63 protein-coding genes and 1 tRNA gene (2 of these 64 only partly in view) are annotated in these 55,364 nt (G+C 59.8%); 49 read left to right on the top strand and 15 right to left on the bottom strand.

Going from position 1 to position 55,364, the window contains the following annotated elements; translation table 11 throughout:
* Positions 1-35 carry the 5' portion of a chromosomal replication initiator protein DnaA gene (gene dnaA / locus AB8A27_RS24150; protein ID WP_441244092.1) on the bottom strand. It extends 1,399 nt beyond the left edge of the window, so the window shows 35 of its 1,434 coding nt (coding positions 1-35); its start codon is at positions 33-35; its stop codon lies off the left edge, out of view.
* A gap of 1,227 nt (positions 36-1,262) precedes the next feature.
* Positions 1,263-1,529: a 30S ribosomal protein S20 gene (gene rpsT / locus AB8A27_RS24145; RefSeq protein ID WP_068729934.1), complete on the bottom strand. Its 267-nt coding sequence runs from the start codon at positions 1,527-1,529 to the stop codon at positions 1,263-1,265.
* Between the two features lie 348 nt (positions 1,530-1,877).
* Between rpsT and AB8A27_RS24140 the strand changes: the two genes are divergently transcribed.
* The 4 genes from AB8A27_RS24140 (at position 1,878) to AB8A27_RS24125 (ending at position 5,068) form a co-directional block, all read left to right on the top strand.
* Positions 1,878-2,192: a hypothetical protein gene (locus AB8A27_RS24140; RefSeq protein WP_092141306.1), complete on the top strand. Its 315-nt coding sequence runs from the start codon at positions 1,878-1,880 to the stop codon at positions 2,190-2,192.
* A 185-nt stretch (positions 2,193-2,377) separates the two neighbouring features.
* A complete protein-coding gene (gene msrA / locus AB8A27_RS24135) occupies positions 2,378-3,034 on the top strand; it encodes a peptide-methionine (S)-S-oxide reductase MsrA (RefSeq protein WP_441244091.1) in 657 nt (218 codons plus the stop codon).
* 182 nt (positions 3,035-3,216) lie between these two features.
* Positions 3,217-3,843, top strand: coding sequence for a polysaccharide biosynthesis/export family protein (locus AB8A27_RS24130; protein ID WP_092141311.1), 627 nt, complete (start codon positions 3,217-3,219; stop codon positions 3,841-3,843).
* 226 nt (positions 3,844-4,069) lie between these two features.
* Positions 4,070-5,068 (top strand): Bug family tripartite tricarboxylate transporter substrate binding protein, encoded by a 999-nt coding sequence (locus AB8A27_RS24125; protein WP_441244090.1) that lies wholly within the window; start codon positions 4,070-4,072, stop codon positions 5,066-5,068.
* Positions 5,069-5,218: 150 nt separating this feature from the next.
* Here the strand turns inward: AB8A27_RS24125 and AB8A27_RS24120 are convergent, their stop codons facing one another.
* Both AB8A27_RS24120 and AB8A27_RS24115 read right to left on the bottom strand, forming a co-directional pair.
* The gene (locus AB8A27_RS24120; RefSeq protein ID WP_441244089.1) at positions 5,219-5,893 is read right to left on the bottom strand and encodes a dienelactone hydrolase family protein; all 675 of its coding nucleotides are present in this window, start codon (positions 5,891-5,893) and stop codon (positions 5,219-5,221) included.
* A gap of 75 nt (positions 5,894-5,968) precedes the next feature.
* Positions 5,969-6,310, bottom strand: a complete 342-nt coding sequence (locus tag AB8A27_RS24115) for a hypothetical protein (RefSeq protein ID WP_441244088.1) — start codon at positions 6,308-6,310, stop codon at positions 5,969-5,971.
* A gap of 214 nt (positions 6,311-6,524) precedes the next feature.
* Between AB8A27_RS24115 and AB8A27_RS24110 the strand changes: the two genes are divergently transcribed.
* Positions 6,525-7,619 (top strand): HD-GYP domain-containing protein, encoded by a 1,095-nt coding sequence (locus AB8A27_RS24110; protein ID WP_441244087.1) that lies wholly within the window; start codon positions 6,525-6,527, stop codon positions 7,617-7,619.
* A gap of 12 nt (positions 7,620-7,631) precedes the next feature.
* On the opposite strand, the gene AB8A27_RS24105 is transcribed toward AB8A27_RS24110, so the two are convergent.
* Both AB8A27_RS24105 and AB8A27_RS24100 read right to left on the bottom strand, forming a co-directional pair.
* Complete coding sequence (locus AB8A27_RS24105; protein ID WP_441244086.1) at positions 7,632-9,227, bottom strand: AMP-binding protein; 1,596 nt, start codon at positions 9,225-9,227, stop codon at positions 7,632-7,634.
* Positions 9,228-9,348: 121 nt separating this feature from the next.
* Positions 9,349-9,762, bottom strand: a complete 414-nt coding sequence (locus AB8A27_RS24100) for a VOC family protein (RefSeq protein ID WP_441244085.1) — start codon at positions 9,760-9,762, stop codon at positions 9,349-9,351.
* Positions 9,763-9,915: 153 nt separating this feature from the next.
* Between AB8A27_RS24100 and AB8A27_RS24095 the strand changes: the two genes are divergently transcribed.
* Both AB8A27_RS24095 and AB8A27_RS24090 read left to right on the top strand, forming a co-directional pair.
* Entirely contained in the window at positions 9,916-10,905 is a 990-nt protein-coding gene (locus AB8A27_RS24095) for a Bug family tripartite tricarboxylate transporter substrate binding protein (protein WP_441244084.1), read from the top strand.
* Positions 10,906-11,060: 155 nt separating this feature from the next.
* Complete coding sequence (locus AB8A27_RS24090) at positions 11,061-11,321, top strand: DUF3551 domain-containing protein (protein WP_441244083.1); 261 nt, start codon at positions 11,061-11,063, stop codon at positions 11,319-11,321.
* A gap of 24 nt (positions 11,322-11,345) precedes the next feature.
* Here the strand turns inward: AB8A27_RS24090 and AB8A27_RS24085 are convergent, their stop codons facing one another.
* The gene (locus AB8A27_RS24085) at positions 11,346-12,026 is read right to left on the bottom strand and encodes a spermidine synthase (RefSeq protein WP_120287549.1); all 681 of its coding nucleotides are present in this window, start codon (positions 12,024-12,026) and stop codon (positions 11,346-11,348) included.
* 412 nt (positions 12,027-12,438) lie between these two features.
* Between AB8A27_RS24085 and AB8A27_RS24080 the strand changes: the two genes are divergently transcribed.
* Both AB8A27_RS24080 and hutH read left to right on the top strand, forming a co-directional pair.
* Complete coding sequence (locus tag AB8A27_RS24080; RefSeq protein WP_441244082.1) at positions 12,439-12,768, top strand: GCG_CRPN prefix-to-repeats domain-containing protein; 330 nt, start codon at positions 12,439-12,441, stop codon at positions 12,766-12,768.
* 159 nt (positions 12,769-12,927) lie between these two features.
* A complete protein-coding gene (gene hutH, locus AB8A27_RS24075; RefSeq protein ID WP_441244081.1) occupies positions 12,928-14,454 on the top strand; it encodes a histidine ammonia-lyase in 1,527 nt (508 codons plus the stop codon).
* 15 nt (positions 14,455-14,469) lie between these two features.
* Here the strand turns inward: hutH and fliI are convergent, their stop codons facing one another.
* Genes fliI through AB8A27_RS24060 form a run of 3 tightly spaced genes read right to left on the bottom strand, consistent with a single transcriptional unit; the run spans position 14,470 to position 17,384 of the window.
* Positions 14,470-15,801: a flagellar protein export ATPase FliI gene (gene fliI / locus AB8A27_RS24070; RefSeq protein WP_441244080.1), complete on the bottom strand. Its 1,332-nt coding sequence runs from the start codon at positions 15,799-15,801 to the stop codon at positions 14,470-14,472.
* 28 nt (positions 15,802-15,829) lie between these two features.
* On the bottom strand, positions 15,830-16,600 hold the full coding sequence (flgF, locus tag AB8A27_RS24065) for a flagellar basal-body rod protein FlgF (protein ID WP_441244079.1): 771 nt from the start codon (positions 16,598-16,600) through the stop codon (positions 15,830-15,832).
* A gap of 1 nt (position 16,601) precedes the next feature.
* Complete coding sequence (locus AB8A27_RS24060) at positions 16,602-17,384, bottom strand: DUF1217 domain-containing protein (protein WP_441244078.1); 783 nt, start codon at positions 17,382-17,384, stop codon at positions 16,602-16,604.
* Positions 17,385-17,538: 154 nt separating this feature from the next.
* Between AB8A27_RS24060 and motA the strand changes: the two genes are divergently transcribed.
* The 36 genes from motA (at position 17,539) to AB8A27_RS23880 (ending at position 46,924) form a co-directional block, all read left to right on the top strand.
* Positions 17,539-18,444: a flagellar motor stator protein MotA gene (motA, locus tag AB8A27_RS24055; protein ID WP_286144174.1), complete on the top strand. Its 906-nt coding sequence runs from the start codon at positions 17,539-17,541 to the stop codon at positions 18,442-18,444.
* Entirely contained in the window at positions 18,444-19,379 is a 936-nt protein-coding gene (locus tag AB8A27_RS24050) for a FliM/FliN family flagellar motor switch protein (RefSeq protein ID WP_092141353.1), read from the top strand. The genes motA and AB8A27_RS24050 overlap by 1 nt, the downstream gene beginning before the upstream one ends.
* On the top strand, positions 19,360-19,644 hold the full coding sequence (locus tag AB8A27_RS24045; protein ID WP_441244077.1) for a hypothetical protein: 285 nt from the start codon (positions 19,360-19,362) through the stop codon (positions 19,642-19,644). Before AB8A27_RS24050 ends, AB8A27_RS24045 begins: the two co-directional genes overlap by 20 nt.
* Before the next feature lie 33 nt (positions 19,645-19,677).
* Positions 19,678-20,070, top strand: a complete 393-nt coding sequence (gene fliN / locus AB8A27_RS24040; RefSeq protein WP_441244076.1) for a flagellar motor switch protein FliN — start codon at positions 19,678-19,680, stop codon at positions 20,068-20,070.
* Between the two features lie 26 nt (positions 20,071-20,096).
* Positions 20,097-21,134 (top strand): flagellar motor switch protein FliG, encoded by a 1,038-nt coding sequence (locus tag AB8A27_RS24035; RefSeq protein ID WP_441244075.1) that lies wholly within the window; start codon positions 20,097-20,099, stop codon positions 21,132-21,134.
* A 12-nt stretch (positions 21,135-21,146) separates the two neighbouring features.
* On the top strand, positions 21,147-22,223 hold the full coding sequence (flhB, locus tag AB8A27_RS24030; RefSeq protein ID WP_441244074.1) for a flagellar biosynthesis protein FlhB: 1,077 nt from the start codon (positions 21,147-21,149) through the stop codon (positions 22,221-22,223).
* A 93-nt stretch (positions 22,224-22,316) separates the two neighbouring features.
* Positions 22,317-22,694 (top strand): flagellar basal body rod protein FlgB, encoded by a 378-nt coding sequence (flgB, locus tag AB8A27_RS24025; protein WP_092141368.1) that lies wholly within the window; start codon positions 22,317-22,319, stop codon positions 22,692-22,694.
* Between the two features lie 11 nt (positions 22,695-22,705).
* Entirely contained in the window at positions 22,706-23,122 is a 417-nt protein-coding gene (gene flgC, locus AB8A27_RS24020) for a flagellar basal body rod protein FlgC (protein ID WP_092142034.1), read from the top strand.
* Between the two features lie 2 nt (positions 23,123-23,124).
* On the top strand, positions 23,125-23,445 hold the full coding sequence (locus AB8A27_RS24015) for a flagellar hook-basal body complex protein FliE (RefSeq protein WP_068729891.1): 321 nt from the start codon (positions 23,125-23,127) through the stop codon (positions 23,443-23,445).
* Positions 23,446-23,454: 9 nt separating this feature from the next.
* Entirely contained in the window at positions 23,455-24,243 is a 789-nt protein-coding gene (gene flgG, locus AB8A27_RS24010) for a flagellar basal-body rod protein FlgG (RefSeq protein ID WP_092141371.1), read from the top strand.
* Positions 24,244-24,268: 25 nt separating this feature from the next.
* Entirely contained in the window at positions 24,269-24,745 is a 477-nt protein-coding gene (gene flgA, locus AB8A27_RS24005; protein ID WP_441244073.1) for a flagellar basal body P-ring formation chaperone FlgA, read from the top strand.
* Positions 24,745-25,845: a flagellar basal body P-ring protein FlgI gene (gene flgI / locus AB8A27_RS24000; protein ID WP_175500335.1), complete on the top strand. Its 1,101-nt coding sequence runs from the start codon at positions 24,745-24,747 to the stop codon at positions 25,843-25,845. Before flgA ends, flgI begins: the two co-directional genes overlap by 1 nt.
* A 66-nt stretch (positions 25,846-25,911) precedes the next feature.
* Positions 25,912-26,568 carry a MotE family protein gene (locus AB8A27_RS23995; RefSeq protein ID WP_441244072.1) on the top strand — a complete coding sequence of 219 codons (657 nt, stop codon included), beginning with the start codon at positions 25,912-25,914 and terminating at the stop codon, positions 26,566-26,568.
* Between the two features lie 5 nt (positions 26,569-26,573).
* Entirely contained in the window at positions 26,574-27,269 is a 696-nt protein-coding gene (flgH, locus tag AB8A27_RS23990; RefSeq protein WP_092142037.1) for a flagellar basal body L-ring protein FlgH, read from the top strand.
* Between the two features lie 12 nt (positions 27,270-27,281).
* Positions 27,282-27,767 (top strand): flagellar basal body-associated FliL family protein, encoded by a 486-nt coding sequence (locus AB8A27_RS23985; protein ID WP_441244071.1) that lies wholly within the window; start codon positions 27,282-27,284, stop codon positions 27,765-27,767.
* The gene (gene fliP, locus AB8A27_RS23980) at positions 27,764-28,498 is read left to right on the top strand and encodes a flagellar type III secretion system pore protein FliP (protein ID WP_441244070.1); all 735 of its coding nucleotides are present in this window, start codon (positions 27,764-27,766) and stop codon (positions 28,496-28,498) included. Before AB8A27_RS23985 ends, fliP begins: the two co-directional genes overlap by 4 nt.
* Before the next feature lie 234 nt (positions 28,499-28,732).
* Entirely contained in the window at positions 28,733-30,019 is a 1,287-nt protein-coding gene (locus AB8A27_RS23975) for a flagellin N-terminal helical domain-containing protein (protein WP_441244069.1), read from the top strand.
* 129 nt (positions 30,020-30,148) lie between these two features.
* The gene (gene fliF / locus AB8A27_RS23970; RefSeq protein ID WP_092141389.1) at positions 30,149-31,792 is read left to right on the top strand and encodes a flagellar basal-body MS-ring/collar protein FliF; all 1,644 of its coding nucleotides are present in this window, start codon (positions 30,149-30,151) and stop codon (positions 31,790-31,792) included.
* Entirely contained in the window at positions 31,789-32,484 is a 696-nt protein-coding gene (locus AB8A27_RS23965) for a hypothetical protein (protein ID WP_441244068.1), read from the top strand. Before fliF ends, AB8A27_RS23965 begins: the two co-directional genes overlap by 4 nt.
* A gap of 1 nt (position 32,485) precedes the next feature.
* A complete protein-coding gene (locus AB8A27_RS23960; protein WP_441244067.1) occupies positions 32,486-33,823 on the top strand; it encodes a MotB family protein in 1,338 nt (445 codons plus the stop codon).
* A complete protein-coding gene (locus AB8A27_RS23955) occupies positions 33,820-35,007 on the top strand; it encodes a chemotaxis protein (RefSeq protein ID WP_441244066.1) in 1,188 nt (395 codons plus the stop codon). Before AB8A27_RS23960 ends, AB8A27_RS23955 begins: the two co-directional genes overlap by 4 nt.
* Positions 35,004-36,236, top strand: a complete 1,233-nt coding sequence (fliK, locus tag AB8A27_RS23950; RefSeq protein WP_441244065.1) for a flagellar hook-length control protein FliK — start codon at positions 35,004-35,006, stop codon at positions 36,234-36,236. The genes AB8A27_RS23955 and fliK overlap by 4 nt, the downstream gene beginning before the upstream one ends.
* A 43-nt stretch (positions 36,237-36,279) precedes the next feature.
* Positions 36,280-36,765, top strand: a complete 486-nt coding sequence (locus AB8A27_RS23945; protein WP_441244064.1) for a transglycosylase SLT domain-containing protein — start codon at positions 36,280-36,282, stop codon at positions 36,763-36,765.
* A gap of 74 nt (positions 36,766-36,839) precedes the next feature.
* Positions 36,840-38,090, top strand: coding sequence for a flagellar hook protein FlgE (locus AB8A27_RS23940; protein WP_441244063.1), 1,251 nt, complete (start codon positions 36,840-36,842; stop codon positions 38,088-38,090).
* Between the two features lie 31 nt (positions 38,091-38,121).
* Positions 38,122-39,591, top strand: a complete 1,470-nt coding sequence (gene flgK / locus AB8A27_RS23935; RefSeq protein ID WP_441244062.1) for a flagellar hook-associated protein FlgK — start codon at positions 38,122-38,124, stop codon at positions 39,589-39,591.
* Between the two features lie 5 nt (positions 39,592-39,596).
* Positions 39,597-40,643, top strand: coding sequence for a flagellar hook-associated family protein (locus AB8A27_RS23930; RefSeq protein ID WP_441244061.1), 1,047 nt, complete (start codon positions 39,597-39,599; stop codon positions 40,641-40,643).
* 25 nt (positions 40,644-40,668) lie between these two features.
* Positions 40,669-41,028 carry a flagellar biosynthesis regulator FlaF gene (flaF, locus tag AB8A27_RS23925; protein WP_286144176.1) on the top strand — a complete coding sequence of 120 codons (360 nt, stop codon included), beginning with the start codon at positions 40,669-40,671 and terminating at the stop codon, positions 41,026-41,028.
* Between the two features lie 8 nt (positions 41,029-41,036).
* The gene (flbT, locus tag AB8A27_RS23920; RefSeq protein ID WP_092142040.1) at positions 41,037-41,444 is read left to right on the top strand and encodes a flagellar biosynthesis repressor FlbT; all 408 of its coding nucleotides are present in this window, start codon (positions 41,037-41,039) and stop codon (positions 41,442-41,444) included.
* Positions 41,445-41,460: 16 nt separating this feature from the next.
* Positions 41,461-41,871: a flagellar hook assembly protein FlgD gene (gene flgD, locus AB8A27_RS23915; RefSeq protein ID WP_441244060.1), complete on the top strand. Its 411-nt coding sequence runs from the start codon at positions 41,461-41,463 to the stop codon at positions 41,869-41,871.
* 3 nt (positions 41,872-41,874) lie between these two features.
* Positions 41,875-42,141 (top strand): flagellar biosynthesis protein FliQ, encoded by a 267-nt coding sequence (gene fliQ / locus AB8A27_RS23910; RefSeq protein ID WP_092141420.1) that lies wholly within the window; start codon positions 41,875-41,877, stop codon positions 42,139-42,141.
* 75 nt (positions 42,142-42,216) lie between these two features.
* On the top strand, positions 42,217-44,304 hold the full coding sequence (flhA, locus tag AB8A27_RS23905; RefSeq protein ID WP_441244059.1) for a flagellar biosynthesis protein FlhA: 2,088 nt from the start codon (positions 42,217-42,219) through the stop codon (positions 44,302-44,304).
* Positions 44,301-45,047 (top strand): flagellar biosynthesis protein FliR, encoded by a 747-nt coding sequence (fliR, locus tag AB8A27_RS23900; RefSeq protein WP_441244058.1) that lies wholly within the window; start codon positions 44,301-44,303, stop codon positions 45,045-45,047. Before flhA ends, fliR begins: the two co-directional genes overlap by 4 nt.
* 6 nt (positions 45,048-45,053) lie before the next feature.
* Positions 45,054-45,449: a hypothetical protein gene (locus AB8A27_RS23895; RefSeq protein ID WP_441244057.1), complete on the top strand. Its 396-nt coding sequence runs from the start codon at positions 45,054-45,056 to the stop codon at positions 45,447-45,449.
* Between the two features lie 36 nt (positions 45,450-45,485).
* Entirely contained in the window at positions 45,486-45,950 is a 465-nt protein-coding gene (locus AB8A27_RS23890; protein ID WP_441244056.1) for a rod-binding protein, read from the top strand.
* 15 nt (positions 45,951-45,965) lie between these two features.
* Positions 45,966-46,475, top strand: a complete 510-nt coding sequence (locus AB8A27_RS23885) for a hypothetical protein (RefSeq protein WP_441244055.1) — start codon at positions 45,966-45,968, stop codon at positions 46,473-46,475.
* A complete protein-coding gene (locus AB8A27_RS23880) occupies positions 46,472-46,924 on the top strand; it encodes a hypothetical protein (RefSeq protein ID WP_441244054.1) in 453 nt (150 codons plus the stop codon). The genes AB8A27_RS23885 and AB8A27_RS23880 overlap by 4 nt, the downstream gene beginning before the upstream one ends.
* A 169-nt stretch (positions 46,925-47,093) precedes the next feature.
* On the opposite strand, the gene AB8A27_RS23875 is transcribed toward AB8A27_RS23880, so the two are convergent.
* Both AB8A27_RS23875 and AB8A27_RS23870 read right to left on the bottom strand, forming a co-directional pair.
* On the bottom strand, positions 47,094-47,807 hold the full coding sequence (locus AB8A27_RS23875) for a response regulator transcription factor (RefSeq protein ID WP_092141439.1): 714 nt from the start codon (positions 47,805-47,807) through the stop codon (positions 47,094-47,096).
* A gap of 900 nt (positions 47,808-48,707) precedes the next feature.
* A complete protein-coding gene (locus AB8A27_RS23870) occupies positions 48,708-49,592 on the bottom strand; it encodes a hypothetical protein (RefSeq protein ID WP_441244053.1) in 885 nt (294 codons plus the stop codon).
* 533 nt (positions 49,593-50,125) lie between these two features.
* Here AB8A27_RS23870 and AB8A27_RS23865 point away from each other — a divergent pair.
* Together AB8A27_RS23865 and AB8A27_RS23860 are read left to right on the top strand one after the other, a co-directional pair.
* The gene (locus tag AB8A27_RS23865) at positions 50,126-50,473 is read left to right on the top strand and encodes a hypothetical protein (RefSeq protein ID WP_092141445.1); all 348 of its coding nucleotides are present in this window, start codon (positions 50,126-50,128) and stop codon (positions 50,471-50,473) included.
* Between the two features lie 788 nt (positions 50,474-51,261).
* Positions 51,262-52,353 carry a glycosyltransferase family 1 protein gene (locus AB8A27_RS23860; RefSeq protein WP_441244052.1) on the top strand — a complete coding sequence of 364 codons (1,092 nt, stop codon included), beginning with the start codon at positions 51,262-51,264 and terminating at the stop codon, positions 52,351-52,353.
* 84 nt (positions 52,354-52,437) lie between these two features.
* Here the strand turns inward: AB8A27_RS23860 and AB8A27_RS23855 are convergent.
* Positions 52,438-52,514, bottom strand: a tRNA-Arg gene (locus tag AB8A27_RS23855).
* Positions 52,515-52,775: 261 nt separating this feature from the next.
* On the opposite strand from AB8A27_RS23855, the gene AB8A27_RS23850 reads away from it, so the two are divergent.
* Positions 52,776-53,588 carry a class I SAM-dependent methyltransferase gene (locus tag AB8A27_RS23850; RefSeq protein ID WP_441244051.1) on the top strand — a complete coding sequence of 271 codons (813 nt, stop codon included), beginning with the start codon at positions 52,776-52,778 and terminating at the stop codon, positions 53,586-53,588.
* Between the two features lie 185 nt (positions 53,589-53,773).
* The gene (locus AB8A27_RS23845) at positions 53,774-54,739 is read left to right on the top strand and encodes an amidohydrolase family protein (RefSeq protein ID WP_441244050.1); all 966 of its coding nucleotides are present in this window, start codon (positions 53,774-53,776) and stop codon (positions 54,737-54,739) included.
* Between the two features lie 31 nt (positions 54,740-54,770).
* On the opposite strand, the gene AB8A27_RS23840 is transcribed toward AB8A27_RS23845, so the two are convergent.
* Positions 54,771-55,271, bottom strand: a complete 501-nt coding sequence (locus AB8A27_RS23840; RefSeq protein ID WP_092141480.1) for a hypothetical protein — start codon at positions 55,269-55,271, stop codon at positions 54,771-54,773.
* Between the two features lie 46 nt (positions 55,272-55,317).
* On the bottom strand, positions 55,318-55,364 hold the 3' end of the coding sequence (locus tag AB8A27_RS23835) for a hypothetical protein (RefSeq protein ID WP_441244049.1). 130 nt of this gene lie beyond the right edge of the window; the window shows 47 of its 177 coding nt (coding positions 131-177); its start codon lies off the right edge, out of view; its stop codon occupies positions 55,318-55,320.

Genomic DNA, 55,364 nt, shown 5'->3' with positions numbered 1-55,364 from the left:
ACGCGAGACCAGTGATCCTGTTCCATATTAGCCATTGTCAGAGAGCTTTTCAGATAGAGTAAGTGTCCGGCACACCGCTGCCGATTGAATGTCCGCGTATGAAGACGCGGGGTGACCTCGTGTGACGCGTCGTCCTCGGGCACAGCTCCGCAAACGGCCTTCCGGCCGAGATCAGATCAGTGATGTCGAAGAGGACCTCGTCGCGAGGTCAGCGCGTACTGGACGGTCTGTCGGGAGCGTGGGCGGAGGTGCGGGTCGCCGCCATATCTGAACGAGACGCAGATCGCTGTCGCTGGAATGCTGTCGTGGTCGATTTGCGCATAAGTCCTCCCCCGCTCGCCGCGGTCGCTCGCGGCAAGATGTCAGTTCACATGTGGTTCAAAGTCAGTCCGCAACGCTGAACATCGAAACTCGTTCAGTCGCATTCCCGTGTCGTCGTCTTGCCCGCTCGCCTGCCCGCTTACTTCCGCACCGTCAGCTTTGCTGGTTGCGATTGGCCGGTGCGCATTTCTTTTCAAAGCATCCGAATGGATGCCCGAGAAATTTCGACACAGAACAACCCTTCCCATATTGCTATGGGCTGCGATCCGATCAAAGCTTGGAAGGTGTCGCTAACCTGAAGACCGTCGCTGATCCTAAGGTCCGTCCTGGTTCTTAAATCGCTCTGATCTCAAGAACCGCGGGCGCCGCGAGTGATTTAAGAAATACAGCACGCCCGGTTTCTCGCAACGGAATCATTTTTGAGATGCCCCGCAAAAGCCTCACTTGCGCCGCGCGGAACGCGTCGTGATTTTTTTGACGATGCGTCAAGGTTTTGAATCAACGCGCTGAATCGTAATGTGACAGTGCCGTTGCAGATTCGATCCAGCGAAAAAAGAAATTCATAATTCATTTACGAATGAAGGCAGCGAGTCCTCGTTTTCAAACTGGTTCGCTTCGCTATGCCGATAAGTGATTAGTGCCGCGCGTTTTTTTCTGTGCGTTGAGTCAGGGTAACCCTAGACATCGGACTCAGTATCGCGGCGAGAGGCGCTTGCTTTTTCGGAATCGCGCTGACGCAAGCAATAGAGCGGATTGGGGCTCGCTTTGATGCGTTGTCTGTTCCTGCCGTGTCGTTGAAGAGACATGACGAGACACGCATCATGCAAGCATGCAGCCGTCTTTGCGCTTCATCAGAATTTGTGACGCGATAGCGCGAGCGCATTGCGGCATAAAAAAGCCCGGCGCGAAGCCGGGCTTTTAGAAAGAATGTTGTCGTCAGATTACTGCGCGAGCTTCGCGATCTGATGAACGAGGCGCGAGACCTTGCGGCTCGCGAGGTTCTTGTGAACGAGGTTGCGCTGAGCAGCCTTCATCAGTTCAGGCTCGGCGAGCTTCATTGCCTTCAGCGCCGCTTCGCGGTCGCCGCTCTTGATCGCCGCCTCAACGGTGCGGACTGCACCGCGCATCTGGGTGCGGCGGGACTTGTTGACGATGGTGCGGCGGGCAATCTTGCGCGTCGCCTTCTTGGCGGAGGTCGTATTGGCCATATCTCACTATCCTTCAGCAGCGTCCCGTCTCGGGCGCCGGGCTGATTGACGTTTGCCGCTCGACTGCGGCCAACGCTGATCTGTTTCCGGGGTGTTCCTGAAAATGCTATCCCCGGAGCGGCAAAGCTCACGCAACTCACGGGGCGCGCCGCTCAAAGAACAGCGGCGGCGGGATTGCGCCCACCGCCATTGGCGCTCCTTATAGAGTGCCCAATTTCCACCGTCAACGCTTTCCGGCTGTGCTTTTGGACGGAAAACAGCCACAGAGCGGCGGTTAAGTTGCTGAAGAGGTTGAATTTCTCGGGTTTGCCCGGTATTGCCGGGGGTGAGAGCGATGAGGGGATTCGGATGATCCGCGGGTTTTTCCGCCTGATAGGGCTGTTACTGCTGGCTGGTGGGTTCGTATTCCTGGTCTATGACGGTGCACGCTCGATTGCCGATCAGGCGTTGCGGCTGACCCGGCTCGGGGAGTTCTGGAACGACATCAATCAGGCCAGCCAGCGCTCTTTCCAGGCATTGATCGATGCCAATGCGCCTTTTCTCAGCGGGCTTCTCAAGTTGCTGCTCAACCAGCCGGCCTGGGCCGTCATGGGCGTGCTCGGCATCGTGCTGATGCTGCTGTTCCGGCCAAGCAAGCCGCTGATCGGTTATTCGCGGAACTGAACGGCGCACCAGTGGCGTAACAGACCTGCCGTTTCCGTCGTAGATACCTATATTGCCACTTGAGATACGCGCCGCGGCAGGAGTGAATCCGGTTCTGTCGGCACGGCGTTGTTGGCCCTCAGAGGTGCGTGTTCGTCCAGCGAACCGGAGTCCACTTCGTTCGCGAGCGCGCAGGGAGATGATCCATGCTGTTCATGCGTAAAACCACTGCATTGCCGACCGCTGCCGAAGCGTTGCCCGGTCGCGATACGCCGATCCCCACTGCCAAACATCACTTCGTCCATGGCAGCAACATCCAGCCACCCTATCCGGAAGGCCTTGAGCGGGCGGTGTTTGGGCTTGGCTGTTTCTGGGGAGCCGAGCGCAAGTTCTGGGAGCTCGGTGATGGCATCTATACGACGGCGGTCGGTTACGCCGGCGGTTTCACGCCGAACCCGACCTATGAAGAGGCCTGCTCGGGCCGTACCGGTCACACCGAAGCGGTGCTGGTCGTTTTCGATCCGAAGAAGATTTCCTACGAGCAACTCCTGAAGACGTTCTGGGAAAGCCACGACCCAACCCAGGGCATGCGCCAAGGCAACGATATCGGCTCGCAATATCGTTCCGCGATCTACACCTTCAATGACGCGCAGCGCGATGCCGTTGCCGCGTCGAAGGCGGCATATCAGAAGGCGCTGTCGGCGAAGGGCCTCGGCACCATCACCACCGAGATCGCGCCGGCCGGGAATTTCTACTTCGCCGAGGACTATCACCAGCAGTATCTGGCGAAGAATCCTGGCGGCTATTGCGGTCTCGGCGGCACCGGTGTGTCCTGCCCGATCGGGGTCGGCGTCACGGCCTGACCTGACCACGGCTAAGTGTAGATAAACAACGTCAAAAGCCCGCTTTCGGAATTCCCGGAGGCGGGTTTTTGCTGCCTGATGGAAGGCCATGACAACGGAATTTTAACCATAACAGGCCAGAACCGAAGCTGCCTCTATGAGGGATATGTCCAGTGTCGTCTGCCCGCGCGTTTCGTCTGCCCATGATTGTCGCGGTTGCCGCGCTGGCATTGTCCGGCTGCATGCGGAGACCGGGTCCTGTTGCAGTGGTTGCGCCCGCTGCCGATCTCGATACCCTTGCTTACGGTCGCCCGGGTTACGGGCCGGCAGCAGTGCCGGTTGCTTATGCTCCCCCGGTCTCGACCTATGATGCGCAGTACAAGCTCGATGCCGGCGACAAGCTGCGCGTCGTGGTTTATGGCCAGGAAGGTCTCACCAATTCCTACGCCATCGATGCCGGTGGCGCGATTACCATGCCGCTGATCGGCCGCGTGCCAGCGCGCGGCATGACACCCGCTGCCTTGGCCGCGAGCATCACCGGTCGCCTGCGTAACGGATTCATTCGTGAACCGTCGGTGGCTGTCGAAATCGAAGCCTACCGTCCGTTCTTCATTCTCGGTGAAGTCGCCGCTCCCGGACAGTATCCTTACGTGCCCAATATGAGCGTCGAGAGCGCGATCGCCATTGCCGGCGGTTTCTCACCGCGCGCCAAGCGTGACGAAGTCACGCTGACCCACACCACTATCGAGGGCTCGTATCGCGCCGTAGTGCCGTTGGGTACGCCGATCAATCCCGGCGATACTGTGCTGGTCAGCGAACGCTGGTTCTGATCGCGCGTATCAAGCGCCGTCGTCACCTCAGGCGTGATTTTCTCCGCTTTGCGGAATAGGTCGACGTGCTCCCGATAATTAAAGGCTGCGATGTATGGGCGCATCGGCGTCACGACACGCGCTGCGCTGTATCAGAATCGTCTTCCGCACTGTAAGCAATGGGCAAGCGAGGCCAACTCGCCGGAGCGCCGCTATGTCGGCGCAATCAGATTTGGAGGGGGAATAGATGAAGACGAGTCCGTCGATCAAGGCCATGCGCGGCGTCGCTCTGGCAGCCATCGTGGCGCTGGGAGCGGTGTCGTCGCAAGCATCTGCGCAGACGGCGCAATCCTATCCCGATCGGCGCATCACTTTCGTCGTGCCCTATGCGCCCGGTGGTGCCACCGATGTCGCCGCGCGCCTGCTGGCGCAAAAGCTGCAAGAATCCTGGAAGCAGACCGTCACGGTCGACAATAAGCCGGGCGCCGGTGGCGTGATCGGCAACGACTTTGCCGCCAAGGCTCCGGCCGACGGTTACACGGTGCTCGTTGCCATCACGCAGATCATTCAGGCGCCAAGCCTGATGTCGAAACTGCCTTACGACGCATTCAAGGATCTCGCGCCGGTCACGCAGGTCGCGATCTCCCCGATCGTGCTCGTCGTTCCCGAGGCACAGCCGATGAAATCCGTGAAGGAGCTGGTCGATCTCGCCAAGGCGAGCCCCGGCAAATATCCATACGGCACGTTCGGCAATGCCACCACGTCGCATCTCTATGGTGAGCTCCTGAAGAAGAATGCCGGCATCGATATGACCCACGTGCCGTATCGCGGTGCGGCGCCGCTCTTGAACGATCTGCTCGGCAATCAGGTCACGGCGGCCTTCCTCGACTTCACCACGGCCGGACCGCAGCTCGAAGCCGGCAAGATCCGTCCGCTCGCCGTGGGCGGCGAGAAGCGCAAGCCCAAGCTGCCGAATGTGCAGACCATGGCTGAACTCGGCTATCCCGGTTTCGAGGCTGAAGGCTGGGTCGGCATCTTCGTGCCTGCAGCGACGCCGAAGGACATCGTGAACAAATTGTCCGCCGAGCTGGGGCGCATCATTAATTCGCCGGAAGGGACCGCCGGCCTGCAGGCGGTTAATCTCGTTCCCGTCGGTGACAGCCCCGAGTCGTTTGAGAAGAGCTTGCGCCGCGACTTCGATCGCTGGGCGACGGTGGCAAAGACCGCAGGCGTCAAGGGCGAGTAAGTTGGCCCGGGCCGGTCTCGGCTCTGACCACCCGCGAAATCGGGTGGTCAGTAAACGCAAGGGATCGTGATCAGCCCTGGTGACAAGGCATAATGGATCGCCCGGGCGATGACACCAGAAGTATGACGAGGAGAGACGCGGTCGCGTCTCCTACTTCACCAGATGTTTGGCGAGAAAGCCCAGGCTGCGCTCCCTGGCGAGGTCGGCGCTGGCTTTGTTGTAGCTGGCGCGCTGGTCGCAATTGAAGCCATGTTCGGCGCCGTCATAAACGAAGATCTCGACATCGGGTCGCTTGGCGCGAATGGTCTCGACGTCCGAGAGCGGAATGCCGTGATCCTTTTCACCGAAATGCAGTTGTGTCGGCACGGTCGGCTTGTCGTCGGCAAAACGGACGATAGCGCCACCGTAATAACCGATGGCGGCGCTGAGGCCGGTCAATTTCGTGGCAGCGGCGAAGGCGACGCTGCCACCGAGACAGAAGCCGATAATGCCGACATTGCCGACATCCTTCACTGAATCGATCGCGGCCTGGGTATCGCGCAGCATCGCGGGCCAATCCGGATTGGCAACGAACTTGCGGGCGATGGCTACTTCCTCGGGCGAGTAGCCGGACTGGAAATTGGGCTCGATGCGATCGAAGATCGAGGGCGCCACCGCCACATAGCCTTGCACGGCGAAGCGATCGCAGATCGTGCGGATATGGTTGTTCACGCCGAAGATTTCCTGAATCACCACCACGGCGCCCTTGGGCTTGCCCTCAGGCTGGGTGCGGTAGGCGCCGAGTTTGAAGCCGTCAGATGCGGTCAGCGTGATATCTTGTCCCACGGGGTATTCCATATCGTTGTTGAGGGGTGAGGTCTGTTTGGCGCGGACGGCAGTGCTGGTCCACTCACAAAGCGGCTATTGCCACATCCAGTTCCGGCCCCAGTCGCCCTTCCAGCCGGTCAGGCGTCCCTTGCGAAACTGGAGATAGAGGCGGTCGCGGCGATCGAAGAAGCCGCTGCCGCCGAAGGTACGGATCGCCAGATAGATCTCATGCCCCGGCCGGCCGCTGATATAGGCCAGTGGCGTATCCAGGGCGCGGGCGGCTTCAGCCGTTGCCATGCCGAAGGCCAGCGGGGTGGCGTTTGACAGCGTGGCGGTGAAGGGCAAATCCGGCGCGGTTCCGCCAGGCTGCGAATATGCGGGAGGTGCCAGGGCGAGGGCAGCCGCGAAGCCAGCGATAAATGCGGAAATCTTCATGGCGCGATTGTTTTCCGGATCGGATACCGGCGCAAGGCGGCATTGCTTAAAGTTTTCACGAAGGCCCTAACTGACTGATAGCGCTATCCGCCGGAATGAAAGCTTCCCGGCCCCGATCAGGAAGCATTAACAATACCCATTAAGCTTCAGGAACCGAGTTTCGAGGTATGTATGTCCTGCTTGCGGCCCGTTCGTCGCAATAGATCGAGGGCATATGACCGCTTCAGTCAAACAATCGCCGGCGCGCCGCCGACTGCTTCTGGCATCGGACCGCAGCGATAGCAGCAGCGAACTCGTCGATATTCTGCAGAAGGTCGGCGAAGTCGATGTTGTCCCAACGTCGGCCATTCCGGAGATGCCGCCCGGCGAGCTGTCGGGTATCGTGGTCGATATCAATCTGCGCTCGGCGGAGGCCGTGCAGCGGGTGCGCAACAAGCTGCGCCACAAATCCTATGAAGCGATACCGCGCCTGTTCGTGCTGGCTGACTCGCTGCATCACGGATCGATGCAGGCCTGGGCGCTTGGCGCCACCGATACGATTGCGCGGCCGTTCGATGCACGCGGCGTCATGCAACGCATCCGTGCTGCATTCCCGAACCCGCATGACGAAGACTTCTCCACCCGCGGCAAGGCGCTGAATCGTGGCGTCGAAGCCGCCCATGCGGTGATGGTCAAAATATTCGAGAAGTTGCCCGCCGGCGTGCCGCTCACCTTCAACGACGTGATGCAGGCCGAGAACCAGATTCTGAAGGCCATCAAGCGCACGTCGCTGCGCGAATGGCTGGCCGCCGTCGGCCGTCATCACAATCACAGCTATCGTCACTGCCTGTTCGTGACGGGTTTCGCGGTGGCCTTTGCGCAGCATCTCGGCATGCGCGACGAAGATCAGCGCCGTCTCACACGCGCAGCCCTTGTCCATGATGTGGGCAAGGCCTTCATCCCGGTCGCGATCCTGGACAAGCCGGGCAAGCTCACCGAGGAAGAGACGCTCGAAATCCGCAAGCATCCGCGTCTCGGCTTCGAGGCACTGGTCGCGCAAGGTAGTTTTCCGCGCGAGATGCTCGACGTGGTGCTGCATCACCACGAATTCCTGGATGGCAGCGGCTACCCCGATGCGCTGGCTGGCGACCAGATCAGCGACATCGTGCGCTTGATGACCATCGTCGACATCCACGCAGCTCTGGTTGAACGGCGCGCCTATCGCATGGCTTTCACGCATGCCAAGGCGTTCGAGATCATGGAGCAGATGGGCGACAAGATCGACCAGCAACTGCTACAGGTATTCCGCCCGGTAGCCCTCGGCGCATAAGCGAGGTTCGTCTCAGGCGAGCAGCTTGCGCAGCTCCGCCTTGGCGACCTTTTCCAGCGTCGAACGCGGCATCTCGTCGACGAAATGGATTTCGCGCGGCACCTTGAAATCCGCCAATCCGCTTTTACAGGCTGCTATGACATTGTCATGCAGCACCGGCGGTGCATTTGCCACGCCGGCATGCGGAATGATGAAAACCACGGGCACTTCATCCAGCATGGGATGCTTTTTGCCGACGACGGCGGCTTCGCGAACGCCGGGCACCGTGATGACGATCTGTTCGATTTCCGATGCGGCAACGTTCTCGCCACCGACCTTCAGCATGTCCTTGGCGCGGTCGCCGAATTTGATATAGCCACGCTCGAGTAGCGTGACGCGGTCGCCAGTGATGAAGAAGCCGTTCGCGTCGAAACTGTCTGAGGTTGCGGCCTCGTTGTGCAGATACTCCTTGAACAGCGACAGGCCGGGAATGCCCTTGATCGTGAGATTGCCCGTCTCGCCCACGGCGGTCGGCGTGCCGTCGTCATTGGTGACGCGGATGCTGTATTCGGTTGCGGCGCGACCGATGGCCATGGGCGTATTGGGCTGATCGACCTCGCCGATGATGCCGTGGGTGATGGTCTCGGTCATGCCCCACCAACCGATGATCTTGACGCCGAATTTGGCGAAGGCCGGCGGATCGCAGAACGACGCACCCCACATTCGGAAATGATGCTTCGGCACTTCATGTTCGAGGAGCGCTTTCATGCAGAACGGGATTGTCGAAAGCCAGGTTGCGCGATGTTCGGTAGCGACGGACCAGAACCGGCGCGCGGAGAAGCGCGGCTGGAGCACGATGGAGGCGCCGACCCACAGTGTCGCGAGCATCGAATAGGCCAGTGCATTGGTGTGGAATAGCGGCAGATAGGTCATATGCGTATCGAACGCATGCAGGTCCTGATGCGCCGCGTTCACCTTGCCACCCCACAGCGCATTGGCATGGGTCCATAGCACGGCCTTGGGCCGCGACGTGGTGCCCGACGTATATTGCACGCTGCAATGCGCCCAGGGATCGACAGGGCGGCGCGGGCGCTCGGCGCTGTCGGCGAACAGGGATTCGAACCGCTCGGCCTTGCCGACGGTGTGCCCTTCAGACGATGTGCCGGCGTTGTGGGATGTCACCGCGATCCAGCGCAATTTGCGGCAATTGGTGGCGACAAGCTCGGCATAGGATGGCTGGGTGATTGCGGCGACTGCGCCGCAATGATCGGCGAAATATTCGATCTCCGCAACCGACGAACGGGTATTCGTGGTGACGGCGATGGCGCCGAGTTCGACGCAGGCGAACCAGGCCAGCAGCATCTCGACGCAGTTATCGAGGTGGATCAGCACATAGTCGCCCTGGACGATGCCGCGTCTGGCAAGTCCTGCGGACAGTGCGCCGACGCGATCGTGAAATTCGCCATAGGTCCATGGCCGCGCAGGTGCATCGAATGGCGACCAGATAATAAAGGGGTGATCGCGCCGCGTTTCCGCACGCATGCGCAGCAGCCACGGCACATCCATGCCGTCGAACGGGCCGATCGAGCCGGGAATCATGACGGGCTTCGTGGCGGGCTGGTGGGGCATGTATCCTCCGTCGAAAACCGCTCGAGGACCGCTTGCGCGGTACGGCTTTCCTATTTTTGTTTTTGCGGAGGATGTTGTGCCATCGGCGGCGGCGCGGCGCAAACCGCCCCGGCCTGCAGGATCAGCCTATTTCGTAAGATGAAATTTCGATCAGGCTACCATCGGGATCCCGGCAATAAACCGAGCGCAAGGTGCCGCGCGCGCCCTGTTTAGCCACCGGACCTTCCTCGATGGCGACGCCGCAGGCGCCGAGATGCGCGATCACCGCGTCGGGCGGTGATGCCGTGAGAAAACAGAGGTCATCGCTGCCCGCTTTCTCGTGGTCGGCCGTAAACCACTCGACCTTATCGGCGCCGATCGGTCGCAGATTGATCTTCTGCGCGCCAAAACTCACCGATGTGCGCGGCAACTTGCCCGGACCGGGATCGAACACCTTCACCTCCATACCCAGCACGCTTTGATACCAGGTGGCAGAGCGCTGGACGTCAGCGACGTTGAGGACGAGATGATCGAGGGCCGTGACGGTGAGGGGCATGAATGGTCCTTGGCTTTGCCTTGACGTTTCTTTGGGCTGGTGCCGCAGGTGTGTCGCACTGGCCGATAGTTGAATTGTTTGGTAGATACGGGCGTTGTCAATTCAACACACGCTGACCGCGCGCAAAGTTGCGGCAGCCGGAGGGAATAAAATATGACTTCACGTCGCGCCGCGATCGGTCTGATTGCGCTGGGCTTTTCTGCTTTCGTGTCATCGACCGTCGTTCCTGTCAGCTCGGCGCTTGCTCTGGATTATCCGACGCGGCCGGTGCGTTTCGTGGTTGGCTATCCGCCCGGCGGCGCCACCGACATTCTGGCCCGCCTGATCGGTCAGCGGCTGTCGGAAAAGCTCGGTCAGCAGTTCATTGTCGAGAACAAGCCGGGCGCCGGCAACAATATCGGCACCGAATCCGTCATCAATGCGGAGCCCGACGGCTACACCGTGCTGCTGGTCAATCCGGCGAACTACATCAACGCGACCCTGTATCCGAAGCTGAGCTTCAATTTCGTGCGCGACATTGCCCCGGTGGCTGCGTTCCACCGCACGGCCAATGTGATGACAGTCAACAAGGACATCACCGCAAAGACCGTTGCCGAATTCATCGCCTATGTGAAGGCCAATCCGGGCAAGGTGAATCTCGCCTCGTCGGGCAACGGCACTTCGGTACATCTCTCCGGTGAGATGTTCATGATGATGTCGGGCGCCAAGATGCAGCATGTGCCCTATCGCGGCGCCGCGCCTGCGATCACCGACATGATGGGCGGTCAGGTGCAGTTGATCTTCGATAATATGCCGTCGATCATTCAGCACATCCGTTCCGGCAATCTGCGTGCGCTGGCGGTGACGACCACCGAGAAGTCGCCGCTGTTGCCCGATGTCCCGACCGTTGCGGAAACCGTGTCGGGTTATGAGGCCAGCGCTTTGTTCGGCATGGGCGCGCCGAAGAAGACGCCGCCGGAGATCATTGCGAAGCTGAACACCGCGGTGAACGAGGTGTTGGCTGAGCCGGCAATCAAGGCGAAGCTGATTGATCTCGGGGGCGATCCGCTGATCGGGCCGCCGGAGGCGTTCGGCAAGATGATCGTCGCGGAGACGGAGAAGTGGGAGAAAGTGGTCAAGGCTGCTGGTCTTAAGGTCGAATGAACCCATGCGGCACTATCGTGTCCAACCCTCGTGATTGCGCCTGTGTAAGTGCGCGATCACGAGACCGGGATGTGCCGGAGCCTGCGGGAACGTTCATCCGCAGGCTCTGTTGCTTTCTGGAGACGTCACAGGACCGCTACCGCGGAGGAAAAGACATGATGCGTAATCTGATGCTGGCCGTACTCGCTTTTGGTGGTGTTTCGGCTCTGGCTTCTGGCCCTGCCATTGCTGCTCCGGCCTATCCCTATTGCATCCAGTCGCAGGCCTTCGGGACCGATTGCTCCTATCCGAGCTATGAAGCGTGCCAGGCCACCGCATCGGGGCGCGGCGTCGATTGCATCGTCAATCCGCGTCTGGCGTTCAGTCCGCAGCCTTACGGCGAGCCGCGCCGCAGTCGGCGTTCGGTTGCCTATTAAGGCCCATCTTCATGGCGGCGACGGCTATGTTTTTGGCTTCGTCGCCAGCCAGATGACATGACGGGCGCCACCGCGTGTGCCGGTGGCGCGGATCTTGATTTCCTCGGCGTTGAAGCCTGCTTTGCCGAGCAGTGCCGTGAATTTGTCATATGGAAATGACGACCAGACGGCCAGTACGCCGCCCGGACTGAGCGCGGCCTGGGCCGCGCGCAACCCTTTCAGGTCATAGAGTGCATCGTTCGATTTTCGCGTCAGGCCCTCGGGCCCGTTATCGACGTCGAGCAGGATCGCATCATACTTGCCGCGTGCACCGGCGATGGCTTTAACGACATCGCCTTCGACAATCTCCACACGCGGATCGCTCAGGCTGTCGCCAGATAGCTCGGCCATTGGGCCACGCGCCCAGGCGACGATTGCGGGTACCAGTTCGACCACGGTGATCTTCGCTTTCGGGCCGAGCACCTTTAGCGCAGCGCGCAATGTAAAGCCCATGCCATAGCCGCCGATCAAAAGCCGCGGCGCCTTCATGTCCTTGAGGCGAAAGCAGGTGAGCGTCGCCAGCGCTTCCTCGGAGCCGAACAGCCGACTGCTCATTAGCTCGTTCTGGCCGAGCTTGATGGTGAACTCGTGCCCACGCTGCATCAGGCGTAGCGGCACGCCGCCGCCGGGTACTTCGGTTGTATCGATCAGTTTCCAGGGAAGCACGGGTGTCTTTCATCAAGCGATTGCGCGGTGGCAGGTGGTAGCGCGAGAACCGAGTTCTGCGCAACTCGCCTATCATGCAAGGCGCTACAGCAATTGAGTTCGCTCGTGTCGCAGGACTTTCAATTGCACCGCGCGATCAGACGCGGGGTTCCGGTCCCCGGAATAGCTTCAACATATCGCTGCATCTTTTTTAAAGAGAGTACTTCGCTCGGCAGCTCCATTCGCCGTTTTTAACGGGCGGATAACTAACCGAACGAGTTGTACCGATGCCTTGATAGAACGGAATTGCAAACGGTATCTGGTGCTTCTAAGCAGAATGAAGACCAATGCATCTTCGGGTTGCGCGTTGCGCGGCAAGACGAAGACGCTTTCGTCGGGGCCGAATGATCTTCAACTCATCGAGAGGAATAGAATGACCAGAATTCTGCACCTGATGGCGGCATGTCTCGTCGCCATGTTTATCGTCTCGACACAGGCAAGTGCTGCGCCGATGATGGGCCAAAGCATCGCTGTCGAAGCGCATGTGATCCCGGTCGCGGGTGGCTGCGGTCCGAACGGCTGGCGCGGTCCCTATGGCGGCTGCCGCTATACGCCCTATTACGGCCCGCTCCCGGGCGGTTACTATCAGGAAGCTCCGGTGATGGGTAATGGCTGCCCTCCCGGTTACTGGCGCGGTCCGTGGGGCCACTGCCGCAACACGCCTTATCACGGCAACCTGCCGGGCGGCGGTTGGAAGCCATAAGCCAAACGTGACGCTGCGTCGCACGTCGCAGCGCACGATCTGACAGTCGATCAGCTGAAAGGCCAGCCGCAAGGCTGGCCTTTTTGTTGCGCGCAAACATTGAAGCGCAGCGTTGAATGTGTTGCCTTGGGCCATCAACGGATGCTTGGAGGCGCTTTTATGACGATGCGGTTCACACCAGGTGCGGTGACGCTGGCGGACTGGCGGTCGATCTATCGGGGTGCCGTGCCGGTTCTCGATGAGAGCTGTATTCCCCGCATCAATGCCAGTGTTGAGGCAGTTGCCCGGATCGTCGGCAAGGGCGAACCCGTTTATGGCATCAATACAGGCTTCGGAAAGCTTGCTCATGTCGGCATAGAAGCCGAAAGCATCACGGCCCTGCAGAAAAACATCGTGCTGTCACATTGCGTTGGTGTCGGCGATCCGGCGCCAGCGCCGGTGGTGCGGCTGATGATGTGCCTCAAGCTTGCGAGCCTGGCGCAGGGTTTCTCCGGCGTCCGCATGGAGACGGTCCAGTTGCTTGGCGCCATGATTGCGCATGACATCACGCCCATCGTGCCCGCGCAGGGATCAGTCGGTGCTTCCGGCGATTTGGCCCCGCTCGCGCATATGGCGTCGGTCATGATTGGCGTCGGCGAGGCGCTGACGAAGTCCGGGCGATTGCCGGCGACGGAGGCGCTCGCCAGTGCGGGGCTGCAGCCGATCGAGCTGCAGGCCAAGGAAGGACTGGCGCTGCTGAACGGCACGCAGTTCTCGACGGCCTATGCGCTTGCGGGATTGTTCGAGGCTGAAATTCTTTTCAAGACAGCGCTCGTCAGTGGTGCCTTGTCCACCGATGCCGCGCGTGGCTCGGATACGCCGTTCGATCCACGCATCCATCAACTGCGCAAGCATGAAGGGCAGATCGTATCGGCCCAGGCATTGAAGGAACTTCTCGCCGGCAGCGCGGTTCGGGAGTCGCACCGCACTGGCGACGTCCGTGTTCAGGATCCTTATTGCCTCCGCTGTCAGCCGCAGGTGATGGGTGCCGCGCTGGACGTTTTGCGACAGGTGGCCACGACGCTTCTCACTGAAGCGAATGGCGTCTCTGATAATCCTCTGGTCTTTGCCGACGACGATATCGCGATCTCCGGTGGCAATTTCCATGCGGCGCCGGTTGCTTTTGCGGCGGATATGATGGCGCTTGCGATCTGCGAGATCGGATCGATCTCTGAACGTCGGATCGCCATGCTGGTGGATCCGGTGCTGTCCGGTGTGCCCGCGTTCCTGACACCGAAGCCGGGGCTTAATTCCGGCTTCATGATCGCACAGGTGACGGCGGCGGCGCTGGTATCCGAGAACAAGCAGCGGGCTTATCCGGCCAGCGTCGATTCGATTCCGACATCGGCCAATCAGGAAGATCATGTCTCGATGGCTGCCCACGCGGCGCGCCGGCTGCTGCCGATGATCGAGAATGCGATGGCCGTCATTGCCATCGAGCTGCTGGCGGGCGCGCAAGGCTGTGATTTCCATGCGCCGCTCAAGTCCAGCGATCATCTGGAAAGCGTTCGCGAATGCATCCGGACCGAGGTGGCTCATCTCGACGATGACCGATATTTTCACGACGACATCCAGAAATCGCTTCGCCTCGTGCGATCCGGCGCGATCGTCGCGGCAGCGAATCTCGACGTGATCCCGGGTGTCTAGGGCGCGGGAGAGCAGTTAGCCGATTGCAGTCTTGATCACGCTCAGCAATTCCTGGAATGGCTCAGCACAGGACGGATCGGTCGGATGCTGTTGCAACACGTCGTAGATCTTGGGCACGAGCTGGACGGCCTGGTCCAGTTCATTGTCGCGGCCGGGCTGATAGCCGCCCATCAGGCGGAGGTCGCGGGTGTCCTCGAAACGCGCGATCATGGCGCGCAGCTTGCGGACCAGATTGGCTTCCTCCGGCGACCACACATGCTGGCCGAGGCGCGAGACCGATGACAGCACATTGACGGCCGGATAGCGGCCCTGATCGGCCACGTCACGGTCCAGTATGATATGTCCGTCCAGCGTGCCGCGCACCGTATCCGCCACGGGCTCGTTGTGGTCGTCGCCATCGACCAGCACGGCAAAGACGCCGGTGATGCAGCCCTGACCTTCGAGGCCCGGTCCTGAACGCTCCAGCAGTCGTGGGAGTTCGCTGAAGACGCTTGGCGCGTAGCCGCGTGCGATCGCCGGCTCGCCGGTGGCGAGCGCGACTTCGCGCGATGCATGGGCGAAGCGCGTCATCGAATCGACGATCAGCAGCACCGATTCGCCGCGATCACGGAAATATTCGGCGATCGTCATCGCCGTCTTCGGCGCAAGCCGCCGCATCATCGGGCTTTCGTCACTGGTCGAGACGACCGTGATGGCTCGCGACTTGTGATGCACCAGCGCTTCTTCGAGAAATTCACGCACTTCGCGGCCACGCTCGCCAACCAGCGCGGTAACGACCGTGTCGAAGCCGGAGCTACGCGCCAGCATCGAGAGCAACGTGGTCTTGCCGACGCCGGAACCGGCGAAAATGCCGATGCGCTGGCCGACGCAAAGCGGGGTAAAGAGATCCACGACGCGAACGCCGGTGCGCAGTGGCTTGCTGACGCGCGAGCGGCTCATGGCCGGCGGAGGATTGGCGTCCGTCTGCATCTCGCGCTCGCCGACCGGCATGTCGCCGGCGCCATCCAGTGGCTCACCGAGTGCGTTGATGACGCGGCCCTTCCAGGCCGGGTGGGGGGACAGTGTCTTGGGAGGCATTCGGAAAGCGGGAACGCCGAGGCCGGCAGCAAAGTGGGAATCGAACGGTTTGGCCGTCACGCCATCATTATCGATTCGCACGACTTCACCGAGATGAACCTGCTTGTCGATCTCCAGTCCGATCAATTCACCGAGCCTGACATAGCGCGACAGGCCGGAGACGCGAAAATGCGTCGGCGTCACCTCGGACACCATGCCGCCGACACGAACCGTGGGCACGTCCCGGCGCAGGGTCGCGATGGTCGATTCGAGTTTTTCAAGCGCGTTCATCGAGCTCTCCCGCCGGTCACGTCAGGCATCAGGCTTTTGGATCGCCCAGCGTGCGAATGGCGCTCTGCATTGTGCCTTCGGAGTTGTCGATCAATGAGCTGACGCTCTGGAAGGTGCGTTGCGCGGTCATCATCTGCGTGAGTTCGGTCAGAGGATCGACATTCGATCCCTCGACGTAGCCCTGCTGAAAGCCCACCGTAACGAAATCGAGCGCGGCGGTCGCCGGTTTGCTGGGAATCACGCCCGAAGTTCCGAATCGCTCCAGCTTTGCGTCCGGGGGAATGTCAAACAGACCAAGCTGACCGACCTGGATTCGGCCCTGCGAAATGGTGCCGTCGCGGACGATCGTGAGTGGGCCAGCATCGGGATCGACGATGATGGGCGTGCCGCCCGAATCGAGCACGGGATAGCCGGTGAGGGTCTGGAGCTGTCCGTTGATATCGATCTGCATGCGGCCGTCGCGCGTATAGACAGTACCGTTCGGGCCGGAAAACGCCATCCAGGTCGTGTGGCCTGGATCGGTTCCGCCGGGGTAAGCGGCTCTGCTATTCCCGACAACAGCGACGTCCAGTGTATTGCCGGTCTGTGTGATGGCGCCTTCCTTGCGCGAGATGAAATTCTCGCCGGGCGAGGAGAAGGCGACTGCCTGCGTCGCGGCGCGCGACATAGCAGTCTCGAATTTCACGGCATCGGCACGAAATGCGGCCGTTTTCATATTGGCCATATTGTTCGCGATGGTTTCGAGCCGCTTCTCGAGCGAGACCTGGGCCGAGAGGCTGACATAGAGCGCTGATTGCATTTTATTGTCCGAGTTTCAGGTTCTGCAGGGTGGTCAGCACATCCGTGCTGAGGCCCATTTCGAGCGGTTGCGTGATGAGGATGCTTGGAGTCGACTGTGCGGTGGACGTTCCGTTCTCCGTCTCCCACATCGCCGAAAAACGCTGCAGGAACTTCTGCAGTTTCTCGGGGGTCCGGAAATCCGTGATGTCGATTTTCGCGCTGAGCATATTCGCTTGTTTGTCGACATCCGCCATCGAGGTCATCGATGAGACGCCCAGCGCGATCTGAGCGACCTTGAGTAGCGCTGGATCCGCGAGAATCTGATAGATGTTGGTGATCTTGGGCGCCTTGCGCTCGAAGTAGAGTGCCAGACGCACGCCTTCATTCTGCGATCCGGCATCTTCCTCGAGTTGCTGCCGAACATATTTCTCGACAGTGCCGACCTGCGCGGCGGTCGTACCCGTCGCCTTGTCACCCAGCTTGGCGAAGTCGAACGCGGTTGCGAACTCGCTATAGCGGGTGTCGGAGAGTTTGTTGGCAAACGTGGTCGCGCTGGCGACACCTTCCGTGAGAACCCTGTGCATGAAGGCCTTGGCATAGGTCATGTCGCTCAGCCCGTAGGCCTTCATGGCATAGCTGAACAGCCGATAATCACCGACGAATTCGTCGATCGTCTTCACATCGCGGATGTGGGACAGGTAGTACTCCGTATCCTTCGACACGTCCGGCTTCTCCATCGTCTGTTGCAGCGATTTGACGATGTTCTTGGAGATCAGCTGGTAGCTTGCGATTGTCGAGAGCATCAGAAATGGGTTCCCAGTCTGCGGGCGCATAGAGCGAGACTGGCCTCAAACTCCCCGGACAAGCTTGCGCGGGGCTGGCCGCCGCAGCCCGATGTCAGCCTCGTGCAAGCATCGTTGCCTAAGTGAATTGCATCCTCAATTTGGAGCGGTGCGCTTGAGCATTCTCTTTGGTGTCATAATCACACTCGCCAGTCTGATCGGCGGGTTCACCGCGATGGGCGGTCATCTCAGCGTGATATGGCAGCCCTGGGAATTCGTCATCATCATGGGGATGTCGCTGGGCACCTATGTCATTGCGAATCCTTGGAAAACCGTAGTCGACACCGGCCGCGCCACCGTGCAGGCGTTGACGGTCGCGGTACCGAAGCAGCGCCATTACCTCGATTTGCTCGGGCTTTTGCATTCGTTGATGCGTGAAGTGCGGAACAAGGGCCGTAACGAGGTGGAGGCCCATATCGACGATCCATCATCGTCGGAAATATTCACCGCCTTCCCGACCATTCTCGCCAATGAGCCGCTTCTGCACTTCATCTGCGACTACTTCCGCCTGATCATCATGGGCAGCGCGCGGCCGCATGAGATCGAAGCGCTGATGGACGAGGAAATCGAAACCATCGTTCGCAGCAAGATGAAGCCATATGGTTCGTTGATGATGGTCGCCGAAGGCCTGCCGGCGCTCGGTATCGTCGCCGCGGTGCTCGGCGTCATCAAGGCGATGGGCGCGCTCGACCAGTCTCCGAAACTGCTCGGCGGCTTTATCGGTGCCGCGCTGGTTGGCACCTTTGCGGGCATTTTCCTGTCCTACGGCCTTGTCGCGCCGCTCGCCCACAAGATCAAGCTGGTGCGTGAGCAGCGCGCCCGCATGTATGTGATCGTCAAACAATCCTTGCTGGCTTTCATGAATGGGGCATTGCCGCAGATTGCCATCGAGCACGGCCGCAAGATGATCGGTCCCGCCGAGCGGCCGTCGATCGATGTGGTCGAAAGCGAAACCATCTCGGGCGGTCCTGCAAAAGCGGCGCCCGCTGAACCGGCGGCGAAGGCGGGAGCGCGGGCTTGATGTCAGAGGTGAAGTCGGGCCGCGTGGATCAGGGATCGGATCAACTCCTCGGGGCGGCCGGAATTTCCGTCGAACGCATGCCGATGCTGCATGTGATCTTCGACCAGATGACGAATCTCTGCGCCGAAAGCCTGCGATCGATGTCGCCGTCGCAGTCCTATTTCTCGCTGAGCAGCGTGGGCAGCGATCGTCTCTCCGATATCCTCGATCGCTATGAGGGCGAAGCCATTGCCGCGGTCTTCTATGCCCAAGCATGGGACGCCCGTATCCTGATCGGGTTCGATCGCGATTTCGTCTATACGATGATCGAGCTCCTGTTCGGCGCCGACGGTGCGGAGCCGCCGCTCGACATGCCACGGGTATTCTCGAATGTGGAGATGCACGTTGCGCAGTCGCTGTTCGAGCGCTTCGGCAAGGCGTTGCAATCGTCCTTCGACCGCGCTTCCGAGGTCACGTTCAGCCTGGAACGCGTCGAGACGCGCATGGATTATCTCGCGATCGGCCGTCTCAACAATATGGCCGTGTGCGCGAAGATCCTGCTGCAGGGTCTCGATCGCGGCGGCGAGATGTTCATCGTCATTCCTCACGCAGCGCTTAATCCGATCCGGCAGGCACTGTCGCAGATCGTATCCGGCGAATCGGCGTCCACCGATCCGAACTGGAGCCGTCAGCTGCATAGCGAGATCAAGCGAACCGAAGTCGTGCTGAAGGCCGTTCTCGAGGAACGGCCGTTCACTCTCGGCGAGGTTGCGAAGTTTCACGTCGGCCAGGTGCTCAAGCTCAATGCCACGCCGGACACCATGGTTCGCCTCGAATGTAATGATCAACGTCTGTTCTGGTGCCAACTCGGCCAGATGAACGGCGTTTACTCGCTGCAGGTCAAGGAATCGGCCGACCAAAAACGGGAATTCATCGATGGTATCCTATCTCGTTGACATCATCCTTTTCGCAGCTCTGCTCTTCACGAGCATCCGCGTCACCAAGATGCATCGTGAGCTCGTGAAGTTGCGCGCGCATCAGGGAGAGTTCACCGCCGTGGTCGGGAAGACCAATGAGACGGTGGACGACATGGTGGTGATGGTTCGCGAGTTCAGTTCGGAGGGGCGGCAAATGGTCCAGGCCCTCGGCGACAAGATCGACGAGGCGCGCAAGGCCATCGCGGAAATCGACACCCGTACGGCGGCGCAGAATCCGGTCTAGACCAAGATCTGAGTTTTCAAGAAGGCAGGGGATATGAAGCAACCATTCGATATTGATCCAGTAAGCGCGGCATCCGCTAGCGATCCGCTCAAGACCGAAGGCGCATCGTTCGGCAAGTTGGCAGATCTTGCGGCTCGCGCTGCCGAGGAAACCAGCCGGCTGACGAATCTTGAACCCATCCTGCGCATTCCGGTCACGGTGCAGGTCCTGCTCGGCTCAGCCACCATGCCGGTCGCGGATCTCATGAAGCTCGGCCGCGGTGCCGTGATCCCGCTCGATCATCGCGTGGGTGAACCCGTCGAAGTCGTCGTGAACGGACGTATCGTCGCGCGCGGCGCGGTTGTCGTCGTGGAAGACGAAAATTCGCGTTTCGGTGTATCGCTGACGGAAATCGTCGGAGGAGCGGCCGGGGATCCGGACGCCTAAAGAGATTTTCCTAAAGAGATATTCTTATGGCATTCAACGCACCTGCTAAGCGCGCCGGCACCAGCGTCAAACCGCTGGGTGGCACCGAGAAAGCGGCAGCTCTTCTGCTGGCCATGGGGCGTGAGCTCTCGGGCGGCCTGCTTCGGGAGTTCGATCCTGAAGAAATCAAGCTGGTCACGCGCGCGGCGGCCGATCTCAAACCCATTTCAGGGCCTGAGCTCGAGGGGATTATCGAGGAATTCGCTCAGAACTTCTCGGAAGGTCCGAATATCTTCGGCACAGTCGGCGAGTTGGAGAAGCTGCTGAATGGCGTGCTGCCACCGGACCAGATCACTGACATCATTTCCGAAGTTCTGGGCAACAAGACAAAGTCGGTGTGGGAGCGCATCTCTCTCGTCTCGGAGAGTCTGCTCGCCAACTATCTCCTCAAGGAGCATCCGCAAACTGCGGCGTTGATTCTCTCGCGCGTGAAACCGGCTTGTGCTGCCCGCGTGATGAGTCATCTGCCGCCGGATATCCGTCACGACCTGATGCGACGTATGCTCAGTCTCAAGCCCGTCGTCGAAGATGCGATGAGCATTATCGAAAAGACAATGCATGAAGACTTCATGATCAACTTCGCACGCAACCTCGCGTCCGATACCTATCCGCGGATGGCCGACATCATCAATAAGATGGAGCGGACGCAGATGGAGGAGTCGTTGAAGAACCTCACAGAATCGCGGCCGAAGTCGGCCGAAATCCTGAAGGGCATGCTGTTTACCTTCGACGACATCGTGAATCTGACGGCCAAGGCGCGTATGCTGATCTTCGATCAGGTGCCGACCGACCGCGTGGTGATGGCGCTCAAGGGATCGGATGCGACATTCCGCGAGCTCATTCTGTCATCGCTCGCCTCGCGCACCCGCCGTCTGGTGGACCACGAACTGGCAAACGGTATCCCTGCGAATCAGCGCGAGATCCTGGACGCGCGGCGCGCCATTACCGACCTTGCGCTCGATATGGCCGGACGCGGCGAAATCGAACTCAATCCCGATCAAGAAGATCAGCCGGTATTCACCTGAAGATAGAGCATTGTGTCTGACGAACCCGATAAGGAAAGTAAAACCGAAGAGGCGACAGAGAAGAAGGTTCGTGATTCCGTTGAGAAGGGCCAAATCCCGGTCTCACGCGAAGCACCGATTTTCGCCTCTATGATCGCGCTATTGATTATTCAAAGCTTTCTGACCACTGACAACGTCAGAAAACTGACATTCACTTTAGCCCGATTGATCGACGATCCATCGGGTATCCGCATCCGGAATGGAACGGATGCTATTGGGTTGCTCTCCGCGGTCGGTATGAGTGCGGCGGGACTGGTTATTCCGATTGTTATCGTCCTGATGCTGGCCGGGCTGGCATCATCTTTCCTGCAGAATGCACCGCGAATTGTGTTCGATCGCATCCAGCCGGAAGCCTCGCGCATCTCGATAGCGAAAGGCTGGGGCAGAATCTTCGGCGCGCAGGGACGTGTGGAATTCGGAAAGTCGGTCTTCAAGTTCGTCGCTATCAGTCTGGTCGTGATGATCGTCCTGCGGGCTGAGGAGGCCGTGGCCGTGAATGCATTGTTTAGCGATCCGGCGGCCGTTCCGGAACTGGTGCTGACGACCGCGATGCGGCTCGTCTCCGCCATCAGTATTGCGACCATTGTTCTGGTGTCGCTCGATCTCGTCTGGGCGCGCTTCCACTGGCGCCGCGAATTGCGCATGACGAAGCAGGAGATCAAGGACGAGTTCAAGCAGGCTGAAGGCGATCCGATCGTCAAATCGCGGTTGCGTTCGTTGGCGCGCGACCGTGCCCGCAAATCGATGCTGGCGGCCGTTCCGCGCGCCACGCTGGTGATCGCGAATCCCACACATTACGCGATTGCACTGAAATACAAGCAGGGCGAAGACGCTGCGCCGACGGTGCTTGCAAAGGGGCAGGACCTGATCGCGCTGAAGATCAGGGAAATCGCCGAGAAGAATGGTGTTCCGGTGGTGGAAGACAAGATGCTGGCGCGCTCGATGTATGATGTCGCGCACATCGACAAGATGATTCCGTCGGAGTTCTTCCGCCCTGTCGCAGAAATCATCTACTTCCTGCATTCGCGAAAGCAGAAGACGAACGCGTAAGCGCCCCGCGCATGTCGTGATGCGCATCTCCAGCCTCGGACAAGTTTCCATTTGTAAACCATGATGAAGGAATCATGGATGCCTGGGGGATAAGTGGGACCCGTCTATCTCTTCGACGTTGCCTCATCGCATGAGCGATGGCTGTCGCTGCGACAGTCCGCAATCTCGGCGAATGTCGCCAATGCGAACACGCCTGGCTATCGCGCGCAGGACATCGAGCCGTTCAACAAGATCATTGAATCGAAGGTCGTACCCGTGACGGTGACGTCACCGGCGCACATCACGACCGGCTCTTCGGTGGAAGCCCAGGGCATGCGCAAGGAGAAGAGCTGGGAGACCGTGCACTCCGGCAACTCTGTCAGTCTCGAGCAGGAAATGCTGAAGGCCGGCGATATCAACCGCGACTACTCACTGAATACGGCGATCGTGAAATCGTTCCATCGCATGTTCATGACAAGCATGAAGACCTGAGGAAAATGACGATGATCGATCCGTTGCAGGCATCTGTTCAGATCGCAAGTTCCGGCCTCGAAGCGCAGTCGACGCGCCTGCGCGTCGTGTCGGAAAACCTTGCCAACGCCAATTCGACCGGCCGTACGCCTGGCTCTGACCCCTATCGCCGAAAGACGACAACTTTCACCGCAGAGATGGATCGCGCCGCTGGTGTGCGCATGGTCAAGGTCAAGGATGTCGGAACCGATCAGGCCCCGTTCCGCGTGGACTATGAGCCAGGTCATCCAGCCGCGGATGAGACTGGTTACGTGAAGCTGCCCAACGTCAATTCTCTGATTGAAATGGGCGACATGCGGGAAACCAACCGGTCCTTCGAGGCCAACTTACAGGTCATCAAACAAGTGAGATCCATGGTGTCGATGACCATCGATCTCCTGAGGAGCTAAGCATGCTTGAAGCGGTATCCTCGGTCATCAGCAGCGCTGGCGAACTCGCCAAAACCAGCGAAGTCATCAATTCCGCGACACCTGCGGTGCAGCCCGGGGCGGCCACCGTCGGTTTCAACAACGTCCTCGAACAGGTCGCAGCCGATGCCATCGGTTCGATCAAGGCCGGCGAAGCCGCGTCGATCCAGTCTATCCACGGCAAGCTCTCGGCACAGAAGGTGGTCGAGGCGGTCATGTCTGCCGAACGCTCGTTGCAGATGGCTGTCGCCGTCCGCGACAAGGTCGTTCAGGCGTATCAAGAAGTCAGCCGAATGGCGATTTGAGGTTCAATCATGAGAGCTCTGGCCATTGCTGCCACCGGTATGGGCGCGCAGCAGCTTAATGTCGAAGTGATCGCGAATAATATCGCGAATATCAACACGACCTCGTACAAGCGATCCCGCGCGGAATTCACCGATCTGTTCTATCAGATCGATCGTGCGCAGGGTGTGCCAAACCGAAGCGGTGAGGGCTCGGTGCCTGAAGGCGCAAAGCTCGGTCTCGGCGTGCGCTCGGCAGCCGTGCGCAAGCTGCATCTGCAGGGTGCAATGGCGCAGACCGGTAATACCTATGACATGGCCATCAATGGCCGCGGCTGGTTCCAGATCGCCGGTCCCAATGGTGAGACGCTCTATACGCGCGCTGGCGCGTTCAATCTGAATGAAAATCGTCAGCTTGTGACGCCGGACGGTTATCTGGTGACGCCAGCGATCATCGTTCCGCAGAATGCCGTGGACGTCACCGTCAACGAGTCTGGCCAGGTCTTTGCGAAGGTCGACGGAAACGTTGCGCCTGTTCAGCTCGGGCAGCTCTCGCTCGCGAACTTCTCCAACGAAGCTGGTCTGGATCCGCTCGGCGGAAATCTCTATCGCGAGACGGTATCCTCCGGCGTGCCCGTTGTCGGTTTCGCAGGCGATATTGGCTACGGCAAGCTGCATCAGCACTATCTCGAGAGTTCAAACGTCGATCCGGTGAAGGAAATCACCGAGCTGATATCGGCGCAGCGTTCCTATGAAATGAACTCGAAAGTTATTCAGGCGGCTGACGAAATGGCGTCGACCATCTCGAAGGGTATGCGGTAAATCCACAGAACGGGATCTCGGTCTGATGCGAGCAGTCACCATCGTCATCCGCTGGCTTGCGAGCGTCGTGCTCGCGGCCGGCATCGCAGGCGTCGCTAATGCAGCGGAAGATGCCGTCCGCTATCCCGTGCCGGCCACGGCGATCTATCCCGGTGACGTCATCCGGGATGAGATGATCATGGATCGCAACTTTGCGCCCAATATTCAGGGCGCAAGTGCCTTCATCAACGATCGTGCATCGCTCGTTGGTCGCATTGCGCGTCGCACTCTGTTGGCGGGGCACTTGATTCCGATCAACGGGCTCGAAGATCTGAAGGCCGTCACCCGTGGCGCTGTGGTGAAGGTGCTCGTTGAGGATGACGGGCTCATTATCGTTACCTATGCGACATCTCTCCAGTCCGGCAGCGCCGGCATGATGGTGCAGCTTCGCAATCTTGACACCGGCGTGACCATTCGGGGCATCGTCCAGCAGGACGGATCAGTGCGGATTCAGAACGGATGATGTTGCGTCTCCTCTGCGGTCTCCTGCTTTCGCTTTCGCTTTCGACGGCAGATGCCGCTGTGCGTGTGAAGGACATCGCCAATCTCAAGGGCGTGCGTGAGAATCAGATCCTCGGCTACGGCCTCGTGATCGGCCTCAAGGGCACCGGCGACACGTTGCGCAACGCGCCGTTCACGGAACAGTCGTTGCAATCGATGCTTGATAATATGGGCATCAATATCCGTGGCACCTCGTTGCGCACGCGCAACGTGGCAGCTGTCGTTGTGACGGCGGATTTGCCGCCGTTCGTCGCGGGCGGTTCGCGAATCGACGTCGCAATCTCGTCGCTGGGCGACGCGTCATCTCTGCTTGGCGGAACGCTGGTGATGACGCAACTGCGGGGCGCCGATGGCGAAACTTACGCTGTCGCGCAAGGCGCTATCGCCGTCGGCGGCTACAACGTCGAAGGTGCTGCACAAACGCTCAGCCAGGGTGTGGCCACAGCCGGCCGCATCCCGAATGGCGCGCTGATCGAACGTGAAGTTAGGGGTCGCTTCAGCGAGATGGAATCGCTCATTCTGGAGCTCAAGAATCCGGATTTCGTCACTGCAACGCGCATCATGGATGCAATCAACGCGCATGGAAACGGTCGTTATCAGAAGGTCGTGGCCTTCGAGCGCGATTATCGCACGATAGTCTTGTCGCGCCCGCGCTCGACGTCGCCGGTGCGTTTTATCGCCGAAATCGAGGAACTGCTGGTCGAGCCGGATACGCCGGCGCGCGTCGTGGTCGACGAACGCACGGGAACGGTGGTCATTGGCCGGAATGTACAGATTTCGACTGTGGCGGTCACCCATGGCAATCTGTCCGTGAGAATCACCGAGGCGCCCATCGTGTCGCAGCCGTCACCGTTTGCCCGCCGTGGCGAAACCGTGGTGGTGCCGCAGACCTTCATCGAAGCCAATGAGCCCGGCGCCAAGATCGCAATTCTGCGCGGTGCTGATTTGCAGCGTCTGGTGCGTGGTCTCAATCAGATCGGACTGAAACCGCAGGGGATCATCGCGATCCTGCAGGCGATCAAGGCGGCCGGTGCGCTCCAGGCGGAACTCGTCATCCAGTAGGGCGTGGGTCAGCGTCGCGCAAGCTAAAGCGTGCAACGCTCGCTCAGCTGAATCACGAGAATACGAATGGCGCGCGTCGCAAATCGATCGATCAAGTTTCTCATGCTGGTCGGTGTGGTGCTGTCCACACAGGCATCGGCCGAACCCGAGCAGAAGCTCTCAAAACCGCTGAACCTCGGTGAGTTTGCAAAGACGCCGCAAGTTGCGCGCCCTCGCCCGGCTGCAAACAAGCAAGACCCGGTGGTGCGTCCAACCGCTGATTCGGGGCTGATCACGGGCGCAATCGACAAGAAGGACAACGCAGCCGCGAGCGCCCAGGACTCTGACGTCGCGCGCTTTTGCAGCAATATCGCGGACCAGGCGCTCGATGCCCGTGTGGCGTGGCAGCAGAAAGAGCTCGAAGCGACAGAATCCAAGCTGAAGCTGCGTATTGCGGAACTTGAGGCCAAACGAGCCGAATATGAAGAGTGGCTGAAGTTACGCGAGGAGTTCCTCAAAAAGGCGGAAGACAGCGTCGTCGAGATCTATTCACGCATGAATCCCGAGGCTGCAGCGCAGCAGATTGCCAGCATGGCTGATGACACGGCGGCGGCCGTTCTCGCCAAGCTGCGCGTTCGCGTCGCCAGCGCGATCCTCAATGAAATGGAACCGGCACGTGGCGCACATCTCGCCGACACGCTCGCCGGAATGCGTCGCACCGACGACGGGAAAGCCAAGAAATGATGTGGTTGAGAGTGATTCTGATTCCGGTCGCATTGTCGTGCCTGACCGGTTGCGCGAGCAATCTCGCTGAGGTTGGCCAGGCGCCCTACATGTCGCCGATCGGCAACGGCATGCAGGTCGATGCGCGCGCAATTCCGATCGAAAGGCGCGCCTATGGTAGCGCAGGTCCTCACTCGATCTGGAATGATCGCAAGGACCTCTACCGCGATTCCCGGGCAACGCGGGTCGGTGATCTTCTGACCGTGAACATCCTGATGAACGACAAGGCGATCCTCGACAACAAGACGGATCGATCGCGGGACTCGCAGATCAAGGTGGAATCCGACTACTCGGCCAATATTGCCAAATGGATCTCGGCGGGAAATTTCGACACCAACGTCAAATCCCAATCATCGAACAAGGGCGCAGGCAAGATCGACCGCAATGAAGAAGTCCGTTTCTCGGTGGCGGCCGTCGTTGTCGACGTACTCCCGAACGGAAATCTCTTGGTCAGCGGTTCGCAGGAGATGCGCGTCAATTACGAAATGCGCATCGTCAACGTCGGCGGTATCGTGCGCCCGATCGATATCAGCCGCAACAACACCATCGCCTATGAGAAGATCGCCGAAGCCCGCATTTCGTATGGTGGGCGCGGCCGGTCCATGGAAGTGCAGCAGCCGAACTGGGGCCAGCAGGTCTATGACCAGGTCGCACCGTTCTGATGAGGATCGCTCATGGCCGATGACACCGCGAATGAAGGCCAGCGCCCAGGGTTCATGCAGTGGTTTGGCGCCCTGCTCCTCGTCACCGCGCTTTCGGTCGGGGCTGGAGCGCTGGCAAGCCTGCATCTGATGTCGACGTTCCAGCGCATTAGTGAAAGCCGGAAGGAGGTCCAGGAGAAGCCGATCTCGTCGGCCTTCAATGCCAATGATCGTCTGCGCAAGATCACACCGGTCGTGACCAATCTGGCGGCGCCGCCAAATGCCTGGATCCGCATGGAGGCATCGGTCGTGACCGATAAACTGACCGAGGAAGAAGCGAGTATCGTGGTCGCCCGCATCGGTGAGGATGTTGCAGCCTATCTACGTACGCTCACACCTGCGCAGATCGAAGGCGCCCGCGGCCTGCAATATCTGCGCGGAGACCTGAATGAGCGCGCGCTCACGCGTTCGAGCGGAAGGGTTCGTGAGTTGATCATCGAGACGCTGGTGGTGCAATGAAGCGTATCATTCCGGTTCTGCTCCTGGTGCTTCTGCCAACGGCTGCAGCGGCGCAGGTTCCGGATCTGTCGACCTTGCTGCCGCAGGGCGAGGGTAGTGCCAGCGGCCGAATCATCCAGATGGTCGCATTGCTGACGGTGCTGTCACTGGCACCGGGCTTGCTCATCATGGTGACGAGCTTCACGCGATTTGTTGTCGCACTCTCATTCCTGCGCACGGGGCTTGGCCTGCAGACCACGCCGGCCAATATCGTAATGATCAGCCTCGCGCTGTTTCTCACATTCTATGTGATGGCGCCAACTTTCGATCGCGCGTGGGTGAATGGCCTCCAACCATTGATGAAGAACGAGATCACCGAGCAGGAAGCCTATTCGCGGGTCACAGATCCGTTCCGGGATTTCATGCTGCAGCATGTGCGTGAGAAGGATCTGCAGACCTTCGAGAATCTCGCTGCCGAGAGCATGAAGATCAAACTCGAAGGTCAGCGGATCGATCTACGAATCATCATCCCGGCTTTCATGGTGTCGGAGCTGCGCCGCGCATTCGAGATAGGTTTTCTCGTCGTCATGCCGTTCCTGGTGATCGACATGATCGTTGCGACGCTGACCATGTCGATGGGCATGATGATGATGCCGCCCACGGTGTTCGCGCTACCGTTCAAGGTATTATTCTTCGTATTGATCGACGGCTGGAATTTGCTCGCAGTTGGTCTTGTGAAGTCGTTTCTCTAGATCATTTGATTCATTACGAGGTAAGTGACGAATCAAATGATCGGTGTTAACTATACAAGGCGCCGCCGCCTTCAGCTTTGGGTAAGGTTTGGCGGCTAGCTTGCAATTCACGACAGGTTGGGTCGATCAGAAATCGACATTCCAAAGGCATGATGCCGCCCTGCCGTACCGGTGAAAGTCCGGTATGTCCCCAGCAAATTAATCAAATTAAAGGGACATACGATGTCTAGCTTGATGACTAACTCCCAGGCAATGACCGCGCTGCAGACCCTGCGCTCGGTCGATGCCAACCTCTCCACCACGATGAACCGCATCTCGACCGGCTATCGCGTGGCGACCGCGTCGGACAACGCCGCTTACTGGTCGATCGCTACCACGATGCGTTCGGACGTTCAGGCTCTGGGCGCCGTGCAGGACGCTCTCGGTCTCGGCGCCGCGACCATCGACACGATGTATACCGGCCTCGAAGGCACGGTCGACGTCGTCTCGTCGATCAAGGAAAAACTGGTTGCTGCCCGTACCCCGGGTGTTGACCGCGCCAAGATCCAGAGCGAAATCACCGAACTCCAGAAGCAGTTGAAGAACACTGCTGACTCCGCCGTGTTCAACGGTGAAAACTGGATCTCGGTCGACTCGCAGGACCCCACCTACAACTCGACCAAGTCGGTCGTGTCGTCGTTCTCCCGCGCCGGCGGTGTCGTTTCGGTTGACACGCTCACCGTCGACCTCGATGCCATCAAGCTCTACGATAAGACGCTGGACGCCGCCTACATCACGGCTCATGGCGCTGCCACGACGACGACCCTCGTTTTCGATCCGGCCACCGTCGGTGCGGCTGGCCCGCCCGCGACGACCACGGGCACGATCGCTTTCGCCGTTACGCCTGCTGGTGGAACTGCCACGACGACCACGATCAACGTGTCGCAGACCTCCACGATTCAGGACGTCGCCAAGGCAATTAACGCTCTGGGCGTCCAGGGTCTGACTGTTGGTGTCAATGCCGACGGCAAGACGCTCGAAATCAAGAACGCCAGCACGACTGCGATCGCCACCACCAGCACCAATGGCGGCGCGACCGGCGGTACCGTCGCGGCACAGGCAGCGGCTACCGCTAACGTGGCGACCCAGAAGGGCGTTCTCGACCAGACCTACGACGTTTACAAGAATGGTGGCTGGACCACCTTCAGCGTCGCTGATCTGGACATCTCGAAGTTCACCGATAGCGCCTCCGATCTGACTGCACTCGAGACCTACATCTCTGGTACAGACAAGGCGCTGAGCAAGATCACCGATGCCGCCACCAATCTCGGTGCCATCAAGAACCGTATCGGTCTGCAGCAGAACTTCGTGAAGACCCTGACCGACTCGCTCGATCGCGGTATCGGTCAGCTCGTCGACGCAGACATGAACGCCGAATCGACCCGCCTCCAGGCCTTGCAGACGCAGCAGCAGCTGGGCATCCAGGCGCTGTCGATCGCCAACGCCGGCAGCCAGAGCATCCTGTCGCTGTTCCGCGGCTAATCGCTCTCGTATCGTGAATAGGAATGGCCGCGACCAATCAAGGTCGCGGCCATTTCGCTTTCCGGCTCTCCGTAACCCTCGGACAAGCTTCACAATCGATGATCGATTCGGAAGTGGGCAGGGGTATTTATGGTCAATCGTGAGCACGCGCAGAAGCTCTGGAACAATCTGCTTGAGCTGGGTACGAAGCGTCTCATTCTGCTCGCGGTGGTCGGCGCTGCTGTATTCGGCGGCGTTGGCGGCGGCGCATACTATATCAGCCGGCCGGAATACAATGTTCTCTATTCCGGCCTCAGCCGTGAGGACGTGACGCGTGTCAGCTCGGTGCTGCGCGACGCGAACGTCGCTTTCGATCTGAATACGGCGGGCGATACCGTCTATGTTCGTCCCGGACAGACGGCGCAGGCGCGTACGCTGCTGGCCGACAAGGGTCTGCCCAGCGTCACTGGCGGCGGGTATGAGCTGTTCGACAAGATTGGCTCGCTCGGCCTGACGTCGTTCATGCAGGAAATCACGCGTGTGCGCGCGCTCGAGGGCGAGATTGCGCGGACGATCCAGGTTCTCAAAGGGGTCAAGGCTGCGCGTGTCCATATCGTGATGCCTGCGCGTGGCTCGTTCCGGCGCGAGCAGTCGCCGCCGTCGGCTTCGGTCGTCTTGCGAACGGATGGTCCGGCAGATGCGCGCACGGCACGCTCCGTGCGCCATCTCGTAGCCGCGGCCGTGCCAGGAATGACCGCGGACAAGGTGACTGTGCTCGACAGTGACGGGTCGCTGCTTTCGGACGATGACGGCAGCGGCAGCGTCGGGGCCACGCCGACCACGATGGCCAATTTGCAAAAAGTCGTCAGCCGCTCGATCCAGGAGAATGTGAGCCGGGCGCTGACGCCCTATCTGGGGCTCGATAATTTCGAGGTCAGCGTTGCGACCCAGCTGTCGACGGACAAGAAACAGACCAACGAGACGACCTACGATCCGGATTCGCGGGTGCAGCGCTCTGTGCGCGCTGTGCGAGAGAAGGAAACGTCGCAGAGTCTCGATCGACAGCAGCCGACGACCGTTCAGCAGAACTTGCCGGATCAGCAGGTCAACGCGACCGGCGCCAAGAATCAGAATGATGAGAAGCAGCGTCGCGAAGACATCACCAATTACGAAGTGTCGTCGAAGACGGTGACGACCACGAGCGATGGTTTCGTGGTGAACAAGATGTTCCTCGCTGTTCTGGTCAACCGGCCGCGCCTCATTGCGAGCCTTGGTGACAAGGTGAGCGATGCTGCGATCGAAGCCAAGGTTGCGGAGATCTCGCAGATTGCTGCGACCGCAGCTGGTATCGATCGCCCGCGCGGCGACCAGATTCAGGTTTCGGCGGTCGAATTCATGGAAGGTGCGCGCGATCTGGCGCCGGTACCGTCAATCACCTTCACAGAGGTGATGATGCGTCAGGCGGGCAGTCTTGTGAGTGCCATCACCATCCTGGCCGTGGCCGGCATGCTGATCTGGTTCGGTCTGCGCCCGGCCATCAATACGATTCTGGCGAGCGCGAAGACCGACGAGACAACGCAGTTCCAGGCGGAAACGAACGCGCTGCTCAGTGGCGGCAGCACGATGGCGACGGCGGCGCTGTCAGGGGGCGAGCCTCCGCCCAACCTCATTCAGGACGTCTCGAGCAATATGCAGAACACGCCGCAGAAGCGGTTGGAGCAGATCATTCAGCTCGATGAGAAGCAAGCGGCGGCGATCCTCAAGCAATGGATCAGACAAGAGGAAGCGGTATGAGCGCAGAGCAAGTCGCACGTCTGATCGCCGATTTCGATCGACCGGAGCCACCAAAGACACGCAGCCGCGTCGTTCCGTTCGACCATCTGCATCACTCCGGCGTGCCGCCGCAGCATCAGCCGCTTCTGCAGAAAGCAAAGCAGCAACCGTCGTTTCAACCGCAGCCGCAGATGCAGCCAAAGTCGCCTTCCGTGCAGGAGGATGATGGCTATGAGCGCGGTCGCGCTGAAGGCTATGCGAGTGCACTCGCCGAGTTCGAACGGCGCATGGAGCAGGAGAAGCAGGCACTTGCGGCGCAGGCTGCCGAAGAACGGCAGCAACTGCTCAACGAGACCGCGGCCAAGCTCGCCGGGGATATCGCCGAAATGGGCGATCAGTTGCAGGGAAGAATCGCTGGCGTAGCTGCTCGGCTCCTCGAGCCGCTCATCAATAACGCTGTGCAGAAACAGGCGGTCACTGCGTTCATCGAACATTTGTCGTCGATCACAACCGATAGCCGCCGCCCGGTTTTGCGCATCACCGGTCCATCGGAGCTGCTCGAATTGATCCGCAGCAAGCTCGGCGTCCGCGCCATTGCATCGGAATTGCGTGCCGGCCCCGAAGCAGAAGCGTCGATCGTCGTTGATCAGATCGTACTTGAAACTCAGCTCAAGGTCTGGACCGAGCGATTGAAGATGGCGGTCCAGAGCTGAGATGGCCGATCCGCTTCCAACAGAACTTGTCATCATTCGCCGCCGCAGTTCTCTCGAGAGCGGCGAAACGAAGAACAGCGTCTGGAAGATCGCCTATGCCGACTTCATGACGGCGATGATGGCGTTCTTCCTGGTGATGTGGCTGATCAATGCCACCAATCAGGAAACACGCGAGAGCGTTGCCACCTATTTCAATCCGATCAAGCTGACGGACTCAACGCCGGATCGCAAGGGCATCAACGACGCCCGGCGGGTTGATCCCGGCAAGGCCGTGGAAGGTGAGAGCAAGTGGCCGCATCCGGAGCCGGGTCAGCCGACCGATGCGCTGGCGCGACCGCAGCCTCCACAGCCGCGTTATGGCGAAGCCACGTTATTCCGTGATCCCTACGCGGTGCTCTCGGAGATTGCCGGCGGCCCTCCACGTCAGGGGCAGACCAGCGCAGCGCTCGATCCGAATCGCAAGGAAGGGCTCAAGGGCGGAGAAGCCTATCGAGACCCCTTCGATCCGATCAACTGGCCGATGGCGTCGATCTCGTCGCTCGAGAAGAAGCTGTCGGGACGCAAGGACGCCGGCAGCCTTCCGTTCGGCGAGGATGTTGCCGCTGTGGCGAGCGAAGGGCAAGAACCGCGTCCGCTCGACACCAAACCTGACGCCACCGGGTCTCCGGGTCAGGAAATGTCCGGATCGAATTCAACTCCCGCGAAATCCGACAAGCAGGAGGCACCGAAGCCCGCCGGACTGTTTGCCGATGAGGGCGACAAGCCCAATCCAGCTGCAGGCCGTCCGCAGCCGGCGCAGGCAGACAAGACGGCAGCGCCGGCCGATAAATCCCAGGCGCAGCCTGACAAGGCGCCTGCTCAGGCCGAGAAGGCCCAGCCGATGGACGCCACCAAGCTCCAGGCCGCAATCTCGGCAGCACTGGCCGCGATTGGACCGGCACACCCGGTGGCCGAAGTGAGGGAAACCCCCGAAGGACTCCTGATCAATCTGACGGACGACGTGAATTACGGAATGTTTGCCAACGGCTCGGCGGAGCCCACGCCCGGCCTCGTTCGCGCGCTCGACAAGATCACGCCGATGATCGCGCAGAACCGCGGCCAGGTCATCGTGCGTGGTCACACGGATAGCCGGGTCTATCGAACGTCCGAATATGACAACTGGCGGCTTTCGACCGCGCGTGCGCATATGGCCTATCACATGCTGGTACGCGGTGGCCTCGACGCCGGGCGGGTCGAGCGCATCGAGGGCTATGCAGACCGCCGGCCGAAAATTCAGAATGATCCGCTCGCCGCGCAGAACCGGCGGATCGAGCTGCTGATCCGTGCTCCCGTGCTATGACCAGCACCAGGATCATTGCAGCAACGCTTCTAGTCTGTCTTGGCAGCGCACATGCGCAGCCGGCCGACGACCAGATGCGCGAGCCATATCAGATGGTTCGTTCATTGCAGATGCTGCAAGATCAGATCGCGCGCGGCGACCTTGACGCCCACAATTCCCAACCCGCCCTGCTGAAACGCCTGGGTGAGAACTTCCTGAAAGCCGATGCCGCCGTCTGGAAGGAGCCACGCAATTCGCGCGCAGCTGTCACCTTCCTCTTGAGTGGTGGGTCTCCGCAAGTGGTCGCGAGCCTCCGCTCTCGCAACGTGCTGAATATTGACGAGGCCATTGTCGATGGCGCCATCGCCTATGTCGAAGGGCGCACGGAGGAAGCGAAATCGAAGCTTGCCAATATCAAGCCACGCAGTCTGCCTGCGGCACTCGGTGCGGAGATTGCGCTGGTGCAGTCGGCACTGGTTGCGCAGGACGACCTGAAGGTCGCGATCGGATTGCTCGACGAAGTGCGGTTGATGATGCCGGGCACGCTGGTCGAGGAAGCGGCACTGCGCCGAGAGATTTTCATCGTCGGACAGGACGATGACTTCGACAAGTTCGAAGCCCTTGCGGTGCGCTATTTCCGCCGGTATCGGCACTCTATCTATGCGGGCAATTTCCGCCAGCGCTTTGCGCTCTCTGTTGCACGCTTCAGTTTCGTGCAACGTCCCGATCGGTTTCCGCGCCTTGTCGCCGTGCTCGATCATCTCGATCGGGCGAGCCAGCGTGCGCTCTACCTTCTGATTGCAAGAACGGCATTGGTTCGCGGCAAGACTGAAATGACGGTGCTCGCCGCCGACCGTGTATTCGCATTGTCCGATGACGACAGCGCTGAGCGCGTGCGCGCGCGCCTGTATCGTGCCGCGGCACGCGTTGCCACATCTGCGCATAGTGCGGCAATCGCCGAGCTTGAGCAGATCGACAAGGCAAAACTATCCGAACGCGATGTCGAGCTGCAGGCGGCCGCGCTCGCCATTGGACTGAATGTTCGAAAGGCGCTGCCGGAGGCAAAGGCCAAGAGCGACGGAAGCAGCGAAGCTAAGACGGCCATGCGGCCGCGCATTGATTTCAGCCGTTCTCTCGCCGCCGTCGATCGCGCCCAAAAGCTGCTCGATGCCTCGCAGGAGCAATTAAAGGAGAAAGCCCGATGAACAATGCCGACCTCCTGACGGCAGCGCTTCGCCAGACAGCGGCCGGAAAGGCCGGGGCGAAAGGCGGATTGCACGGCGGTACCCATGCCAAGGATGCCAAGGATGGCAAGGAGAAGGCCGATCACTTTCGCGAGCAGCTTCGCCTGGTCTCAAAAGAGACCCAGACTGTCACGCCGCATGTCCCTAAGACAGCCGATGACGCGAAAATCGTTGACCCAAAGCCGGTGCTCGACGCGGCATCCGTTCTTGCGGAGTTGACGGGTGAAGTCGCGCAAAAGCCTGATGTCAGTGACGATCAAACCGATGATGACGATTCGAAGGTCACGAAGGACGAGGAGGGGGCGACAAAATCTGCACCCTGGCGCGGGCCGGATTCTGCGCTGAGCGCAGTGATGGCCAAACTCGATCACGCGCACTCACCTTTGCCAAGCAATGACAAAGCTACGCCTCGTATCTCGGTACCGGACGTGAAGGCAGATGATGCTCCGCGCGATCCCGCGAAGCTCATTCACGCCGCAACAGCCGACGTGCCTGACACTGATGCCGCTGCCACTCAACGTTTCACGCTGACGGTCGAGACGACGGATACGAAGCCGCTTCCGGCTGCGAAGGCGGTCGTTCGTGAACAAGAGACGCATTTCGAGCCCGTGCAACAGGTGACGACGCTGCAGAAGATCGTCGATCGGATGGCGGCTGATCTGCCGGCCGTCGCATCACCTGAAGGGGCTCGCCCTGCCGACGCGTCGGGGCTCGAAACGCACAAGACTGCGGATAGCCGGCCGGTGCGCATGATGACGCTCGAACTCGATCCGCCCAATCTCGGCTCCGTCACCGTGAAGATGCGGCTTGCCGGCGATTCCGTGGAGATTCACCTCACTGCGGATCGCTACGAGACCACGCAGATGCTGCGGCAGGAGCGCGGTGTGCTCACCGACGCCATGCAGTCGGCGGGTTACACGTTCGACATTGCGGCCATCGACCATACCCGCACCCCCGATTCCAATCTGAACAACGGCCAGCAGCAACAGCAGGCGTCGTCCGATCAGCGCTCTTCGCTGCCGTCGTCAGGCGGATCGCAGGCGGACAGTGGTTCTTCGGGCCGGTCGTCCGGCGATGCACAGAGCGGCGCACGGCATAACAGGCAGGATCATGAGCAATCGCCAAGGCCGTCAGAGCGGCAGCAAGATCAGAATAGCAATCGGGTTCGCAGCAGCACTGTTTATATCTAGCGCTGCGACTGATGCCCGCGCCGAAGGACCATGCGAACGGGAGATGGCGCGCGCGGCGCGCCGTCACAACGTGCCACTCGGTGTTCTCTTTGCAGTCGGCCTCAGCGAGACCGGACGCAAGGGCGTGTTGAATCCCTATGCGCTCAATGTCGATGGCAGGACGGTACTTGCGACCGACCTGCGAAATGCCGTCGCGCGTTTCACTGAGGAAAAAGGCAAGGGCGCTAAATTGGTCGACCTTGGCTGCATGCAGATCAACCATCGTTATCACGGCGAGAAATTCCCCAGCGTAGAGGCGATGTTCGATCCAGCGCGCAACGTCGATTACGCCGCGCGGTTTCTGAAAGATCTGCGCGAGCGTGAGGGAAACTGGACGATGGCTGTCGCACGCTACAATGCCGGGCCGACCAATGTTGTCGGCCAGAAACGCTACATCTGCAGCGTCATTGGCAGCCTTGTCGCAAGCGGATTCGGGTCGTGGACGAGCAAGGCTCGCGACTTCTGCGCGGAACGCACTGCGTCACGATGACCCTGTGGATAACCGCCAGCCTCGCACAAGCAACTTCAACTCTAATACTTCACACGTGAAACGGAGGATGATCGATGAGTCTGTATGGGGTGATGCGCACAGGCGGCTCCGGCATGAACGCCCAGTCGAACAAGCTGGCGACGGTCGCGGATAATATCGCCAACGTGAATACCACAGGCTACAAGCGCGCCTCGACGGAATTCTCTTCCCTTATCCTTCGCAGCGGAACCGGAAACTACAATTCCGGTAGCGTCGAGACACAGGTCCGCTACGCTATTTCCGATCCCGGAACGCTGAATTACACGACTTCTGCGACTGACCTTGCGATCCAGGGTAACGGCTTCTTCGTCGTCAGCGATGCGGGTGGCACACCTTACCTGACCCGCGCAGGCTCCTTCGTGCCGGATGGCCAAGGCAATCTCTACAATACCGCCGGCTATTATCTGATGGGTTACAACATCAAGAACGGCGCCCAGCCGAACGTCGTTGCCAACGGACTCGGCAATCTCGAGGTCGTAAACATCGCGCAGCAGTCCTTGCTGGGAAATCCGACGACCCAGGCAGGCATCAGCAGCGCCAACCTGGATTCCAATGCTGCGATCAGCGCCGGACCGCCGGCCTTTACGTCGAAAACGTCGGTCATCACCTACGATAATATTGGAAATGCGGTGAAACTTGACATGTACATGTTCAAGACGGCCGCCAATACATGGGATGTGCAGATCTACAACAGCGCAGGCGCGGCAGCAGGCGGCGGCTTCCCCTATGCAGCCGGGTCGCAGCTAGGCGCCACCACGACATTTACCTTCGACGTCAGCGCCACCGGCAAGGGCCGTCTCGATGCCGCAAGTCCGACCTCGATGGCCTTCACAATCCCGGGCGGCTCGCCCGTCACTTTCGACATGTCGAGTATGACGCAGGTCGCGGACGAGTTCCAGTTCAAGGCCACGACCAACGGCAACGCGCCAAGCGCGCTCGACCGTGTCGAAGTCAGCTCGGACGGCACCATGTATTCGATCTTCGACGACGGCACGCGGATCGCGAGCTACAAGATTCCGCTGGCGACCGTGCCGAGCCCCGACAATCTCTCGCCCGAAGTCGGGAACGTCTATTCGATCAGCACCAACTCCGGTAACATCCAGGTCGATTTCGCGGGCAATAGCGGTCTCGGCACCATCAAGCCGGAAGCGCTCGAAGCATCCAACGTCGATCTCGCCAACGAGCTCACGGCGATGATCGAATCGCAGCGTGGCTACACCGCGAATTCCAAGGTGTTCCAGACCGGCGCTGACTTGCTCGACGTACTCGTCAACCTGAAGCGCTAGCGCACAGCGCGGATTACTGACGGGAGTCCCCATGTCACTTACGGTCGCACTCAATTCGGCCCGCTCGTCGCTTATGGCGGCGGGCGTCCAGTCTTCCGTCATCTCGCGCAACGTCGCCGGCCTGCATCAGGACGGTTACTCGCGCAAGAATGCGCTGATCGTTTCCCAGCCGGGCAGCGGGGTCTATGTCAGCGGCATTCAGCGGGCGGCCAGCGCCGGCTTGTTCAATAATGTCGTCAAGGCTGTTTCTACCTCGGCACAGCAGGATGCTCTTTATAACGGTCTGCAGAAGGTTGCGGCCGTCACCATCGACGATCCCGAGCTCGATCAGTCTGCCGCGGCGCAACTGGCCAAGCTGAAAAGCGCCCTGCAGCAATATGCATCGGCACCGGATAACGTGACGTTTGCGAATTCCGCCGTCACAGCGGCCAAAAATGTTGCCGCATCGCTGAACGATTCAACCAATACGGTACAAACGACCCGGGCTGATGCCGATGCCGAGATGGCGACTTCGGTTGGCAATATCAATCAGTTGCTGGCCCAGTTCGAGACGGTGAATACGGCGATCGTCAAGGGAACGATGTCCGGCTCCGACGTTACCGACTACCTCGATACGCGCGATAGTATTCTGTCGAAGCTGTCCCAGGAGGTCGGGATCACGTTTGCTACTCGCGCAAACAATGACATGGTTGTCTATACGGATTCCGGGGTCACGTTGTTCGAGCGTACCGCTCGCTCCGTAACCTTCGCTCCGACAAATTCCTACACGGCCACCACAACGGGTAATGCTGTGGTGATCGACGGCGTTCCCGTCACCGGCGCTAACGCGATCATGCCGATCAGCTCCGGCAAGCTCGCCGGTCTGGCGACGCTTCGCGACGACAAGATGGTGACCTACCAGAACCAGCTTGACGAAATCGCGCGTGGCGTGATCGAGATCTTTGCCGAAAAGGATCAGACCGCAGCCGCTGGGCCAGATCAAACCGGCCTCTTCACCTATGCTGGTGGGCCCGGAATGCCGACCGCGGGCACGATTAATGTCGGGCTCGCCGGCACGATCAAAGTCACCAATCTGGTCGATCAGGCGCTGGGCGGCAATCCGAGCTTGATTCGCGACGGTGGCATCAATGGCGCCAACTACGTTTACAATACCGGAGGTCAAGCAGGCTTCTTCGCCCGCATTCAGAGCCTCGTCGATGGTATGGCGGCATCCCGGACCTATGATCCGGCCGCGCTCGGCAAGCCTAGTGGCAACCTCATCGACTTTGCCGGCTCCTCGGTGAGTTGGCTGGAATCGCAGCGCAAGAGCGTGGGCGAAGAAGCGACCTATAGCCAGACACTTCTGGAGCGCAGTGCCGATGCGCTGTCGAATGTCAATGGCGTCAATATGGATGATGAAATGTCCTTCATGTTGCAGGTCGAGCGCACCTTCTCGGCATCGTCGAAGCTCATCTCGACGATCGACGACATGCTGAAAGAACTTCTGATGGCGGTAGGGTAATCGATATGGCAACGAATTTTATCTCGTCGAACTCGATCTCGACTACTCTTCGCATCTCCGCGTCGAAGAGTCTGGTCGCGATCTCAAAGGCCACCAAGGAGGCGACCAGCGGACGGTTGGCCGACGTGGGGGAAGGCCTTGGCGCGCTCACCGGCCGTGACGTCACGTTGCGTGCGGAGCTCCTCGATATGGACAAGCTCGTCGACACCAATGCACTCGTGGGCGCTCGTTTGGACGTCGCCCAGGAGCGTATCTCTCAACTGATCGGCACGGCGCAGTCCTTCCAAAAGGATCTGCTGGCGGCGCGCAATTCGGCAAATGGCGGCGTCATCATCGCCCAGCCGGCAGCATCGAACCTCCAGTCGCTTCTCACGACGCTCAATGTTGCGATGGACGGGCAATATCTGTTCGGCGGCATCAACACGGCGCAACAGCCGATGACGCCTTATCAGACCGGTTCGGCCAGCAAAACGGCGATCGATGCGGCGTTTACTGCTGCTTTTGGTTTTCCGCCCGGTGACGTGGCTGCCGTTAACATCACCCCCGCCGCCATGAATAACTTCCTCGACAACGCGTTTGCGACCGAATTCGACGATCCGGCCTGGGGAACGAACTGGTCATCGGCATCCGATCAGGTCATGCGCAGTCGTATCTCTACGACACAAACCGTCGATTCCTCCGCCAGCGCCAATGACAAGGCATTCCGAAAACTGGCGATGGCCTACACCATGCTCAGCGGGCTTGGTCTGGAAACAATGAATCAGAGCACATTCCAGGCCGTCACAGACAAGGCGCTGCTGCTGGTTGGCGGTTCGGTGTCCGATCTTGCGAGTGTCGCTGCACGCCTCGGCACCTCGCAGGAGCAGACGACAAATGCAACCAGTCGTCTCAAGGTGCAGACCGACATCGTCAACAAGCAGATCAACGCGATGGAAGTGGTCGATCCGGAAGAGGCATCCGTCCGGGTGAACTCACTGAAAAATCAGTTGGAGATGTCGCACGCGCTGACCGCGCAAATTCAGAACCTCAGCATCCTCAATTATCTCCGATAGGCGAGCTGATCTATGAAGCAACAGGTTGTCGATTGAAATGGCATTGGCAGGTTACGACGCGGAAATCGAGGATAGCAGCCGCGAGGCGCGATCCAGGGAACAACAAGCGCTCAATCACGGAATTAAACTACTTCAGAAGATCCAGAGCGGAGCGCTTGCTTCATCCGAAGAGACAGACGCCTTACTCTATATTCGCAATCTCTGGACCTTCTTCATACAAGATCTGTCGAATCCACGAAACGGCCTGCCGGAGCAGTTGCGAGCGCAGCTGATTTCAATTGGCATCTGGGTCATCAAGGAAGCCGAGCGCCTCCGGGAAGGACAGTTGTCGGACGTGAGCGATCTCGTTGCCATCAATATCGTCATCCGGGATTCGCTGGCATGAAGAAGCCAATGTGCATATCGCTGCGATCGGGCGAGAAAATCTATATCAACGGTGCAGTTTTGCGGGTCGATCGCAAGGTGACGCTGGAACTGATCAACGACGTGACATTCCTGCTGGAAAGTCAGGTCATGCAGGTGGCTGACGCGACAACGCCGCTCCGGCAGCTCTACTTCGTTGTGCAACTGATGTTGATGAGTCCGGGCGATATCGAACAGGCGCGTGCGGTCTTCGGACATCAGCGTTGCGCGATCTACGCAGCTGCCGACAACAGGGAATTGCTGCAGGGCCTCGATGCGATCGAGGAACTGGTCGAGGCGAAGCGTTATTACGAGGCGTTGCGGAAGATCCGGGCCCTGTTCGAAGTCGAACAGGCGATCCTTGGCGGCGCCGACATGCTGCTGCCGGTCGTGGCCTGAACCCAGGGAGAGCAAGATGATCGTCAACGGCGTAGATACCTCGAAATCCACGACAGACACGACGTCGACGACGTCGAAGTCGACCAACATGATCGACTACAACGGCTTCCTGCAGCTTCTGATTGCGCAGATGCGCAACCAGGATCCCACCAATCCGACCGATTCAACCGAATATATGAGCCAGCTCGCCCAGTTGTCGTCCGTCGAGCAGGCGGTTCAGACCAATGCGAAGCTCGATACGCTGCTGTCGACCAGCGCGATTACCCAGGCAGAAGGCCTGATCGGCCGTACCGCTTCATTCACGGATGAAAGCGGAACGAGCACGACCGGCAAGATCAAGGAAGTCTATATTATCCAGGGTGGTGCCGTTGCGACGCTTGAAAACGGCACGAAGGTCCAGCTCGGGCCCGGCATTACTATTAGCTGAAGCATGAACGAGCGCGACGCCCTCGATATCGCCCAGCAGGCGATCTGGACAATCATCGTGTCCGCCGGCCCGGCGGTCGCTGCCGCTATGTTCGTCGGCATCGTCATCGCCCTCCTGCAGGCGCTGACCCAGGTGCAGGAAATGACGCTGACCTTCATCCCCAAGATCGTGGTGATGCTGATCGTGGTCGCTGTCACCGGCTCCTTCATGGGAGCGCATATCTTCGCCTTCACCGAAGTGCTGTACGGCCGGATCGAACGCGGCTTCTAGCCGCCATCGTCTCCACCATCTTCACGCAAGGTCGGCGCTGCACAGTGCGGCCATGATATTCGCGCGAGAACTGCCATGGCCGACGTAACGATCTCAGCCCTGCCGGCCGAACGGCGGGCCGGTACGGACGTCGCCTTTGCATTCGGCATCGTCATCATTCTGGTGATGCTGGTATTGCCGGTTCCGACGATCCTGATCGACCTTGGCCTGGCCTTCTCGATCGCGTTGTCCGCCCTGATCCTGATGGTGGCGCTGTGGATTCAGCGGCCACTGGATTTCTCGGCATTTCCCACCGTGCTGCTGATCGCCACCATCCTGCGATTGGCGCTGAACGTGGCGACCACGCGCGTGATCCTGTCGCATGGCGGCGAGGGAGAGCACGCCGCCGGCTATGTCGTCGCCGGTTTCGCCAAATTCGTGATGGGCGGCGACTTCGTCATCGGCCTCATCATCTTTGCGATTCTCGTCACCGTGAATTTTGTGGTGATCACCAAAGGTGCGACGCGTATCGCCGAAGTCGGTGCCCGATTTTCGCTTGACGCCATTCCCGGCAAGCAGATGGCCATCGACGCCGACCTGTCGGCCGGTCTGATTGATGACAAGGAAGCGCAGCGTCGCCGCCACGAGCTGGAGGAGGAGAGTTCGTTTTTCGGCGCCATGGACGGTGCCTCGAAATTCGTGCGCGGCGACGCCATTGCCGGCCTGATCATCACGGCCATCAACATCTTCGGTGGCATCATCATCGGTGTCACCCATCACGGCATGGAATTGGGACGTGCGGCCGACGTCTTCACCAAGCTCTCGGTCGGCGACGGCCTGGTATCCCAGATCCCGGCGCTGATCGTGTCGCTCTCGGCCGGCCTGCTCGTCTCCAAGGGCGGCACCCGTGGCTCTGCCGAGCAGATGGTGTTGAAGCAGCTCGGAAAGTACCCGCGCGCCCAGTCAGTTGCAGCGATGATGATGTTCGCGCTCGGTCTGCTGCCAGGCCTGCCGTTTCTGCCCTTCGCGCTGCTTGGCAGCGCCATGGCCTTCATGAGCTTTACGCTGCCGCGCCAGCAGGCCGCCCGCGCGAAGGTTGAGCAGGCGCGCATCGCGCAGGTTCAGGAAAAAGCGCAGATCGAGAACAGGGATTCCGTCAAGGAATTGCTCAAGACTTCCGACGTGGAGCTCTGCGTTGGCAGTCAGCTCGCGATCCAGATGCTCAATGCCCATGGCGAACTGGCACATCGCGTCGCCAAGGTCAGGCGGCGCTTTGCAGCCCAATATGGCTTCGTCGTCCCCGAGATCAAACTGACCGACGATCTATCGATCGGGCCGAAGTCGTATCGTATCAAGATTTACGGCACCGTCGTGGCCCATCATGAATTGCGGATCGGTGAGGCCCTGGTGCTGTTCGATGGCGATCGGAAACCCGATGTGCCGGGCGACGAGACGATAGAACCTGCCTTCGGCATGAAGGCGATGTGGGTTCCGGAGACCTTTATCGATGAGGTCAAACAGGATGGTTTCAAGGTCGCGGACAATATCTCGGTCCTACTCACGCATCTCAGCGAGGTCGTCCGTAACAATCTGTCCCAGCTCCTCACCTACAAGGACACCCGCGCGCTGCTCGATCGGCTCGATCCCGAATACAAGCGGCTGATCGAGGACATGGTGCCGTCCCAGATCTCCTATTCGGGGCTGCAGGCGGTGTTCAAGCTTCTGCTCGCGGAGCGGATCTCGATCCGGAATCTGCATCTCATTCTGGAAGCCATCGCCGAGATTGCGCCCCATGTGCGCCGTTCCGAACACGTGGCCGAACATGTGCGGATGCGCATTGCGCAGCAGATATGTGGTGATTTCGCCGATAATGGCGTGCTCAAGGTGCTGCGTCTCGGCAATCGCTGGGACCTCGCTTTCCATCAGAGCATCAAGCGCGACGGCAAGGGCGAGATCATGGAATTCGACGCCGATCCACGACTGGTCGAACAGTTTGCGGACGACGTGTCGGTTGCGGTTCGCAAGGCGGCTGCGAATGGCGATACCGCAGTGCTGGTCGCGCCGCCTGATGTCCGCCCATATGTGCGGATGATCACCGAACGCATGTTCCCCGCGCTCCCGGTGCTGTCGCATGTGGAGATTGCACGCGGTGCCGAGGTGATGTCGCTTGGAGCTGTGTCTTGATCGCGAGCAGCTCGGTCTCCATCCTGTCGACGTTCCTGATCTTCTGTCGCATCGGGATCTGCATGATGGTGGCACCCGGCTATTCCCGCGTGAATATCCCGATGCAGGTACGCCTGTTTCTCGCCATCAGCGTCACCTTGATGCTGACCCCCCTGCTGGAATCGATGGTCCGGCCGGCCGTGGAGGTGGCGACGGCATCGGACCTTATCCGCCTGATCATGTCCGAGCTGATGGTCGGCCTCGTCATCGGGCTCACCGCTCGCGTGTTCTTCGCTGCTCTTGAGACAATGGCGACATTTGTTGCTTCCGGGATCGGTCTGAATCTTCCTGGCGTTGCCGACGACGGCGAACATGTGCCGGCGCTGGTGCCACTGATCACGTTGACTGCAACGGTCGTCTTCTTTTTGACCGATCAGCACTGGGAATTGTTGCGCGGTCTGGTCGGCTCCTACCAGATCTGGCTGCCTGCGACCGGGATCAGCGCCGAGGGCGGGTTGACGCAACTTGTCGATCACCTTTCTCAAGCCTTTACGCTGGCGCTTCGGGTCGCCAGTCCGTTCGTCATCTATGCCGTCATTGTCAATTTCGCGGTTGGTCTCGCCAACAAGCTGACGCCAAGCATTCCCGTCTACTTCATCTCGCTTCCCTTTGTGCTCACCGGGGGGCTGTTGCTGCTTTACTTCGCCGGTCGCGAAATGGTGCTGCAATTCAGCATCGCCTTCTCGTCCTGGCTGTCGGGGTGACGAGCAGTGCAGAAGCGCGACCGCAAGATCCGCCGTATCGCCGCCGTGCAGGCCAGGCTGCACCGGATTGCCGAGTGGCAGTTGATGGAATGCCAGGCACGGGAAAACCAGCTCGAGGAGAAGCAGCGCGTCATTCTCGAAGATTTCAATGACGAGAGCAAACTTCCGGACCTCGCCGTGCAGACGGCGAGCCAGAGTTTGCGCGCCGCCAGCATCGAGCAAGGCGTCGTGGCCAAGACCAGGGAAAGACTGGCGGCGCATGCGCGCGACGAAGGCCGCAAGCTGAAACATGCGCTGAAGATGGTGAAATCGGCGGTTGGACGCACGGTTCGGGCTGACGAAAAGCGGGTTCTGGATGATGAAATCGACAAGGCCGTACGGCGGTCGATCGAGGGAGCATAGGCTGATGGGAATTCTGACAATTGCGCAGGGTATGTCATGACAGTCGCTCCGGTATCGAACGATCTGATCGCGGATGTCATGAAGGCGGCCGACCCGGCCGCCCAGCGCATAGCGGCGACCAGGCTCGAGCGGATGGCGCCGGCGGACAAAGCGAATTTTGCATCCGCGATCGCCGACGAGTTCGCCGCGGGGCAGACGGCGCAAAGCGCGACGCCCGCCCCAGTAAGCGGCGGAGAGGTCGCGACGACACCGGTCATCCGGAAGGCAGAAGGAAGCAATCCGACTTATCGCAAGTTCGAAGCCTTCGTGCTGCAGATGTTCGTGGAAACGATGCTGCCGAAGGATGCGGAAGACGTATTCGGCAAGGGCACTGCCGGCAATATCTGGCGTTCGATGCTCGCCGAGCAGATCGGCAATGAAATGGCCAAGGGCAACGGCGTCGGCATCGCCAAGCAACTGGCCAAATCGCGCCCGACATCGGCTCCGACTTCAGAAAGCTAACGGCCGATTCCGGCCATGACAGTAGAGATCGACATGGAACAGATCGAACAGCAAACCTCAGTCATCCCCGTCGAGGCGCAGGCTCTGGCCTTGCCTGAGACCGAGCTTCCTGAATCGGCCGCGCAGGAAGCCCCCGTTTTCGGCGAGGCGGATGATACCCCTGGCCAATGGCTCGGCATGCAAAGCAGCGCGCTGACCGCGATCGATCGATTGAAGGCGACCATCGACGAAGAGACGGAGAAGCTCGAGGTTCGCGCCGTCGTGGATTTCGACGGCTTCAGCCAGCGCAAGAACCGTGGTCTGCTCGAGCTAACCCGCGCGATGCGGCTGACCCAGGACATCAAGAACGATCCGCGCGTCGCGCCGCAACTCACACTGTTGCGCGCCAGCCTGATCCGCAATCAGGCTGCGTTGCAGATCCATCTCGATGCGGTGCGGGAGGTCTCGGCCATCATCGCGCGTTCGATCCAGGAGGTTGAATCGGACGGCACCTATTCACGGGCGATCGCAGGCAAGCGCACATGATGAAGCTGCTGATCACAGGCATTTGGGCCTGTCTCGTCACTGTTGGCACCAGTTTCGGGATCTCCTACTGGAAGGAGACTGCGGCTGCATTGCCCGCGAAACAGGACCAACCCGAAGGTCTGGTTTACGAAAAGGTCAAGGTGATCAATGTGCCGATGATCGCCGACGGCAGCGTTCAGGGCTATATCGTCACCCAACTCGTCTTCACTGCTGACGCCAAAGTCCTACGTCAGCTTCCGGTGCCGCCGGAGCCGTTCGTCGTCGACGAAGCGTTCCGCATGATCTATGGCGACCAGAAGCTCGATTTCAAGAATCTCGGCCGTTACGACCTCACGCAATTCGCACAGACGGTGCGCGCGCAGGTCAACAAGCGTCTGCAGACGGAGGCGCTGCAGGAGGTCCTGGTGCAGGATTTCAACTATGTGTCGAAGGATCAGATTCGCCGTTGACGCTACAGCAAGTGGTCGCTGCTGTGGTACAGTGATACACGATGATCTGGCGTGGTGGATGTGTGGTACTTCGTGTTGCGCGAGAATCTCTGTGTCTGGCACAGCAGTTCGAGGAGGCGGTGGACGCCAACGCCGTGGTCGGCGTCCTCTTGCGCGTAAGGCGTGAGCCTTAGTTCGCCTTTGAAACCGGCGCTTCGTTAGCGGGACGAGACTTCAGATCGTCCAGCCGGTAGCCCATATAGCGCTTCGATTCGATCGGATCGAAGCCGAGATGATCGCGTAGCTTCTTGCGCAGCTTGCTCACATGGCTTTCGATCACATTCTCATCGAAGCTGGCATCGAACAAACCGTAGATGGCGTTGAAGAGCTGGGTCTTCGTCAGCCATTTGCCCTGATGTCCGACCAGGTGTTCGAGAATGCGCAGTTCGCGTCGTGGCAGGATCAAAGTGCGACCGGCGACCTCCGGGTCGCGGCCATCGAGAAAGACACGAATCACGCTCGTCTGAGCCGGTTCATGCTGATCGATGGTGCGGCGGCGAATAACTGCCGTTCGTGCCATGATTTCGCGGACGTGGACCGGTGCGTGAACGACGTCATCGACGCCAGCTTCGAACAACTCAATGGTCTGCTTGAGATGCTTCAGGCCGTTGAGCGCAATGATCGGCGCCCGTGACCTGTTGCGGATACTGGATGGGATGCTCGTCCGATCCGGACAATCGCCCAGCAGAAAGGCCCGAATGACATTCAAATCATTACCAACGGCACATTCCAGCCAATCGCGAAAGTCTGTAGACGTGAAGCCAATCGATACAACCCCTTCGCGATCAAACCCGGCCGCATAGCCTTGTGTGACGCCCTCTCGGTCATCGATTACAACAAACATTTTAATCCCCTGCGTGTTCGCCTTGATATCGTTATGGGGTCGAATTAGGCGCACTCGCCCCATTTTTGTCTTGAAGACGCAACACAACAGTTACTTGAGCGGATGGATGGGCCTTTGAGCGATTCGCTGACTTGCAAAGGGGGAGCCCGGTCGCTTTTACGGGATACCCAGTGCAGTGATGCGGTCAGCTCACGTTCTCTGGCTTACACTCATCCGTAGTTCAGAGAGCTCCCTCTCGCTATGTGAACACGACATGACATCTCATGGTCGTGCACGGTCGGTGGCAGAACCGAGCCAGCGCAAATGTCAAAACCGGGGAAGTGGCTGATCGCGTGCCGTATCGTCGATATCTGGCGCTTTGATCGGCTGAACTTGCCCGAATTGTCACACACGCGAATCGGCATACTGGTCATCAGGATGATACCGCATCATCAAGTAGTCGAGGTGCACAAATTTGCAAAGAGTCGTGCTTGCAAACCATGCAGTTGAATCAAACTAACAAGTGGATAATTCCTGAGGGGCGACGATTTCGCTGGATGCTTTTGGCACCGAACTATCTCGCGGCGTGCCATCACAGGTGCAATCGCGACTTCACTGGTTTGAACCAGTGAAGTACCACACGGCAACACGCATCGATCATCGTGCGTGGACATATAGAGCGAGAGTCTGTTTGTCATGTGCGGGGCAGCAACATGCGATTGCGTGGGCCCGATATCAGCCGGCATCGGCTAGTACTGACACCCACTCTCAAGAGCGTGCCATATAGGGCCCTCGGATCGATCGATGCGAATCCGAAGCTGCCGATCTTGTCGGCGTCGTCCTTGGTAGTCATCCAGCGTGTCACGAGCATCCTGCCTGTGCGTGGCCGTAAGTATCAATCAGTTAGATCGAGGCATCAATTCAGCGACCTGAGAGGATGACGCCTCTGCTGGTCAGAACTTGCCAGCGGTTGTTTTCGTTCTTGATTTCCTGGATTCGCCCGAGAGCGGGGACATCCTGTCCCGGCACGACCTCAATCACACCGGTCTTCCCCTCAAGCACGGCGACGCCGTCATAGGCGCGGCGCACATGCCAGCCGGGAATAACTTCGCGCGACGTACTTGCTGGCCGTTGCGCCTGAGGCTGCACCGTGCCGGTGATGTCGGGAGTATTCGCGAGCGTTGCCGCGACTTGTACCGCTTGGGTTTTCTCGTCAGCGATGCGTGCAAATTTTGCAGCCAAAGCCGCCTGTTCACGCTCGGCGCGATCTTGTGCGCGGCTTGCCTGTTCGGCGGCCTGCGTACGGGCAGCTTCAACGACAGCGCGACTGCTGGCCACATCGCCGGTCATCTCCGCAACTTGCCGTCGTAGCTGCGTGACGGAATCGCGAATGCTGCGCAGATCCGCATCAGATATGGCTGAAGATGTCATCGGCCGCAGGAACAGATAGGCAATCGCGCCAGCGGAAACGAGCGTTGACAGACCGACGACCATGGCCAGGGAGAAGAACGGAGCTTTCCATGCCGGCGATTGTAACGGTCTTGCGACAATACGGGCTGGCGGCACAGTGAAGCGCACCTTTGCCTTGATCGGCTCTTCGCGGACGGAAATGCGAGCGCGTTGCATATTTGCCCGCGCTTCGCTGGCGAGACGCTCGTCGATCGCGGCGGCAGCAGCGATATGAGGTTTTGGCGTGGCGTGTGAATTCGGTGATTGCTCACGAAACAGGCTGCCGTTTTCCACAGCGGCCGACTGTGAATCCGGCGGTATCTTGGACATCGTCATGCTGATCTTTGCATTGGTCATGACTGTCTGCAGCGGCAATCAAATCGTAAGAGCGGCGTAACAAGCGAAGCTTGCGCGAAGCCGTCGTGGTGCGTGTCTGAGCAGATGATCAACTGAAGGTGGCTGCACATCGCGGACGGATGCGGATCTTCCGATCGATAATCGTGCGACTGAGTAATGCCGGCGGGACTGATGCGCAGTGCACAAGAGCGCAAAGCCATCGTGTAGTTTGTTGTGTGGTAGTCGTGTGGTCTTCAGCTTCCGGCTGATGATCTTCTCGTCGTCGCGTCGCGGCAGTTCAATTGAAAGCGCGGCGGCGCGCGCATTCATCATTGATGAAGTACGGCGCGATCAAATCAAAGAAGAGCCAAACAATATTGAAATTGATTCATAAAAATATAGATGAGTCGGGCTGCCTCACGCGAAAGCCCGTGAGATCGAATCAGTAAACTGCGCATTGAGTTAAATGCCGGAAGTCTTGATAATAGATCGGTAGGGGCTATTCATCGGTTGATGAAGTGGCGTTTTAAGAAACCGACACTATTGCCGTGGCCATGGATATCGATCTCAAAACCCTTCGCGATTACGTGAAATTGCTGAAAGCCGAACGGCAGGATTCGCCGATCGGCAAGATCAAATCGGGCGCGACTGAAATCATTCGAAAGAACCTTCGGGAACTGGAACGGATGCACCGTGAAGACGGCGCAACGTGGACCGAAATTGCTGCGGGCCTTGCTGCGCAGGGCGTTACCCAGGGCGATGGCCAGCCCATCACTGGCCGTCGCCTGACAGCCTTGATGCATAATATCAGGGTACAGGAAGAGCGGGGTCTTGCCCGGGAGAAGGCGCTCGCTGATGCGCCTGACGAGGAGCCGCGCGAGCCACAAGGCAGCGGCGACTGAGGCGTCGTTGTGGATTGTCAATTCGATCCATTCAAAATGACGCATCTTGCTGATGGCATTCAGTCACGAACGTCGTTGCAGTGGATAGAGTTGAGATAGGTGACAGGCATGTCCGGTGTCTTCGCCGCATCGGACTATGGCGCGCCCTCCGCTTTTGCACCCGCTCGACGTCAAGGCCTATGCAAGGACCCGGTGATTTTCGAGGATGTCTTCGGATGTCTCATGATGCGGCCTCAGTCCGTCAGCTCCGACTGTTCGGACCGTCGTCCCACGTGTCGACGTTCGGCCACGGCCAGCCTGATATGATGCTTGATCAACCTCTGACTAACCAGGCAACGCTCTACTTCGAAGCGCGCTCGGGATGTTGTGGTCCATCATATCTTGCAGAGGATGTGTCGACAGCGCGTGATGCGCTGAGCTGACGATATGGAATACAGATGGTGGCGCCACGCCGCTTATCGACCGGTCTCGCAGCGGCAACGGTGATCGGACGCAGCAGATGAAAATTGGACATGCCCGAGTGACCTTCAACAGGTCGGGCAACGATCCCCGGCCGGACGCCGTAAGCGGACAACCGGTGTCCGATGGCAGGCGGCTCTGGGAGGCGAAAGGCGGCTTCAGCCAGCTCGCCGAAAACGCTTGCAACTAGGCATGTTGCAGCCTTCTTCGCCCTCGTCAGACGCGTTTTTTTGTTGCATTCATGTCGTGTCGCGCATCAATCCATGATGGCGATACCCGTTCTATTGCAACTCCAGTGAACTGGCCACGTCTGTCAAGGAATCCCATCGGTGAGTGCGACGGCTGAAAGCCCAAACAGGACGAGACCGAGAATCCTCGAACTGGGCTCCTGGCACTACTGCAAGGACATCTATCCCGAAGAGACGGATGTGCTGTGGACGGGGGAACGTCCGATCCCTCGCGGGCGGGCGGGTAAAGGCTTCGCCGACTGCACGCCCTGGCGATTTATCAAGGCGATGGGTGAGGCGCGACGCGGGACATACGACCTGATCATCGTCTATATGCCACTCCGTCCGGCGTGGCATCCGCGCTACTGGCTACGCGCTTTCTTCCGGCAACCGCTTCGTCCGCTCTCCGCGATGACAAGAGTGTTCGGCGTTTCCTGGTTACGATTCGTAAAGCTTCCCGTGCCGATCGCCGTTCTGGATATGAATGACGCTTTCATCGTCGGCTCGCATAACTTCTTTCTGCTCGACAAGGCCACCGCGGCTTTCAAGCGCGAGCTTCCCGTCGATCGGTGGCACATCCTCTGCCACTCGGCCCATCCGGCACTGCCGACGCGGCGTATACGGCGCAATCGGCGCTGGAACGAACGTCTGGCGAAAATACGCCCCATTTCGCTTCCTGCAGCAAGGATCGATACCGCAGGCGAACATCCGGAAAAGACGTCTGATGTGTTTTTCGTTGGCGAAGTCGCGGAAAATTCGTGGGTGCGCCGTGTCGGTCTTGCAGAACTCGAGGCGTTGAGAAGCAAGGGACTCAAGATCGATATTCCGCGTGATCGGCTACCGCATGACGAATTCCTGCGGCGGCTTTCGAGCGCATGGCTGGCCTGGTCACCGTCGGGCTATAGCTGGGAGTGCTATCGGACTGCCGAGGCGGCGCAATGCCTGACCGTGCCGGTTCTCAACTATCCGACGGTCGAGCGTCATGCGCCCGTTCGAGAACACGAGCATGTCCTGCTCTACGACGTGACCCCGGGCAGTCTGTCGTCTGCGATCGAGCGGGGACTGAGCGACAAGCCACGTCTGCGCCAGATGGCACTGGATCTGCGCGATCATGTTCGCAAATATCATCTGCAAGACGCGATGGTCGACTATGTCATCGACGAGACGCTGCGGGCTGATGGGCGAACAGCTTAACGGAAGCAAAGCTCCAGGCCCAATCCGTTGGGCTTGACCCCGCCGCGCATGCTGCCATGCCGTCTAGTGCGGCGCGGCAAGATCTGGCGCACCCGACACGATTCGAACGTGTGACCTTTGCCTTCGGAGGGCAACGCTCTATCCAGCTGAGCTACGGGTGCTTGAGGTCCATTTAGCCGATTGGCCGGGCGGCGGCAACGGCCGGCCAAGGCCGGATTCGATGAAAATAGCTCGGTTGGAGGTCGCACTGCCCTCTTTCAGGCGGCGGACACACGTTTGAAGCGGGTCTGGGTGCGCCGGAACGCGCGTGCCGCTGAACCTGGGACGAGAGCCGAGTGACATAACTCCGGCTACCCAGGCGCCATTGTGCGAACCGACCAAGGGCGCCGGCCGTTCCCGCGTTGACCATCGGAGGACGTCCCATGAATGCGAACCAGGCTCTTTGGGAGAAAGGCGATTTTACCCGTATCGCGGAGACGATGCGGGCCAGCGGCGAGGCGCTCGTTGCGTCGATCGGGATCACGCGCGGAAGTGACGTGCTTGATCTTGGATGCGGGGACGGCACGACAGCGCTTCCAGCAGCAAGAGCCGGGGCAAATGTCACAGGTGTCGATATTGCGCGCAATCTGGTGGAGGCCGGCAACAGGCGCGCGATGGCGGAAGGGCTTACGTGTCGTTTTCAGGAAGGCGATGCATCGAATCTGACAGATATCAAGGACGACAGTTTCGATCTCGTTGTCAGCATCTTCGGCGCGATGTTCGCGCCCAGGCCATCGGATGTCGCTAGGGAAATGGTTCGCGTCACGCGGCCGGGCGGCCGGATTGTGATGGGAAACTGGATCCCGAATGATCCCACTCTGGTGGCGCAGATCCTCAAGATCAGCTCGTCCTATTCGCCGCCTCCACCGGAAGGGTTCGTAAGTCCCATGACCTGGGGTCTCGAGGACAATGTTGTCGAGCGCTTCACGTCGGCTGGTATTCCGAAGCCAAATATCTCATTCGCGCGTGACTCCTACGAATTCAATTTTGCCGGAACGCCGGCAAAGTTCGTCGACCAGTTCAAGGCATATTATGGTCCGACCATGAATGCCTTCGATGCGGCTGAAAAAGACGGTCGCGCCGACACCTTGAAGGGAGAGCTTGTCAAGCTGTTCGAGAGTCAGAACAGAAGCTCCGATCCTTCGCAGACATCGGTGAAGGCGACGTTCCTGCGCGTGACCGTCCGCAAACCGTGACATGACCGCGAGCGAGCTGCTGCATAGCCAGTTTGACATTGGGCTGTGCAGCAGGAGGGCGATCCCCGTCGTGTTTGCTCTGCAGCATGTGGAAGCACACTTGACATGGATCGCGAAACGATCACGTTGGCCTCAATCAAGTGAACGCCGGCCCAAAATGGCGTCACGACATCAGGGAGGAACCAATGTTCACAAGACGCGGTGTTCTACTCTCTTCACTCGCAGGAGCGGTCGTGCTCAGCAACAGGTTTGCGGTTGGCAAGGCCGCGCAGCCGGCGACGCCGGTGAATTTCCAGGTGCCTGCGGACGCCTGCGACTGCCACACCCATATCCACGGCGATCCCGAAAAATTCCCGTTCTTTGCAGGCCGCGTCTACACGCCTGAACTGGCGTCGCCGGAGGAGATGGCGGCGCTGCACAACGCACTCGGTATCAAACGTGTCGTCATCGTCACGCCGAGCATCTATGGCACCGATAATTCGGCGACCCTGTTCGGCATGAAGGCACGCGGCAGCGATGCGCGCGGCGTTGCTGTCATCGATGACAAGACACCGGAGAGCGAGCTCGACGCCATGAAGGCCGCGGGCATTCGCGGCATGCGGATCAATCTTGCGACCAGCGGTGTGAGCGATCCGGCCATTGGCAAGCGGCGTCTTCTGGCTGCGATCGAGCGCATGAAGACGCGCGGCTGGCATATCCAGATGTTCACCAATCTGCCGCTGGTATCGTCGATCAAGGATGTCGTTGCCAGCGCGCCGATGCCGCTGGTGTTCGATCATTTCGGCGGCGCGGAAGCCAGGCTCGGGCTGGATCAGCCTGGCTTTGCGGACCTGCTCGACCTCGTCAAATCCGGAAAGGCCTATGTGAAGATCTCCGGCGCCTACCGCGCATCGACGCAGGGGCCGGATTATGCGGATGCAGCGCCGCTGGCGAAGGCGCTGATCGCGGCCAATCCGGAGCGGATCATCTGGGGCACCGACTGGCCGCATCCGGATTCGGTCACACCGCCCGGCAGGAAGCCGACCGATGTCACGCCGCTCTATCAGATCGACGATGGCCGCCTGCTGAACCAGCTTGCGGTCTGGGCGCCCGATGCGGCGGTTCGCAAGACAATCCTGGTCGACAATCCCGCGCGGCTGTACGGCTTCTGACTGCTGGGTCGCGCGGGCGTCTCTGGCCGCGTCAGCTCCGGATCATGTTGATCGAGACGTCGCGGATCTGGCCCTTGGAGCTGATCGAGACCAGTTGCTTGTTGCCCTTGGTTGTCAGCGTCAGGTTGGCGGCGAAGCCGGCGGCCTCGACGAAGACATCGATCTGGCCACCGCCGGCGCTGCCCTGCAGATTGCCGAAAATATTGCGGCTGGCTTCGCCCCAGGTGCCGGTCACCTGATTGCCCTGGCTCTTTACGTCGCTGCTGAGCTCGAACTTGTAGCTGTCGCTGGCGCAGCGCAGGGACTGCTTCAGTGCAGTGCCGCCAACGACATTGTAAGTGGCGCGGCAGCGAATCTGCTCGGAGGAGCCATCCGACAGCGACACGGTGCCGCTGCCGCTCCACGATCCGTTAAAGCCGGCAAAAGGGCTCGCCGACTGGGCCTGGCTCGCCGTCGCCGACAGCATCAGGATTGCGCCGACAGTGGCAGCCTTGAGCGTGTGTCCGATCAGATTTGCGCTGAATGAGGTCATGGTGATGGCTTTCTATGTCTGAGGATGTCGGAGGGGAGGGATGCGATCAGGCGCGGCGCGTGAGCGTCAGATAGGCGAATTTCGCCGTCGCCG

It is taken from the genome of Tardiphaga sp. 768_D3_N2_1, assembly GCF_052076105.1.
Taxonomy (GTDB): Bacteria; Pseudomonadota; Alphaproteobacteria; order Rhizobiales; family Xanthobacteraceae; genus Tardiphaga.
The sequence above is the reverse complement of the archived record's forward strand: the minus strand, read 5'-3'. Positions and strand labels throughout refer to the sequence as shown.

Bases quoted from the DNA above. Each gene is read 5' to 3' on its own strand.
- flgF (WP_441244079.1), bottom strand. From the start codon at position 16,600: ATGCAATCAGCGCTCTATGTCAGCCTCTCGGCCCAGGTCTCGCTCGAG.
- AB8A27_RS24125 (WP_441244090.1), top strand. From the start codon at position 4,070: ATGAAGACGAGTCCGTCGATCAAGGCCATGCGCGGCGTCGCTCTGGCA.
- flgA (WP_441244073.1), top strand. From the start codon at position 24,269: ATGCGAGCAGTCACCATCGTCATCCGCTGGCTTGCGAGCGTCGTGCTC.
- AB8A27_RS24110 (WP_441244087.1), top strand. From the start codon at position 6,525: ATGACCGCTTCAGTCAAACAATCGCCGGCGCGCCGCCGACTGCTTCTG.
- AB8A27_RS24080 (WP_441244082.1), top strand. From the start codon at position 12,439: ATGACCAGAATTCTGCACCTGATGGCGGCATGTCTCGTCGCCATGTTT.
- AB8A27_RS23975 (WP_441244069.1), top strand. From the start codon at position 28,733: ATGACTAACTCCCAGGCAATGACCGCGCTGCAGACCCTGCGCTCGGTC.
- fliK (WP_441244065.1), top strand. From the start codon at position 35,004: ATGAACAATGCCGACCTCCTGACGGCAGCGCTTCGCCAGACAGCGGCC.
- flgC (WP_092142034.1), top strand. From the start codon at position 22,706: ATGATCGATCCGTTGCAGGCATCTGTTCAGATCGCAAGTTCCGGCCTC.
- AB8A27_RS23845 (WP_441244050.1), top strand. From the start codon at position 53,774: ATGTTCACAAGACGCGGTGTTCTACTCTCTTCACTCGCAGGAGCGGTC.
- fliF (WP_092141389.1), top strand. From the start codon at position 30,149: ATGGTCAATCGTGAGCACGCGCAGAAGCTCTGGAACAATCTGCTTGAG.
- AB8A27_RS23965 (WP_441244068.1), top strand. From the start codon at position 31,789: ATGAGCGCAGAGCAAGTCGCACGTCTGATCGCCGATTTCGATCGACCG.
- fliQ (WP_092141420.1), top strand. From the start codon at position 41,875: ATGAACGAGCGCGACGCCCTCGATATCGCCCAGCAGGCGATCTGGACA.
- AB8A27_RS23960 (WP_441244067.1), top strand. From the start codon at position 32,486: ATGGCCGATCCGCTTCCAACAGAACTTGTCATCATTCGCCGCCGCAGT.
- flgI (WP_175500335.1), top strand. From the start codon at position 24,745: ATGTTGCGTCTCCTCTGCGGTCTCCTGCTTTCGCTTTCGCTTTCGACG.
- AB8A27_RS24115 (WP_441244088.1), bottom strand. From the start codon at position 6,310: ATGAAGATTTCCGCATTTATCGCTGGCTTCGCGGCTGCCCTCGCCCTG.
- AB8A27_RS23985 (WP_441244071.1), top strand. From the start codon at position 27,282: ATGGCCGATGACACCGCGAATGAAGGCCAGCGCCCAGGGTTCATGCAG.
- rpsT (WP_068729934.1), bottom strand. From the start codon at position 1,529: ATGGCCAATACGACCTCCGCCAAGAAGGCGACGCGCAAGATTGCCCGC.
- AB8A27_RS23930 (WP_441244061.1), top strand. From the start codon at position 39,597: ATGGCAACGAATTTTATCTCGTCGAACTCGATCTCGACTACTCTTCGC.
- AB8A27_RS23885 (WP_441244055.1), top strand. From the start codon at position 45,966: ATGACAGTAGAGATCGACATGGAACAGATCGAACAGCAAACCTCAGTC.
- AB8A27_RS24045 (WP_441244077.1), top strand. From the start codon at position 19,360: ATGGTATCCTATCTCGTTGACATCATCCTTTTCGCAGCTCTGCTCTTC.
- AB8A27_RS24090 (WP_441244083.1), top strand. From the start codon at position 11,061: ATGATGCGTAATCTGATGCTGGCCGTACTCGCTTTTGGTGGTGTTTCG.
- flgD (WP_441244060.1), top strand. From the start codon at position 41,461: ATGATCGTCAACGGCGTAGATACCTCGAAATCCACGACAGACACGACG.
- AB8A27_RS23940 (WP_441244063.1), top strand. From the start codon at position 36,840: ATGAGTCTGTATGGGGTGATGCGCACAGGCGGCTCCGGCATGAACGCC.
- AB8A27_RS24015 (WP_068729891.1), top strand. From the start codon at position 23,125: ATGCTTGAAGCGGTATCCTCGGTCATCAGCAGCGCTGGCGAACTCGCC.
- flhA (WP_441244059.1), top strand. From the start codon at position 42,217: ATGGCCGACGTAACGATCTCAGCCCTGCCGGCCGAACGGCGGGCCGGT.
- AB8A27_RS24105 (WP_441244086.1), bottom strand. From the start codon at position 9,227: ATGCCCCACCAGCCCGCCACGAAGCCCGTCATGATTCCCGGCTCGATC.
- fliP (WP_441244070.1), top strand. From the start codon at position 27,764: ATGAAGCGTATCATTCCGGTTCTGCTCCTGGTGCTTCTGCCAACGGCT.
- AB8A27_RS24095 (WP_441244084.1), top strand. From the start codon at position 9,916: ATGACTTCACGTCGCGCCGCGATCGGTCTGATTGCGCTGGGCTTTTCT.
- AB8A27_RS23850 (WP_441244051.1), top strand. From the start codon at position 52,776: ATGAATGCGAACCAGGCTCTTTGGGAGAAAGGCGATTTTACCCGTATC.
- AB8A27_RS24130 (WP_092141311.1), top strand. From the start codon at position 3,217: ATGATTGTCGCGGTTGCCGCGCTGGCATTGTCCGGCTGCATGCGGAGA.
- msrA (WP_441244091.1), top strand. From the start codon at position 2,378: ATGCTGTTCATGCGTAAAACCACTGCATTGCCGACCGCTGCCGAAGCG.
- AB8A27_RS23955 (WP_441244066.1), top strand. From the start codon at position 33,820: ATGACCAGCACCAGGATCATTGCAGCAACGCTTCTAGTCTGTCTTGGC.
- AB8A27_RS23870 (WP_441244053.1), bottom strand. From the start codon at position 49,592: ATGACCAATGCAAAGATCAGCATGACGATGTCCAAGATACCGCCGGAT.
- AB8A27_RS24140 (WP_092141306.1), top strand. From the start codon at position 1,878: ATGATCCGCGGGTTTTTCCGCCTGATAGGGCTGTTACTGCTGGCTGGT.
- AB8A27_RS23880 (WP_441244054.1), top strand. From the start codon at position 46,472: ATGATGAAGCTGCTGATCACAGGCATTTGGGCCTGTCTCGTCACTGTT.
- fliI (WP_441244080.1), bottom strand. From the start codon at position 15,801: ATGAACGCGCTTGAAAAACTCGAATCGACCATCGCGACCCTGCGCCGG.
- hutH (WP_441244081.1), top strand. From the start codon at position 12,928: ATGACGATGCGGTTCACACCAGGTGCGGTGACGCTGGCGGACTGGCGG.
- AB8A27_RS23865 (WP_092141445.1), top strand. From the start codon at position 50,126: ATGGATATCGATCTCAAAACCCTTCGCGATTACGTGAAATTGCTGAAA.
- AB8A27_RS23890 (WP_441244056.1), top strand. From the start codon at position 45,486: ATGACAGTCGCTCCGGTATCGAACGATCTGATCGCGGATGTCATGAAG.
- flgG (WP_092141371.1), top strand. From the start codon at position 23,455: ATGAGAGCTCTGGCCATTGCTGCCACCGGTATGGGCGCGCAGCAGCTT.
- AB8A27_RS24100 (WP_441244085.1), bottom strand. From the start codon at position 9,762: ATGCCCCTCACCGTCACGGCCCTCGATCATCTCGTCCTCAACGTCGCT.
- AB8A27_RS24060 (WP_441244078.1), bottom strand. From the start codon at position 17,384: ATGCTCTCGACAATCGCAAGCTACCAGCTGATCTCCAAGAACATCGTC.
- AB8A27_RS24050 (WP_092141353.1), top strand. From the start codon at position 18,444: ATGTCAGAGGTGAAGTCGGGCCGCGTGGATCAGGGATCGGATCAACTC.
- AB8A27_RS23945 (WP_441244064.1), top strand. From the start codon at position 36,280: ATGGCGCGCGCGGCGCGCCGTCACAACGTGCCACTCGGTGTTCTCTTT.
- flbT (WP_092142040.1), top strand. From the start codon at position 41,037: ATGTGCATATCGCTGCGATCGGGCGAGAAAATCTATATCAACGGTGCA.
- AB8A27_RS23840 (WP_092141480.1), bottom strand. From the start codon at position 55,271: ATGACCTCATTCAGCGCAAATCTGATCGGACACACGCTCAAGGCTGCC.
- flgK (WP_441244062.1), top strand. From the start codon at position 38,122: ATGTCACTTACGGTCGCACTCAATTCGGCCCGCTCGTCGCTTATGGCG.
- AB8A27_RS24035 (WP_441244075.1), top strand. From the start codon at position 20,097: ATGGCATTCAACGCACCTGCTAAGCGCGCCGGCACCAGCGTCAAACCG.
- fliN (WP_441244076.1), top strand. From the start codon at position 19,678: ATGAAGCAACCATTCGATATTGATCCAGTAAGCGCGGCATCCGCTAGC.
- AB8A27_RS23875 (WP_092141439.1), bottom strand. From the start codon at position 47,807: ATGTTTGTTGTAATCGATGACCGAGAGGGCGTCACACAAGGCTATGCG.
- AB8A27_RS23995 (WP_441244072.1), top strand. From the start codon at position 25,912: ATGGCGCGCGTCGCAAATCGATCGATCAAGTTTCTCATGCTGGTCGGT.